Origin of the sequence: Liquorilactobacillus aquaticus DSM 21051 (assembly GCF_001436755.1) — a bacterium.
Lineage (GTDB): Bacteria > Bacillota > Bacilli > Lactobacillales > Lactobacillaceae > Liquorilactobacillus > Liquorilactobacillus aquaticus.
On the sequence record NZ_AYZD01000016.1, the window covers coordinates 45,700 to 96,002 of the forward strand.

The window sequence follows — 50,303 nt, forward strand, 5'->3', positions numbered from 1 at the left end:
AAGTTAAGGAAAGATTAAACTATTATGAGATAAATGTCAATATAAAATTATTTTATTTTCAAAAAATTTTTAATAATTTTATTACCAACAGCTTGAGGAGTCATAATTGACTCCGGATGAAATTGAACTCCAAAGAGTTTCTGTGATGCATTTGAAATTGACATAATATTGTTATCGTCAGACATAGAAGTTACAGTAAAGGCATTTGGCAATGTCTGGGGATCAAGGACTAACGAGTGATAGCGAGCCGCCTTAAAATGGTGTGGACACCCAACAAACAGGGGATCATCATCGGCTGTTTGCTGGATTAAAGAAGTTTTTCCATGCATTAACCGGGGTGCATGGTTAATTTTGGTGCCAAAGGCTGCAGCAATAACTTCTATTCCCATGCAAACACCAAAAATTGGAATGTTATTTTTAAATTTTTTAACTAGATCAAGACTTATACCCGCATCTTTTGGAGAACCAGGGCCTGGAGAGATAAAAATATGATCTGGATGTATCTGTTCAACCATTGTGCATGTTAGTTCGTCGTTTTTATATACCTGAACGTTGTCAGTCAAACTGCCAATTTGTTGATAAAGATTATATGTGAAGCTGTCATAGTTATCAATTAAAAGTTCCATTGCTTTTTCCTCCCGTTACTTTATTGAAGGCTAGATCTATAGCACGTGCCTTGTTTAAACACTCTTGATATTCGTGTCTGGGGATACTATCTGCAACTATGCCCGCACCTGTATGAATGATTGCTTTGTTATTTGTTTTATGGACCATTCTAATTCCAATACAAACGTCCATATCTCCATTGAAGCATAGGTAGCCAAAACACCCGCCATAAACTCCTCTTTTTGTTTTTTCGAGTTTATCAATAATTTGAATTGCTTTAATTTTAGGAGCGCCTGATAAGGTTCCCGCTGGAAAGACAGACTCTAGAATATCTAAGACGCTTTTGCCAGAGTCTGCTATGCTTTGGATGGTTGAGGCTAAATGCATGACTTTGGCATAACGTTCCAGTTGAGCGTGAGCTGTAACGTGAACGCTTCCAAATTTGCTAACCTGTCCAAGGTCATTTCTTCCAAGATCAACCAGCATGTTATGTTCAGCTAATTCTTTAGGATCATGTTGCAGTTCGTATGCAAATTTTTGGTCTTCTACGAGATTTTTCCCGCGCCGGCGTGTTCCCGCTAGGGGATAAGTAGCAAGTTGTTCTGAAAATTTAGTAACCAGTGTTTCTGGTGAAGCACCTGCAATTTGAAAATCTTCTTGATGAAAGTAAAAATTGTAATGAGAAGAGTCGGTTTCAGCGAGCTGTTGTGCTACAGGAATTAACGATCCTTCAGCATGACAACTGTGTGGATTAGAATAGATTAATTGAAAAATATCTCCATTTTTGATATGCAATTGTGCTTTAGAGATCCCAGCTGAAAAATCTTTTATGGAGTGTTGAAATTTAAAAGAAGATAATTGTACTAAAGTTGGCTTTTTTAATTCTTGTTTTAGTAGCATTAGTAGCTTCTGTTTAATCAAATTGAGTTTTTTGTAGGCCTGAATGTAGTTTTTACGCAAATTTTGACAATCAATATTTTGAATCAAGAACAGGCGCTGATCAGAATGACGATAGGCAATTACAAAGTCGCATAATAGAAGACCGGCATCTTCTAAATTATCCGGATTGGGATGCATAAAAGTGATTTTTTTAAGATAGTATTTTGTGTATTCATATCCAAAATAGCCAACTATCCCACCCGTGAAGGGCGGCAGGCCATGTATTTTAGGTTGCTTATATTTCATAAGCAATTTTTCAATATACATATGCGGGTCTTGTTTAATGACTTTTTTTGTGTTTGCTTTTCGGACGGATATCAAGCCATCAAGAATCGTTATACTGGCTTTAGGATTCAAAGCGAAGTAGCTGTATTTTTCTTTATTGTGAGAAGCAATGGTCAATTGGAAACAATCGCCTAGCTGATCACAGATTTGGGTTAGCTTAAAGATATCTAGTTCCTTTAGTTCAAAGGAGATGCTGAGCGGAATACACGGATACTTGTCTGCTAAGGGAGCGATACTTTCAAGAGTTTGTTTCATGTTGTGTCCTCCAGTTTCTAAAAATTAGTTTACAAAAAAATCCGTCCATAACATGATCGTTAAGGACGGATTATTCCGCGGTGCCACCTTATTTTGGAATCAAAGAGAACGCAAATAAAAGTGAATGCGAATTTGATCCCACGCTTACTAGAGTGCTAACACACTCCTGATAACTGACGTATATCGTACGTTGCGAAGTACTAACGAGAATTTACCCGGTTTCATCGCACCCTCAGTGGTCCATTTAGCGGTCTGCGTTCAGCCAAATTTTCAGCAATATTGGCTCTCTGTGTGTGCACGGCTACCTTGATCTCCACTTCAACGGTTTGCATGGACGAATATTTAAGTTAAAGAAAGATTAGAATAATTAGAGCAATTTGTCAATAGCTAACTATTCTAATCTTATTTTTGTAACTTCTCCAGAAGACAAAGTTGTTCCATCGTCAAGAACGATTTCTCCTTGACGATTGATTTGTTCAACATAGCCGCTAAATTGGTTATGACCCTGAGTGATAGTAACTTTTTTGTTAAGAACAGCCGAATGGGCACGATACTCATCTAAAAAAGCACCTGTTTCGTAGTGTGGGTAAAGTAAAAAAAATTCTTGTAAAACGGCTGCAATGAATTCGTTGCGGGAAACAGAATAAGTTTTAGCAAAACTATGCAATGAGCCTGCTCTTTGTTGAATCTCTGAAGGCATATCGCTAACATCAGTCGAGTAATTGATACCGATCCCAATTACAATTTGCTTAATATACCGACTTTCAATATCTGCAATTCCTTCAGTTAAAATACCGACAATTTTTTTCTTGTCAATCAAAATGTCATTAACCCACTTAATACTAGGAGTGGTGTGCAATTTTTTTTCAATAGCTCGGGAGACAGCTGTTGCCGTAGCAGTGGTCAAGAGCCCAGGATTTAGCAAGGTCGAAGAGTTTTTTAAAAGTAAGCTCATGTAAATACCAGTGTTAGGAGAAGTAAAGGCACGTCCATAACGTCCATAACCTGCGGTTTGTTGATCACTGATAATGACTAGAGGTAAATTTTCATCAGTTTCAATGCTTATTTCTTTTGCACGAGTATTTGTAGATGAAATTTTATCGTGCATTTCGAAATCAAGGATTCTATTTGTGTTGGCAGGTAAGTAGCGCCTAATAACGAATTCATTTAGGATTCCATTATCTTTGTACTTGTACCCAACATGTGGTTTGCTCTCGATTTGATAGCCCTTTTGTTTTAGGGTTTTGATGGCCTTCCAAATAGCAGTTCTTGAAATTGAGAGTTTCTGTGCTAGTTGTTCGCCGGAAATAGGCTGGTCACTTAGTGAAAGTTCCTGCAGTACGAGTTGATTAGTCTCCATTTTGATTACTCCTTAAATTGTTGTACTATCTGGATTATAAATAAAGGTCTATTAAAGTGCAAAAAAAATAAACAATGTTTTGCTGCAAGTGAGGGTAATTTCAGAAAAACAATGATCTATTTTGTTTAAGAATATAGTATCTACTTTGTTTTAAAATGTTGGCCGTGTTATTTTGGATAAGAGATTAAGGAGAGGAAGCAGCATGATATGAAGGTCAAAAAAAAGGATTTTATTAAAGGAATGCTCATTGTATTGAGTGGGTGTTTACTTTATCTGTTTGTCGTTAATGATGCTTTTTTGTATAAGCAGCCTATTTTGAAAATAACACGTGTAAAAAATAGTAAGACGGACAAAATAGTTGATGAGTTTAAGAATCGCGATCAGCAAACAAGCCAGATCATAACAGGAAAAATATTAAATGGTAATGAACAAGGGAAGTCATTCGAAGTTCATAATACATATACTTGGTCAAGAGGAATGGATCAAAGATTTTATACAGGACAGCAGGTTTTTGTTAACATCTATCAGAAAGGAAAAGGTAAAACAATTTCGATTTCGCACTATAAACGTGATACCTACTTACTAATGTTATGTTGGTTGACGTTGATGTTGTTGTTTATAGTCATGCGAAGTGATGGGTTGCGCTCAATTGTAAGTGTAATTCTCAACTTTGTTTTATTTTTGATTGTTGTTCAAATTGATGTAATGTGGAATATAACTTCCTTTTTTTGGATTTATGCGATTAGTGCAGTTATTTTTACAGCCTTGACTCTAATGCTTGTGATCGGGTGGAATAAACAGTGTCTAGTAACATTTATAGCAATTTTTTTTGGAACAGCGATGGCACTCCTTCTCACAGTAGCAGCGATGTGGCTGACTAAGGATAAGGGTATGCATTATGAAGCCTTGGATTTTGCAACACAAGCTCCTAAGCAGCTTTTTTTATCTGCTAGTGTAATTGGCTTACTAGGAACGGTGATGGATGCGGCAACGGATATTGTTTCGACACTGTTTGAACTAAAGAGGAGTCAACCAGGGATCTCATTTAAGAAGTTGTTCAATTCTGGTAGACAAGTTGGGAAAAAGATTATGGGGCCATTAATCAATGTTTTACTGTTGATTTTTTTTGCTGAGACTTTTACATTAGCAGTGCTTTATTTTAGAACTGGAAATTCATTTGGTTATACGTTTGAATGGACAATGTCGCTAGGGCTCGTTCAGGCAGTTATCAGTGGTATTGGGATCACTTTAGTTATTCCATCTGCTAGTTTTTTAGCCGCCGTCGCTTTAAGGGGGAGTAGTAGATGACAACAATGACTTTTTTGACCTTTATTTTGGCTTTTTTGATGTTTGTGGCAGGTGGACGTAATGGTATATATTCTTTTTTTAGTTTGGTGATTAATTTCTTTCTATTGTTTATAACCATCATTTTAATTGCCGGTGGAGTTCCAGCGATTGGAGTATCATTTTTTAGCGGGGTCTGTATTTTGGCAATTACAATCTATATGGGCAACAGTGAGGGAAGTGAAGCTGATATTGCTTTTATAGCCACGATACTTGTGATGGTAATTATGCTGCTTTTGATTATCCCCTTTGAACATCTAGCGCAGGTTCAGGGTTTCAGCAATGAAGACTCTGAGGAAATTGAAGCCTTTAATCTGGCGATCGGTGTTAATTTTGAATCAATTATGATTTCAGCTGCGGTTCTAAGCACATTAGGTGCGATAGCTGAAGCTGCAATTGCAATTGCAAGCGGTCTTCAAGAGATAATTGAACAAAAACCTGAGATTGAATTAAGCGATCTGCGTAGAAGTGGAAGAAATATAGGAAAACAAATCATGGGAATGACCTTTAATACATTGTTTTTTGGCATGTTTGGAGGGAATCTAGCGCTGTTTATCTTATTGTATAAGTTACAAGCTACATTTGGATATTATCTGAACTCCAAAATTTTTGTAGGAGAAACGATGCTTGTGCTTTATGCATCTATAGCAGTGATTATGATTATTTGGATTACGAGTGAGCTGATGGTCCATAAGTTGGCTAAACAACGCAATAGATAAATAGCATTAATATTAATGATATGGACTACGTGTTATAATGAATCCATAAAGTTGCACTAGTTCAAGGGGATGAATGAAGTGAAGAATATCAAGCAAAAGTTTTTTAGAGGAGCAGGGGTTGCTGCATTAGCAGTATTATTGGTTTCGTGTTCCGCAGATCAAAGTAGCAAAAAAGCAGAGCAGAATTCCTCAAGCAGGACATCTTTAGCGACTGAGGGATATCAAAAGGCACTTGTTGATCTTAGAAATAATGCACCACAGCAAGCATACAGTAGGTTGGAAAAAGTGGTTGAAAAAGATTCAAAGAACACAAAAGCCAAGAGTTTGTATCGGAATTTAGGTTACTTGCTGAAGGCCAAAAAGGCTGTCACAGAGAATAAACTTTCAAAAGCCGGTGAGTATCTGGCTAAGCTTGATAGGGTGAACACACCTAAGAGTTTGGTGAAACAGATTAATGCTGTTAAGAAAGAATATCAATCTGCTAATCTTGCACGAGTATATTATGCTGAAATAGGTAATTACTATAATGCACAAAAACTTTCAGCAGCAGGTGGGAGTCTGGAGGCACTTAAATCCTTACCATCACGTTATCAAGTAGTTGCCGCATACCAAACTAAAGCACAAAAATATGAAGGTTTGATTGCTCAAGCACAATCGGCAAGCGGAACATCGGCAACTAGTTCAAGCAGTTCCGAGAGTGCAACTAATACTGTTTCTAGCAGTTCTAGTGCACAATCAAGTAGCGGGTACACCAATGCAAGAAACTCAAAAATTGTTAGTTCAGAATATGAGAAAAAAACAGGCAGTTCAATTTCTTCCGCGACAAATAGTCAAGTTTCTTCCGTTGCTAGTGATCTAACTGATACAGAAGTTTTAACCAAATTTCGAGCAGCATCAGGAATACCGCAAGAGGCCGGGGATCAGTACTACGTTCAAAAAATAGATAGCAATAATTATCAGATTGAAATTAGACATACAAGCCCAAATAACACGGCGGTTTCGAATTTGAAGGGAATGTACCGTTTTGCAGTTTCGACTCAAGTTGTTCAAAAAATGAATGAGGTTTCTGGAGAGTATGTTCGCGTAAATTAATGTGGGCGCCAACAATATTGCCAGACAGATGATTAACAAATCAATTTTATTGGAGAAGGGTATGCAGTGGTTTAGAAGAAAAATATATTTAAAAACGCTAGCGGCAGTATTGTTGCTTGCAATAGTTTGTGTAATAGTGGCGCGCTTGGGGTATAAGCAAGTGCTGGTTTCAAATATTTTATTTATGGTAGGTCTTTTTGGGGTGTGTATCAGTATAGTTGATATCTTGTTGAAAGCTCATCTGTTAGCAGGATGGTTTAGGCATAGGAAAAAAGGGGAAACGGATGAAGAGTACCAAAAAAATAAAATTAACGTCAGAAAAGTCGGCAGTTTAAAAAATGCACCAATTCGAAGTAGCAAGTTCGGCAGTAGCTGTTTAGCTGCGGGATGTATTTTTATTTTTTGTGCAGTCCTAGCAACTTTGTGATGTTTCAGAGAGCAAATTCATGACTGAAATATTAGAGCTATAATCTGCTAGCGGGTGAATAAGTATTTTTTTCGTAATTTAGCTAATCATGGAAAGTAGAAATGCATCAGTAGTTGTTAAGTTGTTTTTGAATATTAATTTCTATGATACAAGTTCACAAAGGAGGCTGAGTCAAAATGACTCAGCCTCCTTTGTGTGGTTACAATTAAAAGTAATCTTGTGGCGTTCTGCCTTCTACTTACAAAAATTCTGTTAATGTCGTTGCATCATATCTGGTAGTTAGTAATGGCTTTTCTGCCATTTTTCCAATTGCAATTCCCATCACTGGAATATAACGCTTTGGATCAAGCCCAAGTACCGGAACAATGTTTTCAAAATCGACACCTGAAAATGGATTGGTATCGTATCCGTGAGCACGAGCAAGTAACATTAGCTGCGTAGCAACAATTGAACTATCGATTGTTGCATCAAGCTTTAAAAAATCAGATGTTGCATTTTCATACAATGGCAAAAATGTACCAAAGATTTGATCTAAGCGTTCCTTGGTTATTTTGTGATCTTCATAGACCTTCTGCCATACATCACGATAAACCACATGTGATTGTGTATCACCAACAACAAAAATGATGGCTGAAGCCGTATCTATTTGAGGATAATTAAACTTTAGCACTGCTTTCTTTATTTTTTCTTTTGCTTTTGGCGTGTCAATCACAACAAAATGCCATGACTGCAAATTACATGCAGAAGGAGCAGTTGTCGCTTCTGTAATTAGAGTTTGCAATTCTTCGCGCGTTATTTTCACCGTTGGATCAAATAAACGAACAGAGTGGCGGTTAAGAATTACATCGGCAAAATCATTATTAACAAAAACTTTCTTCATAACAATATTCCTCCTAGTTAATTAATATAGTTATAGTGCCACTTATTTGGATAAAAAAGCAGTGACTATGATATGCAGGTATTAAGTTAGACGTTGTTGCAGTGATATTCACTTTTCCAACTTCAACAGGTTAGACATCAGATCACCTCAAGCCAATTATCTGACGTTTAAAAGCAAGATCGTTGGTAACTTGGAACACGGATTAACTTAATTTAGGTACAGTTATCCGGCCATTTTTTATATAACTTTGAAATTCTTTATAAATTGGTGCAAAGACTTCAACTTGACTTGAGCGTGCAAGCATTTCTTTTGGAAAGAAAAACCTTTCGTCACCTGAAACTTTACCTGTTATGGCAGCAACAAGATTGCTGATGGTTGAAAGCTCAACCAAAGTACCGTCATCTTGCATCAACTCAATTTGGGTACGCTGTTTTTGACTCGTAGGGTCGTAAGCATCGTAAGGAAGATCATAACTGTCATTTGTAGCAGTATAGTACTCTGCATCATAGCCAGCTTCATTGACCAGATCACGGAGTTTAGGCAGCAGAACAGTGGTTCGAGAGTTAAATCTGACTGATTTTAAAGGCTTACGATTAAGAAAACGCTTGGCCAAATCACTGAGTATTTTATCTGAACTATCGCACCAATGAATGAAATACGTTGTTAAAACACCATCATCCAATTTCAGATAATCAGATAAGCAAAAATTATTTTTAAAAAAAGGCAGCAGCAAGTGCGGAGTGATTGCCGTATCTAGTTTACCCTTCTCATATAAAACTTTTGCTCTTTTTAAGAGATGGCTTAAAATGACTTCCATCGAACGTGAAACAGGATGGAAGTATACTTGCTGATACATTTGAAAGCGACTAACGATATAGTCTTCGACCGCATGCATTCCGCTAATATGAAAAGTGATCCCTCGCTTGTAAGGACGCATTACACGCAGGATGCGTGTGAGATCGAATGTTCCGTAATTCGTTCCAGTATAGTAAGAATCACGTAAGAGATAGTCCATTCGATCTGCATCTATTTGGCTGGAGATCATTTGAACAACCTGAGGATTAGGGTATGTTTTCTGAATGACACTTGCAACTTCTTGCGGGAAATTGGACGAAACACGTCTTAAAACTTGATTGACTTCAGTCGTTTTAGAAGTTAGAATTTCGGCAGTTATCGCTTCATGATCAGTGTGGAATATATGTTCGAACGTATGTGAATATGGTCCATGACCTATGTCATGAAGTAAAGCTGCACATAAGGCAACTAAGCGCTCATGATCATCCCATAAACCATCGCCTTTTTTCTTCGAGGGATAATTGCGCTGAAAGAGTTCACATATCTGACGAGTAATTTCATAAACACCAACCGAATGTGTAAAGCGTGAGTGCTCAGCACCATGGAAAGTACTGTTAGAAGTTCCAAGTTGGCGAATACGGCGGAGACGCTGAAATTCACGTGTGTTAATCAAATCAAGAATAACTTGATGCTGAATGAAAATATAATTGTGAATTGGGTCTCTCAAAACTTTCTCCATTGATAGCATTTTATCTCTGTAAGCTGTAATGATATTCAACTCCCTACCCTTTAATAAAAAATAGTGTCTTTTATACTTTTGATTATAACTTAAACTTCTCCGAAGCGCACTGACCTGCAAGTAATTGGAATTTTAAAATAGTGACCAAATTTAATTATTTGATATATAATGTAAAAAAGAATGGAAAAAGGTGGTGGAGACTTTTGGCGAAAGGAACTCCGGTTTTGATATATTTGCAGACTCAACGAAACCAAGGTGGGGAAATCAGTGATTACGCTAAAAAATTTCAAGGACAACTGTTTCGAATAGGGCCTTCGCTCTATTTACGCTATCTTGAGGAAGATGAAGAGAACAAAGCAACTGTCACATTTAAAATCTCAGAAAATGGAATTATTCAATTAACACGTAAGCAGGCAGATATCCAAATGAAACTGTATTTTGGAGATAAGCAGAGAATTGCTGCTCTTTATCGTACAGCGGTTGGAGATATTCCAATTGAAACAATCACGCCTGCGCTAAGTGTTACAACGCGGGATAATCCCTTGTCTGGTGTGATTAAAATTGATTATCTTCTCTATAGTGGAGAAAAATTGCTTGGAGATTATAAATTAAGATTGCAATTTACAGCATAAAAATGTATGATTAAGTCTAGACTGTAGAAGGGACGTGTACCAGTTTGGAGCTAGAAAAATTCAAGGATGCCAACAAAAATGAATTATCTATGATCGAAGTTGCTCGTGTGATTTTGAAGCGTCGCGGAGACGTGATGCCATTTGCTGATTTAGCAAATGAGATCCAAGAGTACCTTGGAAAAAGTGATGAGGAGATAAGAGAACGTCTTTCTCAATTTTATACAGATTTAAATATCGATGGCAGTTTCATTTCGTTGGGGGATAATCTTTGGGGATTACGCTCATGGTATCCGTATGATTCTATCGATGAAGCTGTCATTCATGTTGAAGATGAAGAAAATGATATGCCTAAGGGTAAAAAACGTAAAAAGGTTAATGCTTTCATGGCTGATGCAGCTGATGATGATGACGTTATCGACTATAATAACGATGATCCTGAAGACGAAGATTTAGCTGTCGACTATGATTCGGAAGATGAAGATCATGAATTAAAAGAATACAGTAATGATTTAAATGATATTGATGACCCTGAGGATGAAGAAGAATTACCTGATGGAATTGAGGGTCAATTATCAGAATTGTCTGATGATGAAATGGATGATGACAACGAGTAATTGATGCTTGACTGTTCGATAGTTTTTTTGTAAAATTCTTATTGGGCGCCTGGCACGTTAGTGTTAGGCATTGTACGGAGATGTTTACAAGCTCCCTATTCCAAATGAATAGGGAGCTTGTTATTTTTATTGGGTTGTCTCAATAGCATAAATTCTTTTTGCTTGGGCCCTCAACTTACTAATCAAAGGAGAATTGTAATGACTAAGTATATTTTTGTTACAGGTGGCGTAGTTTCATCGTTGGGAAAAGGGATTGTAGCTGCTTCTCTTGGAAGATTACTGAAAAATAGAGGGTTGAAAGTAATGATCCAAAAATTCGATCCGTATATCAATGTTGATCCTGGGACAATGAGTCCTTATCAGCATGGAGAAGTCTTTGTGACTGATGATGGGACAGAGACTGATTTGGATTTGGGACATTACGAACGTTTTATTGATAATAATTTAAATAAGTACTCAAACGTAACTACCGGGAAAATTTATTCTGAGGTAATAAAAAAGGAACGACGCGGTGATTATTTGGGTGCAACTGTTCAAGTAATTCCACATATAACTAATATGATTAAAGAAAAAGTTATGCGTGCTGGAACAACGACCAACGCCGATGTTGTTATCACTGAAGTTGGTGGAACAGTTGGGGATATCGAATCTTTGCCGTTTCTTGAAGCACTGCGTCAAATGAAGTCAGATGTTGGTAGTGACAATGTAGTGTATATTCATACAACCTTGGTTCCTTATCTGCATGCAGCCGGTGAAATGAAAACAAAACCTACGCAACACAGTGTTAAAGAATTAAGGGGCTTGGGAATTCAGCCTAACATCTTAGTAGTTAGAACAGAAAAACCAATCTCGCAGAGTATGCGAAACAAAATAGCAAGTTTTTGTGACGTTGACCCAGAAGCTGTAATAGAATCGATGGATGTTGATACATTGTATCAGATCCCATTAAATCTAAAAGCACAGCATATGGATGAAATTGTTTGTCAGCATCTGCGTCTAAAAACACCAGAAGCAGATATGAAGAGTTGGGAAGCATTGACAGAACGTGTCCAAAATCTGGAAAAAACAGTCAAGATTGCTCTTGTTGGGAAGTATGTAAAATTACAAGATGCCTACATTTCAGTCGTAGAGGCGTTGAAACACGCTGGTTTTGCAATTAATTCTGATGTTGATATTCAGCTTTTTGATTCTGAGAAAATTACTAAAAGCAATGTTGCAGATAAGCTTGGTTCGTTTGATGGTATTATTGTTCCTGGTGGCTTTGGAGATCGTGGACTTGAAGGAATGATTGAATCGATTCGATATGCGCGTGAACAAGATATTCCCTTCCTAGGAATTTGTCTAGGAATGCAGATGGCATGTATCGAGTTTGCAAGAAACGTTGTTGGACTTGAAGATGCCAACACAACTGAAGTTGATCCAAAATGCCAGAATAATATAATAGACTTGATGGCCGATCAAGAGGATGTCGAAAATATGGGTGGAACACAACGCTTAGGACTTTATCCATGCAGATTGATGCCAGAAACAGTGACGGCTGCTGCTTATGACAATGAGGATGTCATTCAAGAACGTCACCGTCATCGTTATGAATTCAACAATGCATATCGCAAGAGCTTTACTGATCATGGTTTAGTTTTTGCAGGAACATCACCTGATAACAGGCTTGTTGAGGTTGTTGAACTTCCAAATAATAAATTTTTTGTTGCGGCGCAGTACCATCCTGAATTTCTTTCACGTCCACAAAGACCAGAGGGATTATTCCGAGCATTTGTTAAATCCTGCGCTGCTGAGTAGTTAAAAAGGGAATTCTCACAGGAGAAAATAAATGTGTTATCCTAGGTATATAAAGAATTTTGACATATCTTGGGGGGAATCAGAGTGAGTACGAATGATCAAGCAGTTTCTTTAGCGGAAAAATTGGTTTTGTTTCAAGAAAAATACCATGTAACTGATGCAGCAATTTCATTAGCAAGCCATTTATCTGTTGAGAAGGTCCACGGCATAAAAATGAATAAATACTTACCAGACAGTGATGAAAAAGAACTGCTTCTGGATTTTATGAACACTTATGCTGAAAAGCAATAAAAGCACGCTACCTATGCTTAATCTTACGGGCTGTAATGGTTTATGAAAAAAATTTTGCAGGGCAATGTGGACATTATAAGCTAGAAATAGGGGATTTGAGTCAAAAGTTAGCTTTTGACTCAAATCCCCTATTTCTAACTTTCTATTATATGAATTAACGTGATTTAATGTTTTAAGGCTAACCTGTTTTTTTAGTGAATATTTTTATTAAACGTGTTAGAGTGATTTGGGACAACCATAAATTTTAGTAACTCTGAATTTAAGTGACATCGTTCAATTTATTGGACTACATTTTACAAGGCGTCAATCGGGCGGAGTTTACTTTTTTCAATAAATATTAGAATAAATGAAATTTATGTAATAGTTTTTTTGATGAAAATTTGAGAATAATTATGTTAATTTAACTGTTTTAGATTGAAACCACAGCAGCTATCTTGTATGATGAAGAGAGGCACGTTTCGTGCCCCGTGTTAGCGTACATTTGATTTTTTTGAGTACTTTTGTATGTATGATTTTAACAGAGTTGAGATTTCTTATTGCTTAATAGTCGAGTGGGGATTTATAGAAAAATGAAAAAAATGATTATTAGAGGAGGGCAGAAACTGTCAGGCGAAGTCACTATTGGCGGAGCTAAGAATAGTACAGTTGCCCTTATACCAGCCGCAATTTTAGCGGATACTCCAGTTACGTTTGATTCTGTTCCTGATATTTTAGATGTACATAACTTGATGCTGATTTTAAGATCAATGAATGTTGAGTCGACGTTCAGTCATGGAGAACTGTACGTTGATCCTACTAAAATAAAGAAGGTTCCACTACCAGGTGGAGCAATTAAAAGTTTGCGTGCATCATATTACTTTATGGGTGCACTTTTGGGACGCTTTGGCGAAGCAGTTGTTGGTTTTCCAGGTGGAGATAACATAGGTCCGCGTCCAATAGATCAGCATATTAAGGGTTTTGAAGCTTTAGGTGCAACAGTTATTGAAAAAAACGATGCGGTTCATATTAGAACAGGTGAAGAAGGCCTACATGGTGCACGCATTTTTTTTGATATCGTTTCTGTTGGTGCGACGATTAATGTTCTGTTAGCAGCGGTTAAAGCAAAGGGAACGACTGTCATTGAAAATGCTGCTAAAGAGCCGGAAATAGTTGATTTAGCGACCTTTTTAAATAATATGGGCGCGCAGATTCGTGGTGCAGGTACTGATGTAATAAGAATAAAAGGGGTAGAAAGCCTTAAAGCTACAAATACGCATACGATTATCCCAGATAGAATCGAAGCTGGCACATACTTGTCCTTTGCGGCAGCAAATGGAAATGGTGTTTTAGTTAAGAACGTTATAACAGAGCACTTGGAGCCATTTATCGCCAAATTAGTTGAAATGGGTGTTTATCTTGAGGTGAACGAAGACAGTATTTATGTTAAAGGTGGAGAAGAATTAGCACCAGTAACTGTTAAAACGGCGCCTTTCCCAGGTTTTGCGACCGATTTGCAGCAACCGATAACACCTCTATTGATGAAGGCACGTGGGAATAGCAAAATTATTGACACTCTATATCCTGAAAGAGTCAAACATATACCCGAAATGCAGAGGATGGGTGGAAAGATTTCAAGTAGCAACGGTGTTATCACAGTCGGTCATTCAGACTCACTACAGGGAACAACGGTCGAGGCAAGTGAGATCAGAGCAGGTGTTTCGTTACTAGGACTGGCTTTAATGTCGCGAGGCACAACAACGATTATTAAAGCTGAAAATATCTTGCGCGGCTACGAGCGTATTGTTGAAAAGCTACGTGGTTTATCAGTTGATATTCAGATTATCGAAAAAAATGACGATTTGAAGAAACAACTGTGAGTGATCAACTTGTTTCGAGTAAACCTGAAGGGGAGAGTATTACGGAAAATTTAACATTAGTTGATTTAAAGAATAAAACGTTGAAAGAAATTTATGGTTATGCTCGTGAATTTAAAATACCATATTATAGTCAAATGAATAAAAAAGAACTTTCTCTTGCTATAATTAGAGCTCAAGCTGAAAAGCAGGGCTTTTATTACATGTCTGGTGTTTTAGATATCACAGCTCAGCAAGATGGGTATGGTTTTTTGCGGCCAATCAACTATGGTTCCTCGCAAGAGGATATATATATTTCTTCTTCTCAAATTCGCCGTTTTGGTTTACGTAATGGTGATCTAGTTGCAGGTAAAGCTCGACCGCCGAAGCCAAAAGAACGTTACTACGGCTTAATGCATGTAGACAGTGTAAACGGAAAACATCCTGAAGAGGCAAAACAACGTCCCCATTTTCCAGCGCTTACTCCGTTGTATCCTGAAAAACAGATGTTTTTAGAAACAACTCATGGTAAGATCGCGACACGTATTCTAGATTTATTTGCTCCAATTGGTTTTGGTCAAAGAGGATTGATCGTTGCTCCTCCTAAAGCTGGAAAGACAAGTTTGTTAAAAGCAATTGCGAATGGAATTACTAGAAATTATCCACAAGCCAAATTGATTCTGTTGTTAATTGATGAGCGTCCAGAAGAGGTTACTGACTTAGAAAGAACAATTGACGGCGAGGTGGTTTATTCAACCTTCGATCAAAAACCAGAGAATCATGTGCGAGTTTCAGAGCTGGTACTTGAGCGAGCAATGCGACTTGTAGAGGATAAGCAGGATGTTGTGATTTTACTTGATTCATTAACTCGATTGGCACGTGCTTACAATTTGATTGTCCCGCCCAGCGGGAGAACATTATCCGGTGGAATTGATCCGGCAGCTTTATTTAAGCCCAAAAAATTTTTTGGTGCAGCGCGTAATATTGAAGAAGGTGGCAGCTTAACAATCCTGGCGACATCTTTAGTTGATACTGGTAGTCGAATGGATGATGTTATTTATGAAGAATTCAAAGGAACCGGCAATCAGGAGATTCAATTAACACGTGATTTGGCCGAACGTCGTATTTTTCCAGCAGTTGATTTAAAGAAATCCGGAACACGTAAGGAAGAATTGTTGTTGAGTAAAGATTGCCTAGATTTTATGTGGAAATTGCGCAAATCGCTGCCTAATGATGCAGCAAGAAGCGCTGAGCAAGTTATTAAGATGCTTGGAAAGACTAAAAACAACGAAGAATTTATTAAAGAGTGCGAGAGTAAACTCGCTAAGCATGAAGATAACAGAAAAAGATAATTGCGCGTGTTGTTTTTTCGTGGTACAATGTCTTGAGTTGTGGTACTAAGAATAACTCTGATTCAGCAAATGTTTCAGGGCAAAGGAGTGTAATATAATGAAACCAGGAATTCATCCAGATTATCATAAAGTTGTTTTTCAAGATTCAGCAACAGGTTACAAATTTATCTCTGGTTCTACAAAAAAATCAGATGAAACAATTGAATGGGAAGACGGAAACACATATCCATTGATTCGTGTTGAAATCTCATGTGACTCACATCCATTCTACACAGGACGTCAAAAGTTTACGCAAGCAGATGGCCGTGTGGATCGTTTCAACAAGAAGTATGGTTTTACAAACAAATAAGAAAATTCCTAGCTATATCAAAAAAAGCCATGATACGATCGACTGTATCATGGCTTTTTTTGTTTAAGTAGCTAATCATTTTTTAGTTGCGAAATTGACCCAGAAAAAGCCTAAGAAGAGAATAAGCGCGGTTGAAAGAAAAACGTTATTATAATTGGACATTCCTGAAATAGTTGAACCGATCAATGGGCCTGCAACGCTTCCCAAAGCTTGAAAAGACTGATTGTAACTAAAAATTCTTCCAGTTGCATATGAAGGTGTATTTTTAGCCAACAGTGTTTGAACAGCTGGAAGCATCGCTGCATTAGAAATGCCGATCAAGAAGCGAAGGATGCCAAATTGCCAGATACTGCCCGCAAAAGCCATCGGAACAAAAACGATTATGGCAAAAAGCATACCGAGTTTAAGAATACGTGCTGTACCTATTTTATCACCCAGTGTCCCAAAACGAGGAGCTGCTAAGAGAGTGGCAATTCCAGGCATAGATGCAACAATTCCACTTGCAATTGTTATTGGCCCGACATTGTGCATTATTTCGCGGACATACAGACTGATAATAGGACTGATTGAAAAATTTCCGAGTTGAATTAAAAATGTGGCGACAAGCATTCCGATCACCAATTTAGAATTTTTTAATCCATGAAAAATTTCACGTGAATTTTTTAAATCTTTATCATTTGCTGGAAGATAATTTTCATGCACAAAAAAAGCACTTAAGAAAAAAACTAAAATTAAAATAAATCCTGTTATCAGAAAAGTGAGCCGATACCCGAAAACAGCTGCGATAACACCGCCAACGAATGGGCCAAATAAGGTTCCGCTAACAGATCCAGTGGTTAAGAATCCTAAGGCTTTTCCACTTTGGCCCTTAGGGGTCTCTGTAGCGACCAAAGCATTTGCATTGCTGATATAGCCGGAGAAAATACCTTGAACGAGGCGTAGAAAAATTAGCTGATAGACGTTGGTGACCAAAGCCATAAGCCCGATTACGAAAGCCATTCCTAGAGAGGCACGAAGAATCATTAATTTGCGGCCTTTACGGTCGGCTAAGCGGCCCCAAAAGGGGGAGATGACGGCCGTTACTAAAAAAGTTGCAGAGTAAGTTAAACCACTGTAAAAGTTAAGTTGGCTTGTAGAAAAATTTCCTAGAGTATCAATATAAAGTGATAAAAATGGCATAACTAAACTAAATGCAATTCCTGCCATGAAAGTGCCAAACCAAAGAACAAACAAATTTTTCTCCCATTTTTGGCGGGGTCGAAACATTTTGTGTTTGATTTTTTCTAACATTAAGCGATTCTCCCTTCAACAATTAGAATTCACATGTGCCCAAAATAAGGCTAACTGCTCTGCTAACTGGCTAAGCGAATAACTCTGCTGATAGTGTTGCCAGTGAGCCGGAAAATAACGTGTATAGCGATTGGTTGCAAAACGCTGATCTAACAGCAGGATTACACCGATATCGTCCATTCCGCGAATTACTCGACCGGCAGCTTGAAGAACATTATTAAGACCAGGTAGCTGATAAGCGTACTCAAAACCATTTTTACTTGTTTGGTTGAAGAAGTTTTCAAGTTCTGCAGTCTCTTCATTAAAAGCAGGGAGACCCACAGTAATAATCGCTGCACCAGAAAGTGAATCTCCCTTTAGGTCAATTCCTTCTGCAAAACTACCACCTAGAACGGCAAAGCCGGTTACCTTTTCAATTGGACGTTTTGTAAAAGTAGTTAGGAATATTTCTTTTGCTGTATCGTCCATATCAGGTGTTTGACAAACAGTTTTAACTGCAGGATTTGCACGTAAAAATGCAGCATGGATTTGTTCAAGAAAAGTATAAGATGGGAGAAAAATTAGATAATTACCGCTTTTAGCATGAACCATTGTACTTAAGGCGGCAATAATTTTGCTCTCATTTTGCGAACGAAAATGATAAGTAACATTCAATTTTGGAGTTGTGAAAATACCAAGATTTTTAATTTTGAAAGGTGAAGAAAGTGTATATGTCAGAGAGTCATTTTTTCCGCCTAAAACATCCTGATAGTAAGTAATTGGAGATAACGTAGCCGAAAAAAGGATGGAACTTTTTCCTTTTTCAAGGCTTCGATTAATTAATGAACTGGGATTTAAACAAAAGATTTTGACAATAACATCTTCTTTTTCGATTTTAATTTTTGTTCTGAAAGTTTTATCGTAAAAACTGCTGATCTTTAGGAAAGCATGTGCGCTGAAATAGTAATCTAACACCTGTTGAAATAAAGGATGATCAGGATTTTGCTTTAGCCAAGTTTGACTATTTGTAGTGAAATGCTGGACCTGTTTCAAAAATTCTTCTAAGCAGTTATTTAAAATTAAAAAATTTTGTTTAGAAGGAGATAGTGTGTCTTTCAATTTAGAAAAACTGCGATGAAGTCGTTTTAAAAGCGTACATATTTTTTTAGAGACTGGCTCATGAGACTTTTCGATTTTAGTGAGTAAAAATTTAATTGGTGCAGAGTTGATTTCGGCAGTATACATGGAACGTGAGCGGGCAACTAAATTGTGGGCCTCATCAATTAAAAAGCAATAGTTTTTGGATGAATCTTGAAAGAAACGCTGCAGATAGACAAGTGGATCAAACAGGTAATTGTAATCACTGATCACGATGTCGCAAAAGAGACTGATATCAAGTGAGAATTCAAAAGGATCAAGTAAATGTTTTCTTGCATATTTCTTGAGCGTTTTAGCGGTTATGATATGCTCATTCTGAAGGATATCTGTTAGTGCGGGTTTTAATCGATCATAGTAGCCGACAAAATAAGGATTTCTGTCATCTTCGATATTTTTTTCCTCTTCAAATGTAATTTTTTCTTTTGCAGTAAGTGTGATGCTATGAATGTAAAGCCCTTTTTCTTGCAACATTAAGAGGCTTTGTTCTGCAACTTGACGTGTGCTTTCTTTAGCAGTCAAATAAAAAATACGCTCGGTTTTGTTTTGTCCAAGTGACATGACTGCTGGAAAAAGTGTTGAGATCGTTTTCCCTGTTCCAGTAGGTGCCTCAACAAACAAACGTTTGTGAAAAACAATCGTTTTATAGACGGCCGCGGCCAGTTCATGTTGGTGAGGACGATATTGTGCAAAGGGAAAATGAAGGTTTCGAATAGAATTGTTTCGCTGCAAAAGCATGTTCTGTTTTAATTTGATCCATTCGCCAAAAATATTGAGCGTTTTTGTAAAGAAAGACTCGGCTTCTTCTTTAGTGAATAAGTTTCTTTCATGAGTGACTTTGTTAGAGCTTGTTTGAAAGTAAATCAGCTCAAGTTCAATTTTGGTAATGTCACTTTTTTTCATTAGTAAGGCTGCGTATATTTTTAATTGGGCCCAGTACAAACTGAGCTTTGCTTTAGAAATTACGTCAAATGGAAGTGATGATGTTTTTATTTCAATTATTTTATCATAATTACTATCCGTTTGATGCACGCCATCAGCTCTCCCGTGGATTGTATATGTTTTATTTCCGATCTGAATAGGCAGTTTTAGGTCAAATTCGGCAATGAAGTTTTTATTCCAACTTTTTTGAAGTTGTCGATGGATAGCAGATCCTTGCAGAGCCGTGTTATCACTATTAAAAATTTCGCCGTGAAGATCACCTGTTTGCCAGACAAATTCTACTAATTGACGTACTCCAATTTCATTTTTCATTACATAGCCTCATTAATAATAGTTTTTAAATGATCTTGTGAAACATTATAACGGAAATTATTTAGTGAAACAATTTTATCAGATAAAATTTCTTTTTTAAACACGAACGTTTTTGTAGTAGTGAACGAGCATTTACATTGTTTATGCGATATAGTATATTGATAAAGGGTTAATTATCAAATATACGAGCTTTAATGTTCGGTAAAAAGGGAGATATAACTTTGAAAGAGAAGTTGGTATCATATTTTGAGATAGATAAATTGGGTTCTACTGTACAAAGAGAAATTTTGGCGGGTTTTACAACCTTTATTTCCATGGCATATATTCTTTTTGTGAATCCTAGCGTTTTGGGAGCTTCTGGAATGGATAAAGGGGCCGTATTTACTGCGACTGCCTTAGCAAGTGCACTTGGTTGTTTCCTCATGGGTCTTTTTGCTAAATATCCAATTGCAACCGCTCCAGCTTTAGGAATCAATGCTTTTTTCACTTATTCTGTATGTATTGGTATGAAGATCCCATGGCAGACAGCTTTGGCTGGGGTATTTGTCGCATCAGTTATTTTTTTGATTATTACTATTTTTAAGCTGCGTGAATTGATCATTGATGCCATACCTTCAAATTTAAAGTATGCAATTTCAGCTGGAATCGGCCTTTTCATCGCTTTTATCGGTTTGGAAGATGGCGGCATAATTGTGGCTGATAAGTCAACTATCGTTTCCCTTGGTCATTTTGCAGGGACTACATGGTTAACTATTTTTGGATTGGTTGTTACAGCTGTCTTGTTAGTAAGACGTGTTCCAGGTGGGATTTTTATTGGTATGGTTGCAACTTCTGTTTTGGGAATTATAACAGGTATGATCAAGTTGCCCACGGCTTTTATTTCGAGTGCTCCAAGTTTGAAACCAACTTTTTTAGTTGCGTTGAAACATGTGGGTGATATCAACACAATGCAATTATTCGTAGTCGTATTGACTTTCTTGCTAGTGACATTTTTTGACACTGCGGGAACTTTAGTTGGTTTAGCACAACAAGCAGGTTTTATGAAAGATAACAAAATGCCTCGTGTTGGTAAAGCTCTGCTTTCTGATTCAACTGCGATGCTCGCAGGCTCTCTGCTGGGAACTTCCCCTGTTGGTGCATATGTTGAATCCTCAGCTGGCATTGCCGTTGGTGGACGTTCTGGATTGACGTCTGTTATAACTGGAATTTTGTTTATTCTTGGTATGTTTTTCTCGCCGCTATTATCCGTTGTATCTACTCAAGTAACGGCACCCGCACTGATAATTGTTGGTGTTTTGATGGCACAAAGCATGAAATACATTGAATGGGAAAAAATGGAAATTGCGATTCCTTCTTTCTTGATTTTACTTGGAATGCCTTTGACGTACAGTATCTCTGATGGTTTGGCTTTAGGGATCATTGCTTACCCTATCACAATGATTGCTGCTAAAAAGGGCAAAGAAGTTCATCCAATTATGTATCTTCTGTTTTTTGTTTTCTTAGTATTTCTGTGGATTTTGAATATCTAGTAAATCAACTAAGGAAACGTGAGAAAGCTTTTTTGATTTTCAAGAATTTAAAATTTCTATCTGGATAAATCGTTTAAATAAATAAATTAAGAGGCTGCGTGTTCAATTTTTTTGAGCGGCCTTTTTTTAATGTAAACAATTCTGAACACATAGACGTTCATAGAAGCTGGCAGCTCTTTCGCTAAAAAGCTATACAAGAGTAATCGAACTTGCTAAGATTGAGATGAACACAGGATTTTGGTACAAAAGAATTATACTAGCCGAATTGAACTTTCTCTGAAAAATTGTAGGAAAATTAGGTGAAAATATTTGCTGAAGAAAGTAGGCATTCTAACTTGGATAATACACAGAAAAAAATATTACAGGAAATTGGTCATCATACTATGAACTTGTATCAGATAGAGATGGATAAAATCGACCAAAAATCGGAACTGATTGAGAACATGTTAAGCGAAACACCGCCTCTTGGTAATGGTGGAGCTGAGATTAAAGTACTTGATGAAAATATCCTATATAGAATAAAAAAAGCTACTGGTCACGAGCAAAGGGTCGGTGTTTTAAATTTTGCAAGTCCAACAATTCCTGGCGGAAGGTTTTTAGAAGGAGTAAATGCTCAGGAGCAAACACTTTGCCGAAACAGCTTTTTATATCCTGAGCTACTGAAATATCGCAGCAGTTATTATTTAGAAAATAAGCGATTTCCACATCATTATTGCTACAGTGCTAAAATGATTTTTGCAAGTCATATTAAAATCTTGCATGATGAGACTGAAAAAAATTTTTTAAAAGGGGAAAGGCATGTTGATATTTTGAGTATTGCTGCTCCAAACGTTACGGCAATGAAAGAGGCTCAACTTGTTATTGACCAGCATAACGTATACGACAACCTTGCAAAAAAAATTTTGCAGATTTTACGACAGTTCAAATTAGCTGGGGATCGTATTTTAATTCTTGGGGCATTTGGGTGCGGAGTATTTGGCAATGACCCATATATGGTTGCTAAAATTTTCAGAAGCACACTTGCACGTACTGAATTTTGCGGGTGCTTTCAAACTATTTATTTCGATATTTTAGACAATTCAACAAATCTGGTAGCTTTCAAAAGAAATTTAATATAATTTGTTTATTGCTCTTAAAGGATGTTTCGTATAGAGAATTTTACTGAAAAATCAGATAGCTGCAATATACAATTTATAGAAAAAATAGAGCAGCCAGTTTTTACACTGGCTACTCTAATTCTTAGGCTTATCTGATAAAAGTGGCAGAAAACGCGAAAAAGTTAGCGTGTACTACAAAAGCTGTAACTTGTTTTTGTATTTGATCTAGTCGCTTAAACCCTTAGCGTCGGCATCAAGCTTAGCAAAGCCAGACCCATTAGCCTTTTTAGGTTGTTTAGCGCGATCTTCCAAAGCTTTGCGTGCCATTGCTTTACGTTCTTCCTTACTTAACTTTTTTGACATCGTCATCGCCTCTTTTCTTTGAATTCCACATTAAGGTAAAATTTCTTCTACAACTCAATTGTAGTCCAAATTGAAAAAAATTCAAATTAAAGCAAACGACTAAACTAACGATTCCATAAAAATTTAATAACTGCTCGATTAACTTCTGAATTGTTATGCAGCTGTGAGTGCTGGGCAGAGGCCCCTTTAATCATTAGTTCTTGGTAAGACGCTACATGTTTTTTTAGAAGATATGCTAAAGACTGTGCTGAAACATTGGTTACTAGACTATCAGAGTTGGTTCCATCTTCTAGATTTCCATAGATGTTCAGGATATGTGTTTCTGAAGGAAAGCGCATGCGATATTGATAATATCGGCGGTAGGCATCATCTTGAATTTTAGGTTTTCCATTACTAGCAAGTGAGTTTGTATTAGGGGAATCATCAATATATATAACACCATCAAATGGACCTGCAATAGGAACGAATTTTTTTAAAGTCGGTGAACTGGAAGTCCGTTCATGCAAGGCCCAATAGAGTGTTACAGGTCCGCCCATTGAATGTGAGACAAGATTGAATTCAGAAATTGCATAGGCTGACTTAAGGTGCTCAACTATGGTATTCAGCCATTTAGCTTCAGCAGGTATTTCAGCAGTGTTATTCTCAAAGAGAACTTGAATGATTGGATTTTTTTGTGTAAAATCCCAAGTACCACTATATGAAACTTTTCCATCTGCTGCTACACGGGCGATCAGAGTTTTTTTAGCTGCACCGGATTTTTCAGCAGCCTGGATCATGTGTTCTGTTGAATTGAAGACACCTCCATACCCATGTATGTAAATAGTGGGAATTATCGGTGTAAAACGAACATTATTGTCAGTTGTTGTAGTATTTGAAAATATAATTAGTGTAAACATCCAAAAAACAACTGAGATAAGTGTCTTTAGGATAAAGTAAAACGAAGAGTAGTTATGGTACTTGTCTGTCATATGTTTTGTCATTTTGATTACCTCGCAAGTCAGAGTTTTTGACTTCTAGATATAAGTATACGAGTCTCAACTACCATTTAAAAGGAGTGATCTGAATGTTTAGAATAAAAACAACAACAGATTTAAGTTCAGATGTTTATCGTGATGCACTCTACATAAGGAAGATTGTTTTTGTAGAAGAACAGAAGGTGCCGGTTGAACTTGAATTGGACAATGAGGAATCTGCACAATATTACGTCGTATATGAGGAAGGAGCTCGTGTTGCAACAGCGAGGGTCTTGCGTGAGCAAGATGGTGTTTGGCATATTCAGAGAGTAGCGACTTTAAAAGAGTACCGCCATCGAGGATTTGCAAAGAAGTTGCTGCAAAGGATTGAGTCAGATGCAAAACTAGAAAATACTGCCTATTTAACACTTGGTGCTCAGGACCAAGTACAGGCTTTTTACCGCGCTTTAGGTTATGTTGTGAAGGGAAAAGGATTTATGGATGCCGGCATTCCACATCATAGAATGGATAAAAAATTAATTTAATTTTAGAGTTGCTATATTATAAAAAAAAGAGTAGTATTATTCTTATGCGATGAGTCGAGAAAAGACCAGATGATGAACTAGTTCATCATTTCGCTGCGGCGGCAAGTGGTTTACTTTTCGATGCAGGACACATATTCTAGCGTATTCTAGAGTGCCTACCAATGTATATTGTGGAATGTACATGGTTTATCCAGCTTTAACTGGGTACTGTATATAGAAGCCAAAGCAATTTATTGCTTTGGCTTCTTTTTTACTTAGTTTATAATTAAAATGGTTTAATTAAATTTAAAATCATGAGTGTCACAGCTTTATTAAGGTTAATTAATTTGTTATCATTAGAACAAAGATGAACTATTGGAAATAGCGTTGTCCAATTTTTATTATATTTTGATAGTTGATGATGTTTTTTAAAATTGAAGCAATTTGCTCTTTTAGAAGTGAATTGCTGACGGAGGTCAAAGAATGGTCTGGATTATATTGATAGTAATATTAGTTGTTTTAGGGCTGGGGTACGCTGCTGTATACAACGGTTTGCAAACAGCCAAGGTATATACTGAAGAATCGTGGAGTCAAATAGATGTTCAGCTCAAACGTCGTAATGACTTGATTCCTAATTTAGTTGAAACTACTAAGGGATATGCTGCTCATGAAAAAGAGACATTTGCAAAAGTAATAGAATTACGCAATCAAATGACTCAGGTGCCAAGTGATGATCATCAACAAAAAATGGAAGTATCTAACCAGTTAACTGGTGCATTAAAGTCTATTTTTGCATTAGCTGAAAGCTATCCTGATTTAAAGGCAAATCAAGAATTTACAAAATTGATGGAAGAACTGACTAACACTGAAAACAAGATTGCATATTCACGTCAATTATTTAATTCGAGTGCAGCTAGCTATAATCAAAAGTTAATGACATTCCCATCAAATTTCATTGCTAAAATACATGGAATGTTGAAAGTTAATTACCTCGAAGTTCCTGCAGAAGAAAAAGAAGCACCAAAAGTTTCCTTTTAGTTAAATTTTTTCCGTTGGAGGCGTGAAGAATGTTATTTCAACAGATAGCAAGAAACAAACGGCGGACGATTTACGTCATGTTTGCTTTTTTCTTGTTGGTAGTTGCTATCGGAGCATCACTGGGGTATGTTTTTTTCAATAGTTATATCGCTGGAGTTGTTATGGCAACTGTCATTGGCTTTTTTTATATGATAGCGATGCTATCGCGCTCGACTGATGTTGTAATGGGAATGAATAATGCACGTGAGGTCAAGTCTTCAGATAGTTATCCTGAACTATGGCACATTATTGAAGATATGGCTCTAGTCGGGAAGGTACCAATGCCACGTGTTTTTATTATTGATGACGCTAGTCCCAATGCTTTTGCTACGGGGCGCGATCCAGAACATTCAGCAGTTGCTGTCACAAAAGGATTGATGTCGCGGCTTAACCGGGAAGAGTTAGAAGGAGTTATTGCCCATGAAATATCGCATGTCCGCAATTATGATATCAGATTGCAAACGACGGCACTTGCGTTAGTTTCTGTGATCTCTATGCTTGTCAATATTGGATTTAATTCGTTTTGGTGGGGTGGAGGAAGACGACGCGATAATGAAGGGGGAAATGGCGCTAATATCATTATGTTAGTTTTGTCCATTCTAATGCTGATTCTTGGCCCGATTGCAGCTTCATTGGCGCAAATGGCTTTGTCGCGAAATCGAGAGTTTTTAGCGGATGCTTCTGGAGTGGAGTTAACACGTAATCCCCAAGGCTTAATTAGTGCACTTGAAAAAATTACGCGAAGCGAGCCCATGACATCAGCTGATTCAAGCAGTTCGTCTTTATATATCGCTAATCCTTTCAAGAAGGGTTCTTGGACGCATCTTTTCGACACGCATCCGCCCACTTCTGAAAGAATTGCTAGGTTGCAAAGAATGTAATTATTTTTTGTAGAATAGAGGAAAAATAAATGCGAGACAATATTGTGTATGTATACCTCGAAAGAGTTTCTCATCTTACTTTATCATATGGTATTTCAGTTAAGGATTTTATGGCAGGTGTAGAAGTATTGCCTAGCAATCTGTTATCCTTAGGTCCTGTTGATACTAATCAAGAAATCGATATTTATTCAGGTTTTAATATGTATATTGGAATAGACGAAGTTCGTAAATATCTGACCAGTAAGCAGAACAAAAATCAGGAATGGATCGATTTTGATAACGCATACGATATTGAAGTGTTAACGCCTGTCGAGGTTTCTGAATTGCTCTATTTAGGGCATGCCTATACGCATCTAAAGTCGCCCTTTTATTACAAACTGCAGAATAATTATGTTTATCTTACCTTGCCTAACGGCGCTAAAAAAGTATATTATCGTTATCTTACCCAGTTTTATAAAGTTTTGGCTAAGTGTCTAACTAGTCACTTGGCTGAAGTGTACAGGGAGAAGAAAAGCTTTTTAAGATTGCGCTACAAGTTTATTGATTTTCCAACTAATATTGCAAAAAAAATGTTTACTTTAATGGCTAACGGAGTTGTTTTTGATTTTGGAAGTTCAAGGATCAGAGGGCAAGAGGCTACTATTCCAGTTCTGACAGCGCCTGATTCTGTTTATCAGTTAAAGTGGCATGAACCGACAATGTTAATTGAAAAGTCTAAAATTGTTGGTAACTTGAAATACCATTTAAATACCAGAAAATGGGAGCTTGAGGTAATCACTCCAGAGGCTTTTGAGGATACCTTTGATTTTTAGTGCTTATTTTCTGTTAATGCTAAAAGATATGGGATAGGGTTATATTTATGGCATAAAGTGATGTTTGTCGGCAAAATAGAAGCTGGCGGCTTGGGTCATGATATAGTATACTATCTCTTATTTATTTTGTTTTAAAGTATTATGCTATTTTGTGATACAATAACAAGGGATTAAATATCGGTGAAGTCATGAAGGATATTCATGATCAAGATGATAAGCGAGTAAATGCCTGAACGGTGTTTTGAAATTTTAAAAAATTTAAATTTCACATATTATTGTTTTTCGCTGATGTGAAGAAAGGAAGATAGTCACATGAAGATGCGATTAGCAGAGATTGCGAAAGCACTGCAAGTGCAGTCAATAGATGAGTGGGAACAAATTATTGTCACAAGTGTTTCGTTTGATACAAGAACGTTAAGGCAAGGGGCATTATTTATCCCATTAGTAGGTGAACATGATGGGCATGATTATATCCAAAAGGCGATTGAAAATGGAGCCGTGGCGACTTTATGGCAGGATGATCATGATAAGGAAGCAGATGAAAATGCATCTTTCCCGACACTGAATGTCAAAAACTGCTTGCAAGCATTGCAGGATTTAGCTGGTTATTATCTTCATAAAATAAATCCAAAAGTTGTTGCTGTGACGGGTAGTAATGGTAAAACTACAACTAAAGATATGATTGCAGCAATTTTAAAAACACAGTTTAATGTACAAAAAACCCATGCAAATTTTAATAATCATATCGGTGTGCCGATGACAATTTTGGGAATGGAACCCAATACTGAGGCTCTTGTCGTTGAAATGGGAATGGATCACTTTGGCGAGCTTGATAAGTTGAGTCGGCTTGTTGAACCTGATATTGCTGTAATTACAATGATTGGCGAAGCACATATCGAATTCTTCGGAACAAGAGATAAAATAGCAGATGCCAAGATGGAAATTACGCATGGTCTTAAAGAAGACGGAGTATTGATCTATAATGGTGATGAACCTTTACTAAGGCAACGTGCGAAGATGATTGAACAGGCAAAATATTCATTTGGGAGCGAAAAAGAAAATGACATCCAAGCATTGAATGTTGTAGGTGACGAACACAGTACTAGCTTTCGCGTGGAAAATTGGCCAGAATACAATTTTGTGATCCATATATTGGGAACTTACAATGTTGGTAATGCGTTAGCTGCTTTAAGTGTCGGAGATCATTTTAGAATTCCAGTCGAAAAAATGGTTGAAGCACTCTCAAACTTCGACTTAACTAAGAATCGTACGCAATGGATTCAAGGAGACCAAGGTGAAAAGATACTGAGTGATGTCTATAATTCAAATCCAACTGCGGCAAAAATGGTTCTCCGTGCTTTCTCTAGGGTCAAGACAAATGGCAGACGGTTCGTTGTTTTAGGAGACATGCTGGAACTAGGGGATTTATCGAACCAAATGCATGCAGAACTAGCTAGCGTTTTGAATCCAGATCAGGTAGCTGAAGTTTTTCTATGTGGTAAAAAAGTTGCAGCATTAGCCGAAAGTTTGACAGATAAGTTTTCACCTGCAAGAGTTCATTTATATTCAGCAAATGATAAAGATGAATTGATTCAAACATTGAGAAAAAGCATTGTTGCGGATGATATTGTCATGCTTAAAGGGAGCCATGGGATTCATTTGGAAAAAGTTTTAGAAGCATTAAGAAAATAGTTTTTTGTTGATCATAGATACTATATTAGGAGGAATTTTTTTTTGAAATTTACAGAACTAGATCTTTCGGATAATTTACTGAAAGCAATAAAGCGCAGCGGTTTTGAGGAAGCTACACCAATCCAGGCCGAGACAATTCCGTTGGTTTTAAAGGGCTACGATGTTATAGGTCAGGCACAAACTGGTACTGGTAAAACCGCTGCATTCGGATTACCAGTTTTACAGCATATTGATACAAAAGAAAATGCAATTCAAGCTGTTATTGTTTCACCTACACGCGAACTTGCTATTCAAACGCAAGAAGAATTATTCAGACTTGGAAAAGATCAAAGGGCTAAAGTTCAAGTAGTTTACGGTGGAGCTGATATTCGTCGGCAAATTAATGCTTTAAAGCGTACACCTCAGGTTCTCGTGGGAACCCCAGGGCGTTTACTCGATCATATTCGTCGTCGAACAGTTGATTTGAAAAATGTTAAGACGGTTATTTTGGATGAAGCAGATGAAATGTTGGACATGGGTTTTGTTGAGGACATCGAAAATATTATCCGTGAAACTCCAGCTAAACGCCAAACATTGCTTTTTTCAGCAACTATGCCGCCAGCAATTTTAAAAATTGGCGAGAAGTTCATGACTGATCCTAAAATTGTAAAAATTAAGTCAAAGGAATTAACCACAGATTTGGTGGATCAATTTTATGTTCGCGCACGTGATTTTGAGAAATTTGACACAATGACGCGTATTCTTGATGTTCAAGCTCCAGAATTGACCATTGTTTTTGGTAGAACGAAACGACGCGTTGACGAACTGTCTAAGGGATTAGAAGCTCGTGGATATAATGCTAAGGGAATCCACGGCGACTTGTCCCAGCAACGAAGAATGAGCATTCTGAAACAGTTTAAAGCTGGAAAACTTGATATCCTGGTTGCCACGGATGTTGCTGCACGTGGTCTGGATATTTCTGGTGTTACTCATGTGTATAACTACGATATACCGCAAGATCCAGAAAGTTATGTTCATCGTATCGGACGTACGGGACGTGCTGGACATCACGGTGTTTCAGTTACTTTTGTGACACCAAATGAAATGGATTATCTTCGTGTAATTGAGAAGCTGACAAAGAAACGGATGAGCGCGCTTAAGCCACCTACAGAACGTGAAGCATTTATTGGGCAAATTTCATCAGCTGTTGATAATATTGGGGAGTTAGTTAAAAAGACTGATACAACAATGTTTGTTGAAAAGGCTGAAGAATTATTAAAAGAATATGAGGCAGTTGATCTTGTTTCTGCTCTTTTGAACGAAATGACTAAAGATGCAGCTAATGAGGTTCCTGTGAAAATAACACCTGAGCGTCCATTACCGCGCAGAAAGTCAAAACATTTCAATCGAGGCGGAGGACATTACAACAAGAAGAGTTATTCGCACAAAGACAGTGGCAACCATAAGGGAAAAAAAGACAAAAACAGAGATAAATTTAATCGACGCCAAAAAAGCAAACGCAAATATACTATTCGTTCCAAAAATGATTAGATAGATATTTTAACGGACTAAGTATAATTTTTGAATATTGTTGCCAATTAAATAGCATTTAAAATTAACTGTCAGCAGTTAAAAAACAAAGAAGAAGTTGAAATTTCCAAGATTCAGCTTCTTTTTTAATGGGCTGAAGTATGTTAAAATTACTGTGTGTATCTGCCATGAACGACTGTATAGCGCATAGTTAAATCCTGTTTTTGAAAATTTTTTGGGGGTCTAAGTGTGATTTATGGAATAGGAATTGATATTACTGATATAGCTAGAATAGAAAAAGCATGGAAAGCACACACTAGTTTTATTGATATGATATTGACGCCTAGTGAGCGGAAAGTTTTCATAAAATTAAGCTATCGCCGACAATTAGAATTTTTGGCAGGGCGTTTTTCAGCTAAAGAATCATATAGTAAGGCTTTAGGAACAGGAATCGGAAAACATGCTGGTTTTCACGAAATTGAAGTATTGAATGATAAAATAACAGGGAAACCAAAATTAACAATGCAACCAGCAAGTGACTTAATTAGTCATATTTCAATTTCGCACACAGCAGAGTTAGTAATGACAGAAGTAATTTTAGAATACAAAACAAACCAGATATGAGAGAAGATGCTGATAATGGTTGAGGGAAATCATCGTAATACAAAAGCTGTTATTGACCTAAAAAAAATTGAGAATAATATTTTGGCTGAACGAAAAAGAATGATGCAAGGTCAGAAAATTTTTGCGGTTGTGAAGGCTAATGCATATGGACATGGAATTGTTCCTGTTGCCCAAGCTGCCCAAAAAGCTGGGGTTAGTGGTTTTTGTGTTGCAATTATCGATGAAGCATTGGCGTTACGTGCAGCCGGATTAGATGAAACTATTCTAGTTTTAGGTGTTACTCCTGCAACTCAAGCTGGCCTTTTGGCGAGAAAAAGAATTTCAGTTGCGGTTGGAGATTTAGCATATCTTCAAGCTGCTTTGAGCAATTTAAAAGACACTGATCAAAAATTAAGGATACATTTAGCATTGGATACAGGCATGGGGCGGATTGGATTCAGAAACAAAAAAGATCTGGAAAAAGCACTTAGCTTTCTTAATAATAATCAAGACAAGTTTAACTTTGAAGGTGTCTTTACACATTTTGCAACGGCCGACTCAGCTGATGAAAAATATTATGAGAAACAAATTGCCGCTTTTAAGTCTTTGATTTCTGTTGTGAAAAAAAGGCCGCGTTATGTTCATGTTTCTAATTCAGCAGCAGCTTTATGGCATCGTGAGTGTGGAGGAAATGTTATTCGGTTTGGAATTACAATGTATGGTTTAAATCCATCTGGAGAGGAGCTCAGACTACCAGATGGATTTAAGCCCGCTTTGACTCTAAGCAGTGAGGTATCTGCAGTAAAGAAAATCAATAAGGGTGATTCTGTCGGGTATGGAAAAACTTATACGGCTGCAGGATCGGAATGGATAGCAACAATTCCGATTGGTTATGCAGACGGTTGGCCGAGGTGTATGCAAGGATTCAAAATTCTGATTGAGGGCCAGTATTGTGAAATTGTTGGAAGAGTATGCATGGATCAGATTATGGTCAAGATTCCTTATCAGGTTAAGGTAGGAACAGAAGTTACGCTGATTGGCGAAAACCATGGCGAAAAAATTTCAGCTGTGGATGTAGCAAAATATGCAAAAACAATTAATTATGAAATTTTATGCGGAATTTCGGAAAGAGTTCAGCGAAAATACATTTAAGTATACTTTTTTAGAAGAGAGTGTGCTATCATATATTACTAGCATAAGCTTGTGGAGGCTGCCAGAGATGACTTATCATTTTGAAGATGTAATGGATGATTTAATCGTAGATAATAATGAACGCATAGCTCTTTATTGTGATTTCTATGCAATCGATCGTCGGGAATTAGAAAAAGATAAAGTGATTGCTGAGTATGTTGAAAAGCATCATCAGGTTTTGGATGCACTGATTGCTGGATATAAAGAAATGGGACCGTTAAATAAAAAGATATGTGATGAACTTGTGGGATGCGAGTGCGAAACGGAGTTTGAAAAGAAAAGATAGAGGTTTTATATGACAACTGAAGATGTTAAGCGAGGAGATATTTTTTATGCCGATTTATCACCAGTTGTGGGATCAGAGCAGGGAGGTATGCGGCCTGTTTTGATTATTCAGAATAACATTGGAAATCGGTATAGTCCGACTGTGATTGTTGCAGCAATCACAGCTAAGATTCAGAAACCTAAAATGCCAACACATGTAGGTCTATTGGCATCTAAAACCGGAATTGAGAAGGATTCCGTTGTTTTACTTGAACAAGTGCGAACGATCGATAAACAAAGATTAAGAGATAAAGTAACACATATTGATGAACATGGAATGGATGAAATTAACCATGCTTTGAAAGTCAGCTTAGGGCTGGCAGGTATACATAAATGAAAAACAAAAAGACAAGTTTGAGTTACTTTCAAGCTTGTCTTTTTGCTTTTTGAATAAAAGGCTCTAAATATGGAATACTTCTAAATTAGTCACGCTTTTAAATTCTCAATCTCAGTGACTTTAAAATTTTTGCGTTCTAGGTTAGCAACTATTTTTTCGAGTTTTTGCTCATTAACGTCAGCAGGAAGTGTGAACAAACTCCGTCTAACTAACTCTGTTGCCTCAACATCAAGTGTAATACAACTTGCAATGGAAGTATATTTAGTTATTATTTTAGCCATGTCAACAAGGTCTCCACGTTCTCCCGATGAAACTACCGTCAGAACGTAACTGCCAAATTCAACATTCCATGATTGTGAGAGCATATTCAGTAAGCTAGAATGGGTAAGAATCCCATAGAAAAAATTATGTTCATCCAACACTGTAATATAAGGAAGATCTTTAATTGAGAAAAAAACATTAAAAAACGCAGAATTTAACGTAATAAACTTGGTTGCATTTTTTAAAAGATAGGTAACAGGCAGAGTCATATCACCCCCGCGAGATTTATGCCGGTAAATGTGCATTTTGTAGATGTTTCCCCTAAAGATTTGGCCTGTTTTATCCAAAATAGGTACGCAGCGATAGCCTGATTTTTCAAGCACTACTAATGCCTGTTCCAAGGTGATATCCTCGCGAACAGTTATTAGGTCTTTTTTTTGTTTGATAAGTGTTTTGAATAACAATTTGGCATCCTCCATTTAATTAAAAGATTCTCATATATCTTATCATAAAAAAAGAGATATTTAATCCTAAAGAACAAACTTAATAAATTATTTTTATTAGCAGTTAATCGCTTGAATGACTTAACTGTATAGAATAAAAAAGGCTGAGACATAAACGTCTCAGCCTTTAGTGCATTCAGATAAATCAATTAAGCATTTTTTTCAAGATTTTTCAATCCGTCATTAAGAACTTTTTTCAAAGTTGATGCAGAATCTGACATCTTCTTGCTTTCTTCATCATTCAAAGGTACTTCGAGGATTTTTTCAAGTCCCTTGCCATTAACAACAGCAGGTGTCCCAATATAGATGTCGTTTAAGCCGTATTGACCTTCCATATATGCAGAAACTGGTAAAACAGCATCTTCATCACGTAAGATAGCTTTTGAAATACGAGCTAAAGCAGTTGCAACACCATAGAAAGTTGCACCTTTTTTGCTGATAATTGTGTAAGCTTTGTTACGTACATCGTCTTCAAGCTTATCCAATTGTTCTTTTGAAACATTGTTTTCTTTAGCCCAATCCAAAACAGGAAGACCACCAACAGTTGCAGCAGAATATGCAGCAAATTCTGAATCACCATGTTCACCCATGATATAAGCATGAACCGAACGAGGATCGCGGACGTTCATCAATTCTCCAAGTGCAACACGGAGACGTGAAGTATCTAATGATGTACCAGAACCGATAACTCTGTCTTTCGGGAAACCTGAGAATTTCCAAGTTGCGTATGTTAAAATATCAACAGGGTTGGCAGCAACAAGGAAGATACCGTCAAAACCAGATTCTACAACTGGTTTAACAATACTTGATAAAATTTTAAGATTCTTGTTAACCAAGTCAAGACGAGTTTCGCCAGGTTTTTGAGGTGCACCAGCTGTAATAACAACTAAGTCTGCATCCTTACAATCTGAATATTCAGCTGAGTAGATTCTCTTTGGATAAGACAATGCAGTTGCATCGGCTAAATCTAAAGCGTCCCCCTCTGTACGTTCTTTCACAACATCAACGATTCCGAACTCTTCAGCAACACCTTGGAGAGCCATTGCATAAGCATAACTAGATCCAACGGCACCGTCGCCGACTAAAATAACTTTTTGATGATTTCGTGTTTTTGACACAGTAATTCATCCTTTCATAGTGAACTTGTTAACACAGTGTTAGTATAACACGTTTTTCAGAAAAATGTGTAGCAGTTTTCAAACAATTTTTCCAGATTTCGAAGGAAAATATGCTACACTATTAAAAACTGGGTGCTTCAACTTTTAGGGTAGACGTTAAGCGTTTTACCCAATTTTGTGCGTTTTTATTTTGCAGGCTGCATTTTATTCGTATCCATTTGAATATGCTTACATTAATTTTTTCACAAATTGTTAAGAAAGTTTTTGGAGGAATAAAGAATGAAATTAATTGTAGGTCTGGGTAACATTGGGAAAAAATATGAACAAACAAAACACAACGTTGGTTTTATGACGTTAGAAAAATTTGCAGAAGAAAATGACGTTGCTTTTAACAAAACGAAATGTGAAGCAATGATTGCAGAGCTATTCATTAACGGAGAAAAGGTCTTGCTGGCCAAACCAATGACTTATATGAATGAGTCTGGACGAAGTGTGGGACCGTTACTTGATTATTTTGGAATAGATATTGCAGATTTCATTGTGATTCATGATGATATGGATCTGCCGGTAGGACAATTACGCTTACGTCAGAAGGGATCGGCTGGTGGTCATAATGGGATCAAGAGTATTATTGCACATCTAGGTACTCAGAACTTCAAGCGGATTCGAATCGGGATAGATCATCCTCAAAAACAAAGTGTAGTTGATTGGGTTCTTTCAAAGTTTTCTGCACAGCAGGAAAAATCTTTAGAAGAGGGTATTCAACATGCAACTGCTGCATTAGATAGTTGGCTTGCTGATAATGATTTTATGAAAACGATGAATAAGTATAACCATAAGTGAGATTTATAATAAGGAGTTTAAATAAAAAATGAAATTGGAAGATTTGATGTTAAAGATCCCTGAAACAACAGAGTGGATTGCAAACATCGATCCTGCTGAAAGTGCCCGTCATTTAGTGACGGGCTTATTGTCTTCTTCAAAAACAATTTTTTTGGCAGGACTGTTCGCAAAGAAACAGAAAACAATGTTAGTTGTGACAGATACACTGCATCATGCGGAGCAGGTTGAAAGTGACTTGAAGGGATTAGTTGGTGAGAAGAGAGTATTTTTGTTTCCAGTTGAAGAAGCAGCGGCTGCACAAACTGCTATTAGTTCACCAGAGTTCAAAAGTTCTAGAGTTCAAGCGTTAGATGCATTGTGTAGTGCTGAAAAGCCACAGATAATTGTAACCTCGACATCAGGCTTAAGGCGAATGCTTCCTCCAGCTGATGTTTGGTCCAACTCACGAATAAGAATTGAAACAGGCTGCGAAATCGAATTGAAAAAATTGCCAGAAAAATTGTCGGCGATGGGATACCAGCGCCACAACTTGGTCGATAAGCCTGGGGATTTCGCTATTCGCGGTTCGATTATAGATATTTTCCCTTTAAATTGCGCTAATCCGATCAGAATTGATCTTTTTGATGAAGAAGTTGATTCAATTAGGGAATTTGATGCTGCAGACCAGCGCAGTATTCGAAATATTGCGCAATTTGTTATATTACCGGCCAAGGATCTGATTGTAACAAGTCAAATGTCTGCAGATGCATTAAACATGATTAGAGAAGTATACAAAAAGGAACTAAGCAGGATAAAAGATGATGCTCAAAAAAAATTGTTGACAAGGCACTATGAGCAGATAGTTGCTGATTTGAAAGAAAATCAAATTACACCCGCTGAATTGGTACACAGTGAGTTGCTATTTCCTCAAAAAAGTACACTACTTGATTATTTGAGTGAAGAAGATTTGTTGTTTGTCGATGACTATCAGCATGTTCTTGAAACACAGAAAAGTATGGATGACGAGGAAGATAATTGGACAGTTGAGTTGTTGAAAAAAGGAGCAGCTTTTTCTGGAGAAAAATGGACACTGAATCTTCATCCGCTTATAAGAGACGATAAGCATAATGATATTTTTATGACGCTTTTCCAAAAAGGAATGGGCGGTCTTAAATTCAAACAAAAACTTGAGCTTACAGTTCGAACGACCCAGCAGTTTTTTGGACAAATGCCACTTTTGAAAACGGAAATGGATCGGTGGTCGCAAAAAAAGCAGACTGTTATAGTTGTTGTTTCTGAGGAAGAACGGCTCACTAAGATACTGCAAACATTAAATGATTTCAAGATTCCAGCTGTTATGACCGAAGCAAATGCGCTTCAACCTTCTGTGATCCAAATTGTTCAAGGAGACTTAGCAGGTGGGTTTGAGATACCTGAAGGGCGCTTAGTTGTACTCACAGAACACGAGTTGTTTAAAAAAATAGTCAAACGCCAGGTTAGACACCAGACAATGGATAATACTGAACGGCTAAAAAGTTACACTGAACTGAAAAAGGGCGATTATGTCGTACATGTTAACCATGGTATCGGGCGTTTTATGGGAATGAAAACGATGCTGGTATCTGGAAAGCATCAAGATTATTTAACGGTTAAATACCGTGATGATGCCAAGCTTTTTATACCGGTTTCTCAAATTGATCGGATTCAAAAATACGTCTCGTCAGAATCTAAAACGCCACATATTAATAAACTAGGTGGAAGTGAATGGGGAAAGACTAAGAAAAGCGTCGCCTCTAAGATCGAAGACATTGCAGATGATCTAGTTGAATTATATGCACAGCGCAAAGAAATGAATGGGTATGCCTTTTCAAAGGATAATGATTATCAATCGGAATTTGAAGATGCTTTCCCATATCCAGAAACGCCCGATCAATTACGCAGCTCTACAGAGATAAAGCATGATATGGAGCAAAAGCAACCGATGGATCGTTTATTGATCGGGGATGTTGGTTATGGGAAAACCGAGGTAGCTTTACGTGCGGCTTTTAAAGCGGTTCAAGATGGAAAACAGGTAGCTTTTTTGGTGCCAACAACTGTTCTTGCTCAGCAGCATTATGAGACGATGATGAATCGTTTTGAAGGATTTCCCGTGAATGTAGGTATATTGTCGCGCTTCAGATCAAAAAAACAGATTGCGGATACATTAAATGATCTAAAGACCGGAGCTGTGGATATCGTAGTAGGAACACATCGCCTTTTATCTCAAGATGTCAAGTTTGCAGACTTAGGCCTATTAATAGTCGATGAGGAACAGCGCTTTGGTGTTAAACATAAAGAGCGCTTAAAAGAGTTGAAGGCATTAGTGGATGTTTTAACATTAACCGCAACACCTATCCCGCGAACTTTGAACATGTCAATGTTAGGAGTACGAGACCTATCGGTAATTGAGACGGCTCCAATGAATAGATACCCGATTCAAACATATGTCGTTGAACAGAATTACGGTTTGATAGTTGACGCCGTCGAACGGGAAATGAAACGCGGTGGACAGGTGTTTTACTTGCATAATCGTGTTGCTGACATCGAGAAAGTTGTCAGTGAATTAAAAGCAATGATGCCTGAAGCACGAATAGGATATATTCATGGACAGATGACAGAGGTTCAACTTGAAAGGGTTTTGTTTGATTTTATTGCTAGAGACTATGATGTCTTGGTTACAACGACTATCATTGAAACTGGGGTAGATATTCCCAATGTTAATACGCTTATTGTCGAGGATGCAGATCATATGGGGTTAGCTCAGTTGTATCAATTAAGAGGACGAGTAGGGCGGAGCAACCGTGTAGCATATGCGTATTTCATGTATCAACAAAACAAGGTTTTAACAGAAATCAGTGAAAAAAGACTGGAAGCTATTAAAGATTTCACGGAATTGGGATCGGGCTTTAAGATAGCCATGCGGGATTTGTCTATTAGAGGAGCAGGGAATCTGCTTGGAAAGCAGCAACATGGATTTATCGATTCTGTTGGCTATGATTTATATACACAGATGCTGAAAGATGCAGTCTCTAAGAAACAAGGCAAGTCAGAAAGGCCAAGAACGGACTGTGAAATCAATTTTGAATTGGAAGCATATCTGCCAGATAGTTATATTGATGATCAGCGTCAGAAAATTGAAATGTATAAACGAATCAGAAATTTTGATAGTAAAGAGCAGTATCAGGAGGTTCAGACTGATTTGATTGATCGTTTCGGAGATTATCCAGAAGAAGTTGCAAACTTGCTTCAAATTGGATTATTGAAAATGAATGCGGATCGTGCTTTGATTCAGACGATCACTCAAACTAAAAACAATGTAACTATGACTTTTTCTAAGGATGTGGCGCGCTACATTACAGCAAAGCAGTTGCTACAAGCTATTTCTAAAACGAGTTTGCAGGCGACGATTAGTGATAAGTCAGGTCAGATGCAGGTAGTATTTGTAATCCAACCGACAAACAGCTTGGTAAATGTACTGGATTCGCTACAAAAAATTGTTCAGCTCCTAGCACAAGTTGTTTTTTCAAAGGGTGAAAAAACAATGAAGGTAAATTAAGATGATGAACAAACAAGTCAATAAGATGATGAAAGGAACAGCTGTCTTAACATTTGCTTCCCTAGTAGCTAAAATATTAAGTGCATTTTATCGAATACCGTTTGAAAATCTAGTTGGGAATACAGGTTTCTATATCTATCAACAGATTTATCCAATATACGGTATCGGGATGACGTTTGCACTAACTGGTTTTCCAATGTATATTTCAAAACTTGTAGCTCAAGAAGAAGAGAAGCAGGCAAAGGATGAAGTTGCAAGAGAAGTTTTTTATCTTTTGTTGTTGTTAGGAGTGGCCATTTTTTTATTCTTGCAGTTCGGTGCTTTATGGATCGGGCATGCTATGGGGGATGCAAAATTAGATGTTTTGATTAAGAGTGTATCCTGGATGTATTTATTGATGCCAATCCTGGCAGTTGGCAGAGGTTATCATCAAGGTATTTTCGATATGGTCCCCACTGCACTATCGCAATTGCTGGAACAAGTTGTCAGAGTGACCGTGATTATTATTGTAGCAGTGCTTGCTGTAAAGATGAATTGGTCACTTTACCACATGGGTGCATGGGCAATGTTTGGTTCAACCTTTGGTGCAATTGCAGCTAGCCTTTTTTTCTGTGCATTTTATTCTAGGCTAATGTATTACAGACATACAATTTCATTTAACAAGTTGAAAAATGTCGGCAAGCGATTATTTTCGGAGGGGCTGACAATTTGTTTGTTTGCAGCAATGATGGTCCTTTTACAGCTAGTAGATTCTTTTACTGTCAAAGAAGCATTGCAGACTTCAGGATATCGACCGACAGAGGCGAAAGAGTGGAAAGGTATCTATGATCGTGCACAGCCTTTAATTCAAATGGGGTTGGTCGTTTCAGTGAGCTTTTCGACAGCGTTACTGCCAGTGCTCACCGAGAAATTCGTACAAAATAAATTGCATCAATTCAAATTAATAGCTAAAATGATAATCAGAGTATGCCTTGGCGTCTCAAGTGCAGCAAGCGTAGGTTTGATGATCTTGATGCCCGAAATAAATATATCTTTGTTTGGAGATAGGTTGGGCAGCCCAGCTTTGGCTGTTTCGATGGCGGCGATTATCTTTGCAACACTGCTTACAATGTATAATTCTTTTTTACAAAGCTTGGGCCAGTATTGGCAGACTTTCTTGGCGCTGTTTGTCATTCTTTTAATCAAATCCTTGTGTAATTCTATTTTTGTGTATCATTGGGGAATTATGGGTGCTAGTATTGCGACTGTGCTAAGTTTGCTTGTTGGATGTTTTACACTCAAGATGACATTACCTCAGATGGGAAATAACCTACTGCGGGAAGATCACTTTTTACTTAAACTACTGGCTTGTATTCTTGTAATGGTCTTAATTACTTTTGGATGTACTTCGCTTTTGGAGAAGTACACTATTTACTTCGGGCGCTTGGGCAGCGTTCTGGAAACAGCTTTTGGAGTCGTTGCTGGCAGTATTTCGTATGTTGTTGCGGCGTGTTTTTTAAAACTTTTTACATTACAAGAATGGGCAAGCATTCCTGGGGGAAAGAAGATTTTTAAATTATTTAATAGGAAATGAGGTAAAAAAATGCGCATAGATAAATTTTTAAAGATTTCTCGAATTGTGAAACGTAGAACAGTTGCTAAACAGATAACCGATAAGGGGCGTATTAAAATAAATGATAGGGTAGCTAAGTCATCCTCGAATGTTGTTCAAGGAGATATAGTAACGATCGGTTTTGGTAATAAAACGCTGAAAATCAAAATAAATTCGATTAAAGAGAATGTAAAAAAAGAGGAAGCAGAACAGCTGTATGATATTCTCGCAGAAAATTACAAAGAAAATTTTAATGATTAAAAAACGAGTAAATTGTTAGACGTGGTTTCTGATCGTCTGCTATAATCGTCCCATGGAGAAGAAATAATAGGACGGGGGAGAAAACAGTGGCTGGTGAGCACAAGGTAAGAGTTCTTAATAACGACTTTTTTAAATTGCGTAAGCATCAAACACAACTGCAGGATCGTAAGATGCGTGTTAGACGTGTCCGCAGAAGACGCATCACAGTCATTGTTTTGATAACAGCGATCGTAACTGTTGTCCTTGGATATCAGATTATCAATACCAATTTGATGGCAAATTCTTTGAACAGTCAGACGCAAACAGCTAAAGAAAAGTTAAATGGTGTTACTGACGAACAAAGTAATTTAAAACAGAAAGTCAAGCGCCTGAACGAGCAAGATTATCTCGAAAAAATGATTAGAGAGAAGTATTACTATTCGAAGAAGGGGGAGACAATTTATAGTTTTCCTAACAATAAATCAAATAGTAGTGTTGATGGAAAGTAGAAACTTCAACAAGATCTTAACATATTTGTTGCATACCCCCTCTCTCATGGTATACTGAAGTGTATACAAAATAAGGAGGAGCAACTTTTTTATGTCGATTGAAGTAGGTGCTAAAGTCACTGGTAAGGTTTCTGGAATTACAAGTTTTGGTGCGTTCGTTGATTTGGGTGAGAGAAAGAACGGGTTAGTGCATATAAGTGAAATATCTGATAGTTATGTTAAGGATATTCATGATGTGCTTAGCGTCGGCGATGAAGTAACAGTTAAAGTACTATCGATCGCTGATGATGGAAAAATTAGTCTTTCAATTCGCAAAGCAGCAAATTCTACGCAAAGTAGTAATGGGCGTGAATTTGGTAAGAACGAGCATGACCATCAAGATGGCAGTAAGCAGCACTCCCATTATAGCGGAACAGGTGTAAAAACTCACAATCATAGTAATCAACGCAGTCAAACATATAAGAAATCCGAACCAAAGCCAAAAGATTTTGACTCCTTATTGGCAGGTTTCCTCAAGGATAGTGAAGCACGCTTGACCTCGTTAAAGCGTAATACAGAAGGTAAACGCGGTGGTCGTGGCGGTCGCCGCAGCTAAAAAGATTAAGAACGATCGATTGTTGCCTCTTTGAATACAAGAGGAGACAATCGTTTTTTTAATGGAATAGGCGGAACGAAGATGAACATAGAGCACGAATTTAAAAAGAGTTTTATTCAGTTGAGCTTGAAAAATAAAGTTTTAGTGGCCGTTTCAACAGGAGTTGACTCAATGACGCTTGTTGATTTGTTATTAAGACTACCTGCAGAAAGCAAACCGCAGATTTTTGTTGCATATGTTGATCATCAGCTTAGAAAACAAAGTGATGTTGAAACCAAGTTTATTCAAGCGTTTTGTCAGGAAAACTCTTTGCCCTTATTTGTAAAAAAATGGAAAAGTGAAGAGCATCCGAAGCACGGAGTTGAAGCGGCCGCAAGGAGCTTTAGATATGCTTTTTTTAAGGAAGTGATGGAAAAAGAAAATATCACGGACTTATTGACTGCACACCATGCTGACGATCAAGCTGAAACGTTTTTGATGAAGTTGGTTCGTGGCGGTGAGTTGGGGCAATTGACAGGGATTGATTTTCAACGAGGTTTTGAAGGTGTTGGGCGAATTTCACGTCCCTTACTTAGTTTTTCAAAAGAAGAAATCCGAGATTATGCAATTAAGTGTAAATTATGTTACTTTGAAGATCACACGAACCAAGACGATGATTTTTTTCGAAACAGATTACGACATCAGATAATTCCTAAGTTAAAAAAAGAAAACACCAGGTTTTTGGAACATATTGCTGGGTACGAGGAGCAGCTTAGGCAGTATGTTTCTGTGGTTGATGAAAGCGGGCAAGAGAAAATTGCAGCCATTAAAGTAGGTCCGAAGGCTTATTCAGTTAAAAAGTGGGCCGCTCTTGATCATAATTGGCAGCAAATAACGTTAAAGATGATTATTCAATTATTGCCAAAAGCTTGTTCAACGCAGCAGTTAGCGCAGATTGGGTCCTTGCTAAAAAATAAAGACAAACCTCAGGGTTATATCGAACTTGGAGAGAGAATCCTTTTTGTTAAACGTTATGATGAGTTTTTTTTTAAAAAGCAAAATAGGATTCAAACTGCTTCTCAAACTGAAAAAAAGTTAAAACTTGATGAATGGCTGGAACTTTCGGATGGTTCGAAAGTAGGTGTCTTTCTTCACAGTAAGCCAGCGGTCGCGGCGGGAGATTTGCTCTTTTTCTTTTCCGATGAAACATATTTACCTTTATTGATCAGACATCGTCGTCTTGGGGATGTCCTTCAGACAGCGGTAGGACATCAAAAAGTAAAAAAAATAATGATTGATAAAAAAATACCAAATGAAAAACGTGATGAGATTTGGCTTGTGACAACTGGTTCAAATAAAGTTATCTGGGTAATCGGGCAAAAAAAATCTGATTTGTCAGAGTGTCGATCAAATGATAAAATTCAATACATGATAATTTTTAGGAGAAGAAGATAGAGATGAGGCTAGGATATGAATAATGATATTAAAGAGGTCCTTTACAGCAAGGAAGATATAAAAAATATCGCTGTAAAAATTGGGAGTCAGTTGACCAAAGATTATGAAGGGAAAAATCCTCTAGTAATTTGTGTGTTGAAGGGCGCATTCTTGTTTATGGCTGATATTGTACGTGAGATCAAAACCTATGCGGAAATTGATTTTATGGATGTTTCAAGCTATGGTGATGGAACGGAATCAACAGGTGAAATAAAAATTATTAAGGATTTGGATGTTCCAGTTGAGGGACGAAATATTTTGATTATCGAAGATATTATTGATACTGGAAGAACCTTAAGCTGCCTAGTAGATCTTTTCCAACACAGAAAAGTGGCTTCCGTTAAGATATGTACATTACTGGATAAACCAGAACGACGAGTGAAGGGTGTTAGACCAGATTACATTGGTTTTAGGGTTCCTAATGAATTTGTAGTTGGCTATGGTTTGGATTATAAGGGGTTTTATCGTAACTTACCTTATGTGGGTGTTTTAAAACCTGAAGTTTATGAGAATAATTAATAGTCAATAAAAGTCAAGTATGATATGATTTACTCGATAATGCTAACTAAACAATATTAATTAAGCTATGCGTATGTAGTCAAGGAGGAAACGTATGAACAATAAAAAGAATGGGCTCTTTAAAAATAGTCTGTTTTATATTGTGATTTTCCTTGGGATAATGGGAATGTTGTATTACTTTTTTGGTGGTAAAACAAACTCGCAGTCTCAACAAATCCAATCTAGCCAATTTGTTACAGAGTTAAAAAAAGACAACGTCAAAGACTTCACAATGCAGCCTTCAGGCAGTACCTATAAGATAACAGGTACATATAAAGAGGCTCGAAAGGTCAAGGAATCTACCGGCTTAGGCGGTTTGACCAGTGGCAGCAGTAAAGTGACATCTTTTTCAACTAATGTTCTAACTAATGATGTTGCTGTCAAACAGATTCAGGATTATTCACAGAAAAACAACGTCAAGGTGGGTACTAAAGAAGAAGAGTCAAGTAGCCTATGGCTTCAGCTCCTTATCTATCTTTTGCCTGTGATTTTCTTCATCTTTTTCTTCTACATGATGATGGGCCAAGCCGGTCAAGGCGGTGGAAATGGCCGGGTTATGAACTTTGGAAAATCCAAAGCAAAGCCAGTCGATAAGAAGGCGAATAAAGTACGTTTTTCTGATGTTGCCGGAGCGGAGGAAGAAAAGCAAGAGTTAGTGGAAGTTGTTGAATTCTTACGTGATCCGCATAAATTTCTTTCACTGGGTGCTAGAATCCCTTCAGGGGTTTTGCTTGAGGGCCCTCCAGGAACAGGTAAAACATTACTAGCTAAAGCTGTTGCTGGTGAAGCAGGAGTTCCATTCTTTTCAATTTCTGGTTCTGATTTTGTTGAAATGTTTGTCGGTGTTGGTGCAAGTCGTGTTCGTGATTTGTTCGAAAACGCTAAAAAGAATGCACCTTCAATTATCTTCATCGATGAAATAGATGCAGTTGGTCGTCAACGTGGTGCTGGTATGGGCGGCGGACATGATGAGCGTGAACAAACTTTGAATCAATTATTGGTTGAAATGGATGGTTTTGCAGGTGACGAAGGTGTTATTGTCATGGCTGCAACAAATAGATCGGATGTTTTAGACCCTGCCTTGCTTCGTCCAGGACGTTTTGATCGTAAAATACTTGTTGGCCGACCAGATGTCAAAGGTCGGGAAGCTATCTTAAAGGTACATGCAAAAAATAAACCATTGGCAAATGATGTTGATTTGAAAATGGTAGCTAAGCAAACGCCAGGTTTTGTTGGTGCCGATTTAGAGAACTTGCTGAATGAAGCGGCCTTGCTGGCTGCACGACGCAATAAAAAACAAATTGATGCATCTGATATTGACGAGGCAGAAGACAGAGTTATTGCTGGACCTGCGAAAAGAGATCGTGTTATCAGCAAAAAAGAGCGTCACACGGTTGCTTATCATGAGGCAGGGCATACTATTGTTGGTCTTGTGTTGAATGATGCGCGTGTTGTCCATAAGGTAACAATCGTTCCGCGTGGACGTGCTGGAGGCTATGCGATTATGCTTCCTAAAGAAGATCAGATGTTGCTGTCCAGACATGATCTAAAAGAACAGATTGCTGGTTTGATGGGCGGACGTGCTGCTGAAGAAATTGTTTACGGTGAACAGTCTTCAGGGGCTTCGAATGATTTTCAGCAAGCTACTCAACTGGCACGTGCCATGGTTACTGAATATGGTATGAGCACAAAACTTGGACCTGTTCAGTACGAGGGACAAAGTAATATGTTTGCTGGCGGAGGCATGCCGGGTCAGCCTAATTATTCAGGTCAGACAGCGAACATGATTGACGAAGAAGTCAAGAATTTGGCCGTTGAAGGTATGGAGCAAGCTAAAAAAATTATTGAAGAACACCGTGAGCAACATCGAATTATCGCTGAAGCTTTGCTTGAATATGAGACATTGGACGAGAAGCAAATCTTAAGCCTCTTCGAAACAGGTAAGATGCCTGTCAAAAAGGGCGAGGAGTTTCCTAGTGAAAAAGCAGCAACTTTTGAAGAATCGAAAGAGGCACTTGAGCGCAAAGAAGCTGCAAAGCAGAAGGATATAAAGAACTCATCTGAGTCTGATGGAAAAAATGAATCGGATACGGTCACATTTTATCCTAAAGATAAAGAGTAAAATTAAGCAAGTTAAGTGACAATTATTTACGAATGAAATAAAATAAGCGAGCGGAATGAAACGGTTGTAAAATTGTTTTGTCCCGCTCCTTGTTTATTAGAAAAAAGATGAATCAATCAAAATAATATGAAAATTATACTCGGAGGGAAAATGAAAGATTATCTTGTAAAAAGTCTAGCTTATGAAGGACAACTAAGAGTTTACGCAATTGATGCGACACGGACTGTACAGCAAGCTCAAAAAATTCATAATACTTGGAGTGCGGGCACGATGGCCTTAGGTCGTACACTTGCAGCTACGGCTATGTTAAGTGCAGCCTCATTAAAAGGCAAAGAAAAAATGACGGTTAAGATTATGGGTGATGGACCAGCTGGAGCTATCGTAGTAGATGGTAATGCAGAGGGAAAGGTTAAAGGATACTTGCAAAATCCACATGTTCACTTCCCTTTAAATGATAAAAATAAAGTGAGTGTAAAAGACGCGGTTGGTTCTAAAGGCTTTTTGTCAGTGACCAAGGATTTGGGATTGAAAATGCCTTTTACTGGTCAAGTACCGCTTGTTTCTGGCGAATTAGGCGAAGATTTTACTTATTATTTGGCGAAGTCTGAACAAATTCCTTCGGCGGTTGGATTAGCGACTGTTCTAAACGAGGACAATTCGGTAAAACTGGCTGGAGGTTTTATGATCCAGGTGCTGCCGCAAACGTCAAAAAAGATAATCACAAAACTAGAAAAGAAATTAGCACTGTTGCCTGCTCTATCTGAGTTGATGATTCACAACAATTCTCCTGAAGAGATTATTTTTGAGCTATGTGGCAAAAATAATGTCAAAATCTTAGAAAAAATACCTGTTTCTTATAGTTGTGACTGTTCAAAAGACCGTTTTGCGAAATCACTTTCCAGTATTGCTGCTAAGGACTTAGAAACGATGATCAAAGAGGATCACGGAGCAGAAGCAATTTGTCATTTTTGTGGCAAAAAATATTATTTTAGCGAAGATGAATTGAAAAAATTGTACTCAAAATCATTTAGCTGATCATTTAGCTTTTTTTAGATTTATGTTATCATTGCAAAAGTAAATTTTGACGAAAAAATGAGGTGTAAAAATGGAGTGGAAAATCGGTGATATTACGATTCCAAATCAAGTTGTAGTTGCCCCCATGGCTGGGGTGACGAATGTTGCCTTTCGTATGATCTGCAAAGAATTTGGTGCAGGACTTGTTGTCTGCGAAATGATTTCAGATAGAGGTATTCAATTTAGAAATAAGAAAACATTGGGAATGTTGAAGTTTGATCCAAGCGAACATCCTGTAAGTGTTCAAATTTTTGGGGGTAATAAAGAAACCTTAGTCGAAGCTGCACACTTTATCGAGGAAACAACAGATGTTGACATAATCGATATCAATATGGGATGTCCAGTACCTAAGGTAACCAAAGGAGAGGCAGGCGCACGCTGGCTGCTTGACCCAAACAAAGTGTACGAAATGGTACATGCCGTAGTTGGAGCATGTAGTAAGCCAATCACGGTCAAAATGAGGACTGGTTGGGATGAGGACCATATATTCGCGGTAGAGAATGCTTTGGCTGCAGAAGAGGCTGGTGCTGCTGCATTAGCTATGCATGGAAGGACGAGAAAGCAGTTATACACGGGTCATGCTGATTGGGGTATCTTGAAAGATGTCGCTGATCATCTGACAAAAATTCCTTTCATTGGTAATGGAGATGTGAGAACACCTGAAGACGCAAAAAAAATGTTGGAGGATGTTGGAGCTGATGCTGTTATGATAGGACGTGCGGCGTTAGGAAACCCATGGATTGTAAAACAAACGGCTGAGTATTTAGCAGGAGAAGAAGTTGTTCCTGAACCAACTGCTGAACAAAAAATACGTGTTGCTAAAGAACATTTACATCGTTTAGTATTGTTGAAGGGCGAAGTTGTTGGCCCAAAGGAATTTAGAAGTCAAGCAGCTTATTATTTGAAAGGCATCCCGCGTTCTGCTCGTGCGAAGGCAGCTTTGAATGGAGCTAACACAGAAAAAGAAATGAATTCAATTTTCGATATCTTCTTGACTGATTTGATTGAGCGTGCGGAAAGAAAGAATCGTCGAAACATGCAGTTAAAATAGATTTGCTTTTTGTGCCCTAAGTTGGCAATATAGTAAGAGAAAAGATTTTTTGGAGGGATTAGTTTGGCAAAGGAACAGAATTTGAATGATCAACTGCGTGTGCGTCGAGAAAAAATGCAAGAGTTAAGGGAAAAAGGGATAGATCCCTTTGGCCATCGCTTTGAACGAACAGCTATGTCTAAAGGGCTGCATGATAAATATGGCGACGAGTCAAAAGAAGAACTTGAGAACAAAGAAATCAAAGAAACTATTGCAGGAAGAATGGTTGCAAAAAGGGGCAAGGGCAAGGTCGGATTTGCAGATATTCAAGATCGTGACGGAAGGATACAGGTTTATGTGCGTAAGGATGTCATTGGCGAAGAAAAGTATCATATTTTTAAACGTTCTGATATAGGAGATCACCTAGGCTTTACCGGAGACGTTATTAAAACTGATATGGGTGAGTTAACAATTAGAGTGACTGATATCACTTTTCTTTCTAAGTCATTGCGTCCTTTGCCAGATAAATTTCATGGTCTTCAAAATGTTGAACAGATTTATCGGCAGCGATACTTGGATTTAATCTCAAATCGCGATAGTTTTGATCGCTTTATCAAACGCAGCCAGATTATAACTGCAATTAGAAAATATTTAGACGGGCAACGTTTCACAGAAGTTGAGACACCAGTCTTACACAATCAGGCAGGTGGGGCTTCTGCGCGCCCATTTAAAACTCATCATAATGCTCTTGATATTTCATTATATCTCAGAATTGCCTTGGAATTGCATCTTAAAAGGTTGATCGTTGGTGGAATGGAACGTGTGTATGAAATTGGGCGTGTTTTCCGGAATGAAGGAATTGACACGAAACATAATCCTGAATTTACGATGCTTGAGTCATATGCAGCTTATTTTGACTTTAAAGATGTAATGGATGAAACTGAAGGAATTTTTAAGGCAGCTGCGGCAGTTGTGACAGATGATGGTCTTGTTACATATCAAGGTAATGAAGTTGACTTTAATAAGCCATTCCAGCGGATACACATGGTAGATGCTATTAAGAATGAAACTGGTGTTGACTTCTGGAAACCAATGACAATTGATGAAGCAAGAAAAATCGCTGATGAACATGATGTTCACTATGAAAGCTATTGGGCAGTCGGACATATCATCAATGAATTTTTCGATAAGTTTTGTGAAGATAAAATTGTTAATCCAACCTTTATTTACGGCCATCCTGTGGAAGTATCGCCATTAGCAAAAAAGAATGCTGATGATCCACGTTTTACTGATCGTTTCGAGATGTTCATTCTAGGAAATGAGTTTGCTAATGCATTCACAGAATTAAATGATCCAATTGATCAGAAAGAGCGTTTTGAAGCCCAAGTTAAGGAACGCGAAGCTGGGAATGATGAGGCTGAGGGTATTGATGAAGATTATGTTGAGGCTTTGGAGTATGGGATGCCTCCAACAGGTGGTTTAGGCGTTGGAATCGATCGCTTGGTAATGTTAATGACCGATGCACCTTCCATTCGAGATGTTCTTTTATTTCCGACTCTTCGACCTGAGGAACATAAATAATAAGTAACATTATTGGATAGCGCAAGCTATCCTATTTTTTTTCGATGTTAGGAGATTATCTGATACCTTAAAGAAACTGTCAGCATGCAAGTGTTATTTTTTGAAAAATGTCATGTTTGCGGGAACGCAACAATGTTTTTTTACTATGCGGTTATTAAATTTAAATTTATGGTTGTTATTTTTTATAAGCGTGGTATACTATAAAAGTTGGCTGTTGAGATGTATGAAATATTTGTAAAAAAATAACACTTGCATTTTTGAACGACAGTTGATATAATATTAATTGCTTTTGATTTTTTGTAGATCTTTGAAAACTGAACAAAGTTTCGACGAATCAAATGTGTAGGGTCTCC

At 37.5% G+C, this 50,303-nt stretch carries 46 protein-coding genes; 35 read left to right on the forward strand and 11 right to left on the reverse strand.

The window, feature by feature from the left end:
• Nucleotides 1-47: 47 nt before the first annotated feature.
• The 3 genes from FC19_RS05660 to FC19_RS05670 form a co-directional block, all read right to left on the reverse strand.
• Entirely contained in the window at nt 48-626 is a 579-nt protein-coding gene (locus tag FC19_RS05660) for an anthranilate synthase component II (RefSeq protein WP_057876026.1), read from the reverse strand.
• Complete coding sequence (locus FC19_RS05665) at nt 610-2,085, reverse strand: anthranilate synthase component I family protein (protein ID WP_057876027.1); 1,476 nt, start codon at nt 2,083-2,085, stop codon at nt 610-612. Before FC19_RS05665 ends, FC19_RS05660 begins: the two co-directional genes overlap by 17 nt.
• Before the next feature lie 391 nt (nt 2,086-2,476).
• On the reverse strand, nt 2,477-3,445 hold the full coding sequence (locus FC19_RS05670; RefSeq protein ID WP_057876028.1) for a biotin--[acetyl-CoA-carboxylase] ligase: 969 nt from the start codon (nt 3,443-3,445) through the stop codon (nt 2,477-2,479).
• A 207-nt stretch (nt 3,446-3,652) separates the two neighbouring features.
• Here FC19_RS05670 and FC19_RS05675 point away from each other — a divergent pair, with 207 nt between their 5' ends.
• From FC19_RS05675 to FC19_RS11760, 4 genes are all read left to right on the forward strand, one after another.
• Complete coding sequence (locus tag FC19_RS05675) at nt 3,653-4,753, forward strand: YibE/F family protein (protein WP_057876029.1); 1,101 nt, start codon at nt 3,653-3,655, stop codon at nt 4,751-4,753.
• Nucleotides 4,750-5,508 carry a YibE/F family protein gene (locus FC19_RS05680; protein WP_057876030.1) on the forward strand — a complete coding sequence of 253 codons (759 nt, stop codon included), beginning with the start codon at nt 4,750-4,752 and terminating at the stop codon, nt 5,506-5,508. Before FC19_RS05675 ends, FC19_RS05680 begins: the two co-directional genes overlap by 4 nt.
• A 78-nt stretch (nt 5,509-5,586) precedes the next feature.
• The gene (locus tag FC19_RS05685; RefSeq protein ID WP_057876031.1) at nt 5,587-6,600 is read left to right on the forward strand and encodes a hypothetical protein; all 1,014 of its coding nucleotides are present in this window, start codon (nt 5,587-5,589) and stop codon (nt 6,598-6,600) included.
• A gap of 28 nt (nt 6,601-6,628) precedes the next feature.
• Nucleotides 6,629-7,027, forward strand: a complete 399-nt coding sequence (locus tag FC19_RS11760; protein WP_235809322.1) for a DUF3899 domain-containing protein — start codon at nt 6,629-6,631, stop codon at nt 7,025-7,027.
• Between the two features lie 238 nt (nt 7,028-7,265).
• Here FC19_RS11760 and FC19_RS05695 read toward each other — a convergent pair whose 3' ends face one another.
• Nucleotides 7,266-7,907 carry a nitroreductase family protein gene (locus FC19_RS05695; protein ID WP_057876032.1) on the reverse strand — a complete coding sequence of 214 codons (642 nt, stop codon included), beginning with the start codon at nt 7,905-7,907 and terminating at the stop codon, nt 7,266-7,268.
• Nucleotides 7,908-8,109: 202 nt separating this feature from the next.
• Nucleotides 8,110-9,450 (reverse strand): HD domain-containing protein, encoded by a 1,341-nt coding sequence (locus tag FC19_RS05700; protein WP_057876071.1) that lies wholly within the window; start codon nt 9,448-9,450, stop codon nt 8,110-8,112.
• Nucleotides 9,451-9,644: 194 nt separating this feature from the next.
• Here FC19_RS05700 and FC19_RS05705 point away from each other — a divergent pair, with 194 nt between their 5' ends.
• The 7 genes from FC19_RS05705 (at nt 9,645) to FC19_RS05735 (ending at nt 16,308) form a co-directional block, all read left to right on the forward strand.
• Nucleotides 9,645-10,073, forward strand: a complete 429-nt coding sequence (locus tag FC19_RS05705; RefSeq protein WP_057876033.1) for a YwiB family protein — start codon at nt 9,645-9,647, stop codon at nt 10,071-10,073.
• Nucleotides 10,074-10,117: 44 nt separating this feature from the next.
• The gene (gene rpoE, locus FC19_RS05710) at nt 10,118-10,687 is read left to right on the forward strand and encodes a DNA-directed RNA polymerase subunit delta (RefSeq protein WP_057876034.1); all 570 of its coding nucleotides are present in this window, start codon (nt 10,118-10,120) and stop codon (nt 10,685-10,687) included.
• A 198-nt stretch (nt 10,688-10,885) separates the two neighbouring features.
• Complete coding sequence (locus FC19_RS05715) at nt 10,886-12,484, forward strand: CTP synthase (RefSeq protein ID WP_057876035.1); 1,599 nt, start codon at nt 10,886-10,888, stop codon at nt 12,482-12,484.
• Between the two features lie 84 nt (nt 12,485-12,568).
• A complete protein-coding gene (locus FC19_RS05720; protein WP_057876036.1) occupies nt 12,569-12,775 on the forward strand; it encodes an LBP_cg2779 family protein in 207 nt (68 codons plus the stop codon).
• Between the two features lie 569 nt (nt 12,776-13,344).
• Complete coding sequence (locus FC19_RS05725) at nt 13,345-14,631, forward strand: UDP-N-acetylglucosamine 1-carboxyvinyltransferase (protein WP_057876037.1); 1,287 nt, start codon at nt 13,345-13,347, stop codon at nt 14,629-14,631.
• Nucleotides 14,632-14,669: 38 nt separating this feature from the next.
• Nucleotides 14,670-15,959 (forward strand): transcription termination factor Rho, encoded by a 1,290-nt coding sequence (gene rho / locus FC19_RS05730; RefSeq protein ID WP_057876072.1) that lies wholly within the window; start codon nt 14,670-14,672, stop codon nt 15,957-15,959.
• Nucleotides 15,960-16,056: 97 nt separating this feature from the next.
• Nucleotides 16,057-16,308 carry a type B 50S ribosomal protein L31 gene (locus FC19_RS05735; RefSeq protein ID WP_057876038.1) on the forward strand — a complete coding sequence of 84 codons (252 nt, stop codon included), beginning with the start codon at nt 16,057-16,059 and terminating at the stop codon, nt 16,306-16,308.
• A 75-nt stretch (nt 16,309-16,383) separates the two neighbouring features.
• On the opposite strand, the gene FC19_RS05740 is transcribed toward FC19_RS05735, so the two are convergent.
• Nucleotides 16,384-17,598 (reverse strand): multidrug efflux MFS transporter, encoded by a 1,215-nt coding sequence (locus tag FC19_RS05740; RefSeq protein ID WP_057876039.1) that lies wholly within the window; start codon nt 17,596-17,598, stop codon nt 16,384-16,386.
• 15 nt (nt 17,599-17,613) lie between these two features.
• Nucleotides 17,614-19,986, reverse strand: coding sequence for a helicase C-terminal domain-containing protein (locus tag FC19_RS05745; protein ID WP_057876040.1), 2,373 nt, complete (start codon nt 19,984-19,986; stop codon nt 17,614-17,616).
• Nucleotides 19,987-20,207: 221 nt separating this feature from the next.
• On the opposite strand from FC19_RS05745, the gene FC19_RS05750 reads away from it, so the two are divergent.
• Entirely contained in the window at nt 20,208-21,515 is a 1,308-nt protein-coding gene (locus tag FC19_RS05750) for an NCS2 family permease (protein ID WP_057876041.1), read from the forward strand.
• Between the two features lie 335 nt (nt 21,516-21,850).
• On the forward strand, nt 21,851-22,633 hold the full coding sequence (locus FC19_RS05755; RefSeq protein ID WP_235809323.1) for a TIGR02452 family protein: 783 nt from the start codon (nt 21,851-21,853) through the stop codon (nt 22,631-22,633).
• Nucleotides 22,634-22,837: 204 nt separating this feature from the next.
• On the opposite strand, the gene FC19_RS11625 is transcribed toward FC19_RS05755, so the two are convergent.
• On the reverse strand, nt 22,838-22,975 hold the full coding sequence (locus FC19_RS11625; RefSeq protein WP_169790475.1) for a hypothetical protein: 138 nt from the start codon (nt 22,973-22,975) through the stop codon (nt 22,838-22,840).
• Between the two features lie 104 nt (nt 22,976-23,079).
• Nucleotides 23,080-23,955, reverse strand: coding sequence for an alpha/beta hydrolase (locus FC19_RS05760; protein ID WP_057876042.1), 876 nt, complete (start codon nt 23,953-23,955; stop codon nt 23,080-23,082).
• Between the two features lie 83 nt (nt 23,956-24,038).
• Between FC19_RS05760 and FC19_RS05765 the strand changes: the two genes are divergently transcribed.
• From FC19_RS05765 to FC19_RS05810, 10 genes are all read left to right on the forward strand, one after another.
• Entirely contained in the window at nt 24,039-24,473 is a 435-nt protein-coding gene (locus tag FC19_RS05765; RefSeq protein WP_057876043.1) for a GNAT family N-acetyltransferase, read from the forward strand.
• Nucleotides 24,474-24,935: 462 nt separating this feature from the next.
• Nucleotides 24,936-25,490, forward strand: a complete 555-nt coding sequence (locus tag FC19_RS05770; RefSeq protein ID WP_057876044.1) for a LemA family protein — start codon at nt 24,936-24,938, stop codon at nt 25,488-25,490.
• Between the two features lie 29 nt (nt 25,491-25,519).
• A complete protein-coding gene (gene htpX, locus FC19_RS05775; RefSeq protein WP_057876045.1) occupies nt 25,520-26,410 on the forward strand; it encodes a zinc metalloprotease HtpX in 891 nt (296 codons plus the stop codon).
• 29 nt (nt 26,411-26,439) lie between these two features.
• Nucleotides 26,440-27,222, forward strand: a complete 783-nt coding sequence (locus tag FC19_RS05780; protein WP_057876046.1) for a hypothetical protein — start codon at nt 26,440-26,442, stop codon at nt 27,220-27,222.
• 312 nt (nt 27,223-27,534) lie between these two features.
• The gene (locus tag FC19_RS05785; protein ID WP_057876047.1) at nt 27,535-28,914 is read left to right on the forward strand and encodes a UDP-N-acetylmuramoyl-tripeptide--D-alanyl-D-alanine ligase; all 1,380 of its coding nucleotides are present in this window, start codon (nt 27,535-27,537) and stop codon (nt 28,912-28,914) included.
• 42 nt (nt 28,915-28,956) lie between these two features.
• Nucleotides 28,957-30,444, forward strand: coding sequence for a degradosome RNA helicase CshA (cshA, locus tag FC19_RS05790; protein WP_057876048.1), 1,488 nt, complete (start codon nt 28,957-28,959; stop codon nt 30,442-30,444).
• Between the two features lie 228 nt (nt 30,445-30,672).
• Nucleotides 30,673-31,047: a holo-ACP synthase gene (gene acpS, locus FC19_RS05795; RefSeq protein WP_057876049.1), complete on the forward strand. Its 375-nt coding sequence runs from the start codon at nt 30,673-30,675 to the stop codon at nt 31,045-31,047.
• Nucleotides 31,048-31,062: 15 nt separating this feature from the next.
• On the forward strand, nt 31,063-32,178 hold the full coding sequence (alr, locus tag FC19_RS05800) for an alanine racemase (RefSeq protein ID WP_057876050.1): 1,116 nt from the start codon (nt 31,063-31,065) through the stop codon (nt 32,176-32,178).
• Between the two features lie 67 nt (nt 32,179-32,245).
• Entirely contained in the window at nt 32,246-32,503 is a 258-nt protein-coding gene (locus tag FC19_RS05805) for a hypothetical protein (RefSeq protein ID WP_057876051.1), read from the forward strand.
• Between the two features lie 9 nt (nt 32,504-32,512).
• Nucleotides 32,513-32,878: a type II toxin-antitoxin system PemK/MazF family toxin gene (locus FC19_RS05810; protein WP_057876052.1), complete on the forward strand. Its 366-nt coding sequence runs from the start codon at nt 32,513-32,515 to the stop codon at nt 32,876-32,878.
• Between the two features lie 89 nt (nt 32,879-32,967).
• On the opposite strand, the gene cbpA is transcribed toward FC19_RS05810, so the two are convergent.
• Entirely contained in the window at nt 32,968-33,603 is a 636-nt protein-coding gene (gene cbpA / locus FC19_RS05815; RefSeq protein WP_057876053.1) for a cyclic di-AMP binding protein CbpA, read from the reverse strand.
• A gap of 188 nt (nt 33,604-33,791) precedes the next feature.
• Nucleotides 33,792-34,760, reverse strand: coding sequence for an L-lactate dehydrogenase (locus FC19_RS05820; protein ID WP_057876054.1), 969 nt, complete (start codon nt 34,758-34,760; stop codon nt 33,792-33,794).
• 279 nt (nt 34,761-35,039) lie between these two features.
• Between FC19_RS05820 and pth the strand changes: the two genes are divergently transcribed.
• From pth to lysS, 12 genes are all read left to right on the forward strand, one after another.
• A complete protein-coding gene (gene pth / locus FC19_RS05825; RefSeq protein WP_057876055.1) occupies nt 35,040-35,603 on the forward strand; it encodes an aminoacyl-tRNA hydrolase in 564 nt (187 codons plus the stop codon).
• 28 nt (nt 35,604-35,631) lie between these two features.
• Entirely contained in the window at nt 35,632-39,177 is a 3,546-nt protein-coding gene (gene mfd / locus FC19_RS05830; RefSeq protein WP_057876056.1) for a transcription-repair coupling factor, read from the forward strand.
• Nucleotide 39,178: 1 nt separating this feature from the next.
• The gene (locus FC19_RS05835) at nt 39,179-40,750 is read left to right on the forward strand and encodes a putative polysaccharide biosynthesis protein (protein WP_083488379.1); all 1,572 of its coding nucleotides are present in this window, start codon (nt 39,179-39,181) and stop codon (nt 40,748-40,750) included.
• A gap of 9 nt (nt 40,751-40,759) precedes the next feature.
• Nucleotides 40,760-41,029: an RNA-binding S4 domain-containing protein gene (locus tag FC19_RS05840; protein WP_057876057.1), complete on the forward strand. Its 270-nt coding sequence runs from the start codon at nt 40,760-40,762 to the stop codon at nt 41,027-41,029.
• An 86-nt stretch (nt 41,030-41,115) separates the two neighbouring features.
• Entirely contained in the window at nt 41,116-41,517 is a 402-nt protein-coding gene (locus FC19_RS05845) for an FtsB family cell division protein (RefSeq protein WP_057876058.1), read from the forward strand.
• Between the two features lie 91 nt (nt 41,518-41,608).
• Nucleotides 41,609-42,112, forward strand: a complete 504-nt coding sequence (locus FC19_RS05850; RefSeq protein ID WP_057876059.1) for a S1 domain-containing RNA-binding protein — start codon at nt 41,609-41,611, stop codon at nt 42,110-42,112.
• A gap of 30 nt (nt 42,113-42,142) precedes the next feature.
• A complete protein-coding gene (tilS, locus tag FC19_RS05855) occupies nt 42,143-43,546 on the forward strand; it encodes a tRNA lysidine(34) synthetase TilS (RefSeq protein ID WP_235809324.1) in 1,404 nt (467 codons plus the stop codon).
• 15 nt (nt 43,547-43,561) lie between these two features.
• On the forward strand, nt 43,562-44,104 hold the full coding sequence (gene hpt / locus FC19_RS05860) for a hypoxanthine phosphoribosyltransferase (protein WP_057876061.1): 543 nt from the start codon (nt 43,562-43,564) through the stop codon (nt 44,102-44,104).
• 94 nt (nt 44,105-44,198) lie between these two features.
• A complete protein-coding gene (gene ftsH / locus FC19_RS05865) occupies nt 44,199-46,265 on the forward strand; it encodes an ATP-dependent zinc metalloprotease FtsH (protein ID WP_057876062.1) in 2,067 nt (688 codons plus the stop codon).
• A gap of 150 nt (nt 46,266-46,415) precedes the next feature.
• Nucleotides 46,416-47,300, forward strand: coding sequence for an Hsp33 family molecular chaperone HslO (gene hslO / locus FC19_RS05870; RefSeq protein WP_057876063.1), 885 nt, complete (start codon nt 46,416-46,418; stop codon nt 47,298-47,300).
• 70 nt (nt 47,301-47,370) lie between these two features.
• Nucleotides 47,371-48,390 carry a tRNA dihydrouridine synthase DusB gene (gene dusB / locus FC19_RS05875; protein WP_057876064.1) on the forward strand — a complete coding sequence of 340 codons (1,020 nt, stop codon included), beginning with the start codon at nt 47,371-47,373 and terminating at the stop codon, nt 48,388-48,390.
• Nucleotides 48,391-48,453: 63 nt separating this feature from the next.
• A complete protein-coding gene (gene lysS / locus FC19_RS05880) occupies nt 48,454-49,950 on the forward strand; it encodes a lysine--tRNA ligase (RefSeq protein WP_057876065.1) in 1,497 nt (498 codons plus the stop codon).
• Nucleotides 49,951-50,303 lie beyond the last annotated feature (353 nt).

Coding starts and splice junctions, on each gene's coding strand:
- FC19_RS05765 (WP_057876043.1), top strand. CDS start 24,039: ATGTTTAGAATAAAAACAACAACAGATTTAAGTTCAGATGTTTATCGT.
- ftsH (WP_057876062.1), top strand. CDS start 44,199: ATGAACAATAAAAAGAATGGGCTCTTTAAAAATAGTCTGTTTTATATT.
- htpX (WP_057876045.1), top strand. CDS start 25,520: ATGTTATTTCAACAGATAGCAAGAAACAAACGGCGGACGATTTACGTC.
- FC19_RS05670 (WP_057876028.1), bottom strand. CDS start 3,445: ATGGAGACTAATCAACTCGTACTGCAGGAACTTTCACTAAGTGACCAG.
- FC19_RS05735 (WP_057876038.1), top strand. CDS start 16,057: ATGAAACCAGGAATTCATCCAGATTATCATAAAGTTGTTTTTCAAGAT.
- hpt (WP_057876061.1), top strand. CDS start 43,562: ATGAATAATGATATTAAAGAGGTCCTTTACAGCAAGGAAGATATAAAA.
- FC19_RS05770 (WP_057876044.1), top strand. CDS start 24,936: ATGGTCTGGATTATATTGATAGTAATATTAGTTGTTTTAGGGCTGGGG.
- FC19_RS05780 (WP_057876046.1), top strand. CDS start 26,440: ATGCGAGACAATATTGTGTATGTATACCTCGAAAGAGTTTCTCATCTT.
- FC19_RS05680 (WP_057876030.1), top strand. CDS start 4,750: ATGACAACAATGACTTTTTTGACCTTTATTTTGGCTTTTTTGATGTTT.
- dusB (WP_057876064.1), top strand. CDS start 47,371: ATGGAGTGGAAAATCGGTGATATTACGATTCCAAATCAAGTTGTAGTT.
- FC19_RS05660 (WP_057876026.1), bottom strand. CDS start 626: ATGGAACTTTTAATTGATAACTATGACAGCTTCACATATAATCTTTAT.
- FC19_RS05745 (WP_057876040.1), bottom strand. CDS start 19,986: ATGAAAAATGAAATTGGAGTACGTCAATTAGTAGAATTTGTCTGGCAA.
- FC19_RS05810 (WP_057876052.1), top strand. CDS start 32,513: ATGACAACTGAAGATGTTAAGCGAGGAGATATTTTTTATGCCGATTTA.
- FC19_RS05740 (WP_057876039.1), bottom strand. CDS start 17,598: ATGTTAGAAAAAATCAAACACAAAATGTTTCGACCCCGCCAAAAATGG.
- hslO (WP_057876063.1), top strand. CDS start 46,416: ATGAAAGATTATCTTGTAAAAAGTCTAGCTTATGAAGGACAACTAAGA.
- FC19_RS05835 (WP_083488379.1), top strand. CDS start 39,179: ATGATGAACAAACAAGTCAATAAGATGATGAAAGGAACAGCTGTCTTA.
- FC19_RS11760 (WP_235809322.1), top strand. CDS start 6,629: ATGATTAACAAATCAATTTTATTGGAGAAGGGTATGCAGTGGTTTAGA.
- FC19_RS05850 (WP_057876059.1), top strand. CDS start 41,609: ATGTCGATTGAAGTAGGTGCTAAAGTCACTGGTAAGGTTTCTGGAATT.
- FC19_RS05665 (WP_057876027.1), bottom strand. CDS start 2,085: ATGAAACAAACTCTTGAAAGTATCGCTCCCTTAGCAGACAAGTATCCG.
- FC19_RS05715 (WP_057876035.1), top strand. CDS start 10,886: ATGACTAAGTATATTTTTGTTACAGGTGGCGTAGTTTCATCGTTGGGA.
- FC19_RS05760 (WP_057876042.1), bottom strand. CDS start 23,955: ATGACAAAACATATGACAGACAAGTACCATAACTACTCTTCGTTTTAC.
- FC19_RS11625 (WP_169790475.1), bottom strand. CDS start 22,975: ATGTCAAAAAAGTTAAGTAAGGAAGAACGTAAAGCAATGGCACGCAAA.
- FC19_RS05840 (WP_057876057.1), top strand. CDS start 40,760: ATGCGCATAGATAAATTTTTAAAGATTTCTCGAATTGTGAAACGTAGA.
- pth (WP_057876055.1), top strand. CDS start 35,040: ATGAAATTAATTGTAGGTCTGGGTAACATTGGGAAAAAATATGAACAA.
- FC19_RS05700 (WP_057876071.1), bottom strand. CDS start 9,450: ATGCTATCAATGGAGAAAGTTTTGAGAGACCCAATTCACAATTATATT.
- FC19_RS05785 (WP_057876047.1), top strand. CDS start 27,535: ATGAAGATGCGATTAGCAGAGATTGCGAAAGCACTGCAAGTGCAGTCA.
- FC19_RS05805 (WP_057876051.1), top strand. CDS start 32,246: ATGACTTATCATTTTGAAGATGTAATGGATGATTTAATCGTAGATAAT.
- FC19_RS05695 (WP_057876032.1), bottom strand. CDS start 7,907: ATGAAGAAAGTTTTTGTTAATAATGATTTTGCCGATGTAATTCTTAAC.
- alr (WP_057876050.1), top strand. CDS start 31,063: ATGGTTGAGGGAAATCATCGTAATACAAAAGCTGTTATTGACCTAAAA.
- FC19_RS05675 (WP_057876029.1), top strand. CDS start 3,653: ATGAAGGTCAAAAAAAAGGATTTTATTAAAGGAATGCTCATTGTATTG.
- FC19_RS05725 (WP_057876037.1), top strand. CDS start 13,345: ATGAAAAAAATGATTATTAGAGGAGGGCAGAAACTGTCAGGCGAAGTC.
- mfd (WP_057876056.1), top strand. CDS start 35,632: ATGAAATTGGAAGATTTGATGTTAAAGATCCCTGAAACAACAGAGTGG.